The sequence below is a fragment of the Parabacteroides sp. AD58 genome (genome assembly GCF_023744375.2).
Lineage (GTDB): Bacteria > Bacteroidota > Bacteroidia > Bacteroidales > Tannerellaceae > Parabacteroides > Parabacteroides absconsus.
The window spans coordinates 3562843-3620513 of record NZ_CP146284.1 but is presented as its reverse complement, the minus strand read 5'-3'; the positions used below and the strand labels follow the sequence as shown (position 1 = coordinate 3620513).

The following is a 57671-nucleotide window of genomic DNA, read 5'->3' as shown; positions in this document are numbered from 1 at the left end:
TGGAATTTCTTCCCTTTCAGCGTAGCCAGGTCTTCCCGCAAATAGATATAATCAAAATAATCCCGCTCAGGAATATAAGAGAACTCGCCGGGGAAGGCTTCTTCCAGCAAGTCTTTTGATATGGGAGTCACGCCCAGCATCAAAAGCGGATGCCCGTGTTGCCACGAGTCTTCTTCGAGCTGCAACAAAGCGTCGCGGAAGTCGCCGTTGCCAATAGGACGCATATAAGCGATCCGCTTCCTGTTCTTTTCTTCTATATAGAAACGTATCAGCAGGAAATTCTTGTACACAGCATATTCACTCAGGTACAGAAATCTCCAGCTGCACATATTGGAAAAAGCCAAATCGCAGTTGCGCAACGGCGAAGGCAAAGTAAAAGAAGTAATCACTTCTTTGTCGTCGATGGTAATCGGTTTGAAATCTATCTGCATAGTGTTTAATATAATCTTAATCGGTCAGGAATTCAGTCTCCAGCTCTATATACAAAACTGTCAGAAATCCGCTTTTGTTTATTCTCCTTCAAAAAATATACCATAACCGGCGATTCTTGAAAAAACAGGCAGAAATTTATGCTTTCTTCCCGAGAAATTCTTTAGTTCACGGCGTGAACTACTTAATCCACGACGTGAACTAAGTAATCCACGGCGTGAACTAAGTAATCCACGGCGTGGATTAAAGAATTGCTCGGCGGAACCGCATCTTTATCTGACGGGTTCAACAAGAAAAAAGCCGGACATTTTGTTTTGGCAAAAGGATATTAAATGTGCCATAAAAACTATATAGGAAAACATCTCCCGTTTGCAGGTGTAAAATAAATGAGTAATTTTGCGCGGTAATAGAAAACGATTGGGTGGCCGGTTCCGGCAGCCGGAATTGTTTTAATAGAAATAATAATCAATATGGATGATTCCTATTCGCGAACGTGTAAATTAATTTATTAACTCCGGAAGAGACAATTTTTCGAAGCTGCCTCTTTTCGGACTAAAGAGAAAGGAGGCAATAAGATGAGAGGTTATCTTTATTGTGGTGAAGCCGGTCTGGTAGACAAGAAAGAATGGCTTCCAAACAGCTGGGTAAATGTAGAATGCCCTGACGCTGATGATTTTGATTTTCTGACAAAGACCTTAGGTGTTCCCGAATCATTTTTAGATGACATTGCGGATGTTGACGAACGTTCGCGTACAGAGCTGGAAGGAGACTGGCTGCTCACGATCCTGCGTATTCCGGTACAAAGCGATGTAGCCGGCATTCCCTTTACAACGGTTCCGTTGGGTGTCATCACCAATAATGAAATCATTGTGTCAGTGTGTTACTATCATTCGGAAATGCTAACCGACTTTATTGAGCATACACGCAAGAAAAGTGTTCAGGTGCGCAACAAGCTCGACCTCATATTCCGGCTGATCTATTCATCGGCCGTCTGGTTCCTGAAATACCTGAAGCAAATCAATGTAGATGTAACGGCAGCCGAAAAGGAACTGGAAAAAAGTATCAAGAATGAAGACCTGCTGCGACTAATGAAACTGCAGAAAACACTGGTTTATTTCAATACGTCCATCCGTGGAAACGAAGTCCTCATCGGCAAGCTGCGGACGATCTTCAACGATACCAATTATCTGGACGCCGACCTGGTGGAAGATGTGGAAATAGAACTGAAACAGGCCTACAATACCGTAAACATTTACAGCGACATCCTGACGGGAACGATGGATGCCTTCGCTTCCATTATTTCGAACAACGTCAACGTCATCATGAAACGCATGACCAGTCTGTCTATCACCCTGATGATTCCGACACTGATTGCCAGCTTCTACGGCATGAATGTCAACATTCATCTGGAAGAGACGCCACATGCCTTTGCCTGGATTGTCATAGCCTCGGCCGTTTTGTCAGGTTTGTCGTTCGTCCTGTTCAAGAAAATAAAATGGTTCTAAACCTCAAGCGCTGGCTGGGAAAGATACATCCATCATCCCAGCCGGCTCATTTCGTGCTCGACTTCCTGCAGAAGCATCATCCGTTCAATGGAATAAGTGGAATCGTGAATCTGGAGATAATACAGAAGTTCCTGCGCTTTATTTAATAAAGGTAACGGAAGACTGGAGACATAGCTGTCTTCTATCAGAAGTTTGGCAGCCAGTTCCATCCGCTGCAGGCCGCAGCCGTCGTCCTGATTCAAGGACTGTTCGATCTCTTCCGGCGAATGCCCCAGCAAGAAAGCCGTATCTGTTTTCAGCGAAGTAAACGCCTGTTCGATCAGGTCCGGATTCTTGTCCAGACCATTCCCGTTCTTCCGATTGAACACAAGCCGGGCAATGGCTTTGCCCAGCTCTTCAATCTGCACCATGATAAAATCTCTTTTCAGCATAATTACTTATTCATTTTCAACCGTAACCCGGATAATCCGAATATCTTTCAACGGACGGTCATATTTATCCGTCTTCTGCGCAGCGATCTGGTCAAGGACATCGAAGCCTTCCGTCAGCTCGCCGAAAATCGTATAGACGCCATCCAGGTGATGACAACCACCGACAGTCGTATACGCCTTTCTCTGCTCATCCGTGAATACAAGATGTCCCGGAGTAGCCAGAATCATTGAATCAATTTTCGCATTGATATCAGCAACCCGTTTGTTATATTCGCGCGGATTATCCATCTTGAGCATCTGCAATTGTACTTTCACCGGACGATAGTACAGGTCGAGTGCCTTTTTCCGGATCTGATAATTCTTCACTTTTTCCAGTGTGTCCAGTTCACCGCTCCGATAAACCTTTCCTTCCACAATAAAGAACTGCGACATGTCCGACTTCTTTTCCGGATTCACATCGTCATTCTGGCGCGGAGCCGCCAACGCTCCTTTCTTATGAAAGTATTCCGGCCGAAGTTCCGGCAAGATTTCAGCACTCCGGTCGCCGAAACCGACCCGCACGCCCGGAGAAGCATTCCGCGAATCGGGCGCGCCGCCCTGAATCATGAAGTCTTTAATGACACGGGTAAAAAGCGTACCATCATACTCGCCTTTTTTCGCCCGTTCGATAAAGGTTTTTACGTGGTTTGGAACATTCTCGTACAGCTTGGCTTTCATAACTCCGACGTTGGTCGTAATCGTAACGACCGGTTCATTGGCTCTCAACTGACAGGTAAAAGAGCCCATCAGACTAAAGATAAATAAAAAGATAAGGTGTTTCATTTTTATATGATTTTTGGGTGAAGTTAAGACATAATATTGTTGAAACAAAAAAAAATGTTACCTTTGCACACTTATTAGAGGAAATTAAGTTTTTTAATGGTGTTAGTATGGATTGGATAAATGATTTGATTTGGGGCCAAGGTGTAGGGCATTCCATTCTATTATTATCTTTTGTAATCGCAGTAGGTATCCAATTAGGGAAGATAAAGATTTTTGGGGTATCTTTAGGTATTACGCTCGTTTTGTTTGTGGGTATTATCATGGGCCATTTTGGAATAACCATTAATACGCACGTGATTCATTTCTTTAAGGAGTTTGGGTTAATCTTGTTTGTCTATTCTGTCGGAATGCAAGTAGGACCCGGTTTCTTTTCATCTTTTAAGGAAGGTGGCGTCACGCTGAATATGCTGGCTACCGGAATTGTTCTATTAGGTGTAATCATCGCCTTAGTGTTACATTTTATTACAGGAATACCCATTCCAACGATGGTAGGTATTTTGTCAGGAGCTGTTACCAACACGCCGGGTTTGGGTGCTGCCCAGCAGGCTTATTCTGACATGTATGGAGTGAGCGATAACTCTATTCCTTTAGGATATGCCGTTGCGTATCCGTTGGGTGTTGTCGGTATCATCCTCTCAATCATCGTCATCCGCTATATTTTCCGTATTTCCTTCCAGAAGGAGAACGAACAGCTGGAAAAGGCAGAAACTTCTCATTCCAACGAAGCTATTCCTATTTCTCTGGTAGTAAAGAATCCGGCTATCTTCAACAAGACCGTAGCCGAAATCTCATCACTGCTCGAACATACCGACTTTGTCATCTCCCGTATCTGGAGAGACAGTGACAAGAAAATTGATATTGCTTCGGCAAATACGGTATTGCACGAAAACGATAAAATCTTCGTCATTACTACCGAACCGAACGCTGAAAAGATCAAGATTTTCATTGGCGAAGCCATCGACATGGAACGTAAGCAATGGATCCGTATGGAGAGCCAGTTTGTCAACCGCCGTATTCTGATTACCAAACCGGAACTGAACGGCAAACGCTTGGGCGACCTGAAACTGCGTAAGCTGTATGGTATCAATATTACGAGAATCAACCGTGCCGGTGTTGATCTGGTGGCAAAACCAAATCTGACCCTGCAGGTCGGCGACCGTGTGAATGTTGTCGGTACTGAAACAGCCGTATCGAATGTCGAGAAAGTATTGGGTAATTCGATGAAGCGCCTGAACGAACCGAATCTGATCACGATCTTCGTCGGTATCGCATTAGGTATTATCTTGGGAAGTATTCCGTTCTCATTCCCGGGTATTCCTCAACCGGTGAAGTTAGGTCTGGCCGGCGGTCCGCTGATTGTAGCTATCCTGATCAGCCGCTTCGGCTATCACTATAAGCTGATTACCTATACAACCCAAAGTGCCAACCTGATGCTGCGTGAAATAGGTATCGCGATGTTCCTGGCCTGCGTAGGACTGAGTGCCGGTGAAGGCTTTGTCGATACAATCGTCAACGACGGCGGTGTTGCCTGGATTGGCTATGGTTTCATCATAACGGTTGTTCCATTGCTGGTTATCGGCTGCGTAGCCCGTTATTTCTTCAAGGTCAACTATTTCACCCTGATGGGTCTGATTGCCGGCAGTACAACTGATCCGCCTGCACTGGCTTATTCAAACGCCACAGCCGGAAATGACGCGCCGTCAGTCGGCTATGCTACTGTCTATCCGTTAACCATGTTCTTACGTGTATTGACAGCTCAATTGATGATTCTGTTCTTCGCCTAATTTCTCATTATTTTAATTTATATGGCGGACATTTCGAAGGGAAACCAAACGGAATGTCCGCCTTTTTTATCATTGAGAGGCCTTTCCAAAGTCTTTGCAAGGCGTTCTTTTTTTCTCTCTGGACCTTTTCCGGAATATCGGAGCGCAATCTCAAAAAGACATATAAAAGAACTACTATCACTGTCTTAGATACTTCGTAGTGATAGTAGCCTGATAGGAGGATTTTAAATGATCGAATAGTTAGTAAGAAACATTTTCTTATTACTTGTCGTCTATCTTCTTCCGTAGGTAGAATAAAGGAACCATAGTATCTGCCATATTGATACTTTTATTTCGGGGATCCGATAGCCTAATTTGATCGGGTTGGAACCTTAAACTATCCATTTGCTCCACTAAGTTGGCCAAATGTATTTCCAGATCTTTCACGTGTTTGAAAGTTTCTTCGGCATCGGGTACATAAAAATAGTTATGTTGACAAGTTCCATCATGGAACATCCAAATATACCATCTAATACGTCTCAAGTAAGTATATTCCTCATCACTGATATTCGCGAATTCCTTTTGCAACAGTTGCTGGCAATCTCTAAACCATTTTAAAGTGCCTTCCCTTTCAAATCCCATAGGGACCATTTTGTCAGGTAATTTTTTTCGTAACTTTTCATCTTCTAGTGAATAAAGGCAAACCGATTCTTTCATTTGTTGCTTTTTAAATCTTACTATTTCTTGGCCAACCGAATTCAAAGGGAAAATGTAAGATAGCGATAATAAAATTAAAAGTATTCTCATCATAGGATATTTGATTTAATTAGTAATTAATATTCATTATTATTGGGTTTAATAGGAGGATCCGCTTTCCTGAAATAGAATTCTAAAAGCTTAGGAACCAAACCTTCCTTGTATTCTCCTGGATAGCCCTGCCATTGTTTGCAGAAGCTGTTATAGGTAGCAAATTCAGAACTTGGCATACAGCCTTTTTCTGCACATTTATCAAGCCATTCTCTATAATCAGTTGCAAAAGTTGGATCTGGATAAGTCATTGTTGCCAATAGGTGAAAACCAACATTCAAGTTGTCATAAAGTATGGCTTTATTATAAGCAAAGTCATGAAAAACTTTGGCTTCAAATTCAAAATTCTTATACTTCGGATCAAATCTAAAAAAGAAATCAGCACGATGCAATACTTTGGTTCGTATCGAACATCTTTTAACAGATATAGGAAGATTTAAAAAGTGGGGGATCAGGGAGTAAAATTTCTCAGTAGGGCTATCTGAAAGTCCCGAAAGCACGAGAAACTTTCAGCGGGGTCTTTCCCGACTTCCGGCAAGCCGTTCTTTTTTCTCTCGGAGACTTTCCAAAGGTTTTGCAAGCCGTTCTTTTTTCTCTCTGGACCTTTCCCGGAATATCGGGGCACAATCTCAATAAGGTATATAAAAAACTACTATCACTGTCTTTGATACTTCGCAGTGATAGTAGCCTGATTGAATGATAGAATATTTAGTAAATAGGAGGAATCCGATTATTCCCACTCGATAGTTTTTTTTAACCTTGTTTTTCAATAGATTAATAATATTTAAGTTACAAATAGGGTCATAAATAGGGGTCGTTTATTGATTTTAAGAAAGTACTGAATACTAATATTATTAGCCCTAATTTGGGGGCAAAAAATTAATTCTTATTTTAACGGCACATTCTCATTGAGGAATATCGCCATTATCATCGTAAAGTTTCAATGGGAAAAAGTATGCTTAATTTGTGTATAACTCCACTCCAACGGAAAATATGACAGTTGATTTCATAAGCTACTTTTATTTAAGATGAACTAATACTAAAATAGGATTATCTTCTTCCTCTACTTTCTTTAGCATATTTCGCAATTTCATATCTACAACTTCTCCCTTCTGCTCTAATGAATCTATTCTATCTTTTAATTCATAAGGCCAAAAGGAGGAAAGCATACAATTATCATGTATTCCTAATTGAGGGTAAAATGTGCCTAATGAACTGATGTCATCAACAAATCCTTTATCATTGACAGCAATGGTATTTTGTTTATTCTTATCATAATATGCTATTTGGAATTTTGTAGGGGGAAGGTTCCGTAATTGCCAAAAATCAAATAGCCTGAACCAATATACAAAAACATAATTTTTCGATTCAAAAATCGAAAAGACACGTATTTTATTATCTGTTTCCCGTAAGTATTCCCAATCTGATAAATTGTTGTTTTTAAAATATTCTGCTCCAACCCCTAACCGTTTCATCTCATTTCCTAATAAGTATTTTAATGGAATTTTTTCGTCTGCAAGGTCAACAATCCAGCGTGGTTGAATGCTGTTATCGAGAACCCGGTAAATTGTATCATTTATGTAATTGTAATATAGAACCGAATCCATGTTTTCCGTAAAGAAACGAAGATTTTTATTGTAACTCATCATTGTTGATTTTTCTGGCCAATCGGGAACTACTCGTTTTGTTTTTAGTAAATGTAGATTCTGAGAGAAAAAGAAGAGCGTGTCTAATGTACAAATTACCATATTTGTATCAGCGCGCCCTATATCTAAAGGATGAATATCTAAAACAGAATGCTCTTTGCCATTGTATTTGCCTTTGCTATTATATGCTATCAATTTATCAGCCATAGAATAGAATGATGAATCGATATTTATTACCGTATGTAAAAATATTTCTTCTCCAGCTCCAACACCTCTTTGACCAATTTCAAACAAATACTTTCCATTCCAATCAAAGACGCTTGAACCTATAAACAGATATTTATTAGATACAGTTATTCTTGCTTCTCCGATTAGATGCCTACTGTCTAAAGGTAGAAAAGAAATGGAATCAGCTATTTCTGACAATTTAACAGATTGAGTCTTTTGGGCTGCATTTGCAAGCTGAATAATGTTATCTTTCTTACATTCCATGCTCTTATTATTGTTCTTATCACATGATATAATACATGAAATGCAAATTATTGATAAAGATATAAATATAGATTTTCTCATTTGTCGCAATTTTACAAGAGGATATGCAAAGTTATTCCTAAAAATAATAGTGTATATTTTATTATGGAATTTATTTTTGCATATCCTCGTTTTATTTAACTATACTGTCCCCAATCGGTTGTATACTTCAAGAAAGATCCTGGAGCATCTGAAGAACTTGAGCACAAACCAGACCCTGAGTTCGCATAATTATTGGTCCATCCGTAGGGAGGGAGCAATTTTAGGGGTCAATTCTCAAAAAGTGTATAAAAAAAGCTACTATCACTACCTTAGATGATTAGCAGTGATAGTAGCTTAATTTATTGATTTTAAATTGTCTGATATTTACTTTTACCTGTAAAATGGACGAAGTCAATTACTCCCACTCGATGGTTGCTGGTGGTTTTGAACTGATATCATATACTACGCGATTAACCCCTTTCACCTTGTTGATGATCTCGTTTGATACCTTAGCCAGGAATTCGTAAGGCAGATGAGCCCAGTCTGCCGTCATGGCATCCGAAGAAGTAACGGCACGCAGGGCAACTGTATTTTCATAGGTGCGTTCATCACCCATTACTCCTACCGAACGGATCGGAAGCAGTATTGCTCCAGCTTGCCAGATCTTGTCATACAACCCCCATTCACGCATCAGCGACATGTAAATATCATCGGCATCCTGCAGAATACGTACTTTCTCAGGAGTGATATCACCTAAAATACGAATACCTAAACCAGGACCTGGGAACGGATGACGCTTGATCAGATGTTCCTGCATACCCAGTTCGATACCTACCCGGCGAACTTCGTCCTTAAACAGCAGACGCAATGGCTCTACCAATTTCAGGTCCATGTTCTTAGGCAGACCACCTACATTGTGATGGCTCTTGATTGTCGTTCCGGTGATAGACAAGGACTCGATCACATCCGGATAGATGGTTCCCTGTCCTAACCATTTGATATCTTTCAGCTTGCGTGCTTCTTCATTGAAGACATCGATGAAGCCCTTACCAATGATCTTACGTTTCTTTTCCGGTTCAGTAACGCCTGCCAGCTCACGGTAGAATTTATCTTTCGCATTGACTCCGATTACGTTCAGACCTAAATGTTCATAATCACGCAATACGTTTTCGAACTCATTCTTGCGAAGCAGACCATGATCGACAAAGATACAGGTCAGATTCTTACCGATTGCCTTATTCAGCAACACCGCTGTAACAGAAGAATCAACACCACCCGACAAAGCCAGGATGACTTTATCATTGCCCAACTTCTCCTTCAGCTCGGCAACAGTCGATTCAATGAAGGAAGCCGGAGTCCAGTCCTTGGCACAACCACAAATATTCAGGAAGTTGTCCAATAACTTCGTACCATCAGTCGTATGGAATACTTCCGGATGGAACTGTACACCCCAGGTCTGTTCACCTTCAATATGATAAGCTGCGTTTTGTACATCATTTGTACTGGCAATAATCTTGAAGTTGTCGGGCAACTGGGTAATTGTATCGCCGTGCGACATCCAAATTTGTGAACCCGGCTCAATACCTTTGAACAAAGGATCTTGCGGATCAATAGAAGTCAGGTTGGCCCGACCATATTCACGAGAATTGGCTGGTTCCACTTTTCCGCCAGACGAATAGGCAATAAATTGCGCGCCATAACAAATACCCAATACCGGATATTTGCCACGTATTTGGCTGAGGTCAATTTTAAAGGCACTTTCATCGTAAACAGAATAAGGACTTCCTGAGAGGATCACACCTTTTACATCTGTCGCATCATGCGGAAACTTGTTGTACGGAACGATTTCGCAGTACATATTCAACTCTCTGACACGGCGGCCAATGAGCTGCGTAGTCTGCGAACCGAAATCAAGAATAATAAGTCTTTCGTGCATGCGATTATCTTTATTAGATTGTTTGTGCAAAGGTAATAATTATTGCCGGATTAAACAGAATGGCAAACCTATTTCTTCCCTTCTGGACGTGAAAAAGCATATAGTATAATGAAATCGGAAGAAATTACCGGTCGGCTTCTGACTTTTCCTGCTATTTTTGCAGAAAAGATATTAACTAAACAATCTAAGTATCATGATACAGATGAAACCTCTTTTACTGGCTGGCATTTCCGGTTTGTTTTCGGTATTTACGCTGACAGCACAATCGTCGCCCGAAGAAATGCACGTACTGCAGAAACGAATCCTGAATGAAGGATTAATGACCCAGGTGGATCAGATGGCCCGCAAAGTGGCATCTGGCGGATTTAATGCCGGCGACGGCTATGGCGAAGTCTGGATACGCGATTATAATACCTTCATCGAACTGGCGATGGAAGTCATGCCCGACGATGCCATCCGTTCGAACCTGAACACCTTCTTTCACTTCCAGGGAAAAACCGGTGATATTGTAGACGGATTCCTCGACATCAAGAAAGCGGAAATAGGGAAAGAAGGCGGATATAAATACCGCCTGTCAGAAACGGAGCCTCGCTTTGCTGCCCATAAGAATACGGTGGAAACCGACCAGGAGGCTTCTCTGATCCAAGCTATTTATAAATATGTAAAGCGGAGCGGCAACACGGCCTATCTGCAGACGAAGATTGAAGGCAAAACCGTCATCGAACGGATGGAATGGGCGCTGGAATATCTTCTCAACGAAAAGTACAACAAGCAGTATGGCTTACTAATCGGTGCAACGACGGCCGACTGGGGCGATGTGCAGCCCGAACATCCGTGGGGCGTCGAGATCGACAAGGACACCCATTTTGCCATCGATATCTATGACAATGCCATGATGGTCCTGGCTCTGAACAATTATCTGGAGCTGGAGAACGATGCGGCCAAACGTCAGAAGTGGACACAGGTGCGCGACGAGCTGAAGAAGAATATCCGCACCCATCTGTGGGACAAAAAGAACCGCAAGTTCATTCCGCATATCTATCTCGACGGCTCTCCTTTCCCGGAAAGTTTCAATGAGAACCAGATCTATTATCACGGTGGAACCACCATTGCCATCCTGGCCGGCCTGCTTTCGAAAGAGGATATCGAAGAAGCCAACCGGAAGATGCTGGAGAATATGAAGGCGGCTCATGCACAGACCATCGGTCTGACGATGTATCCGACGTATCCGGCCGGCTCATTCAAGAATGTGGGCATGTATCCGTATGGTTATCAGAACGGAGGCGACTGGACCTGGTTCGGCGGACGGATGATTCAGGCGCTGGTCGAGAATGGTTTTGTCCGGGATGCGTATGACGAGATTCTTCCGATGCTCCGGCGGATTGTTGAGAATCAGGGTTTCTATGAATGGTACACACCGGGCGGCGAACCCAAAGGTTCCGGCACATTCCGGGGCGAAGCCGGTGTGCTCTTTACAGCCATGAACAAACTGAAGGAATGGGCGGAAAATCAGAATGTCCAACCGTTGGAAAAGGCCCAAGGAAGCCTGGTATTGTTTACCTTCGGTCAGTCTAACTCGGCCAACCACGGACAAGGTCTGTATCAGTCACAAAAGGAAGTCTATAATTACTTCGACGGGAAATTATACCGGGCGGCCGATCCGCTGATTGGCGCGACGGGCGAAGGCGGCAGTGTCTGGACCCGACTCGGCGACAAGCTGGTGGAAGCCGGAATGGCAGAGAAAGTAACAGTCGTCCCGATCGGTGTTGGCGGTGTCCGCGTCGGTGCGTGGGCTAAAGGAGGCGAGCTGCACGACCTGCTGATCCGCACGGTTGAACAGCTGAAGAAAGACCAGATCGAACCGGATTATATCCTGTGGCATCAGGGCGAGACCGACAATATCCTGAATACACCGAAAGAAGATTATATCCGCATGTTCGAGACGATCCGCGACGTGTTCCGCTCACGTGGCATCCAGGCGCCGATTGTCATCGCACAGGCCAGTTATCATCCGGCGTGCCTCGACGAAGACAATGGCAACAGTGCCGAAATCCGGGCGGCTCAAAAGGCATTGGCCGATCAGTATCCCGATATTTACTTAGGTCCGGACACCGATCAGCTGAACCTGCTTTGGCAGCGGGCCGACGGCATCCATTTTTCTACCAAAGGACAGGATCTGCATGCGGATATGTGGCTGGAAAGCCTGAAGCAAGTGAAATAAGCAGGGAATCATTTCCCCGACTGAAAAGGAGATATCTTCGAAGAGAAAGGTATCTCTTTTTCATTTTAAGTCCCGACTCTGGTTATTGAATCAGCTTTTATGGTAAATTTGCCGGAAAAAAGAAAGAAGATGATAGAATTACCAGACAAATGGATTGCAGGCTTGCATGCGTGGGGAATCAGAGGTGTGATGCTGCAAGTGATTATTATAGCGGCAATCCTGATAATAGCTTTTATCATGGACTATGTCTGTCGCCGCGGAATCATTCCGATGATCCGGAAAGTAGTCCGCAAGACAAGGATTGAATGGGATGACTATTTACTGAACGACAAGGTACTCGACAATACGTGTCACCTGATTCCTCCCATTGTCATTTACCTGCTGCTGCCTTTGGCTTTTACCGCGGCATCCAAATGGTTGCTATACCTGCTGATGTTTACGCAGATCTATATTGTGGTGGTGACTGTTCGCCTCATCAATTCGGTGATTTCTTCCTTATACGAGTTGTCGAACCGGAGCGACAAACTGAAAGACCGCCCGCTGAAAGGCGTCTATCAGATGTTGAAGATGATCGTGATTGGCGTGGGCGCCATCATTATCTTCAGTCTGCTGTTAGATAAAGACCCAAGCCGCCTGCTCACAGGCTTGGGAGCTTCGGCCGCCATCCTGATGCTGGTATTTAAAGACACCATCATGGGATTGGTTGCCGGCGTGCAACTGAGTGCCTATGACATGCTCCGGCCGGGCGACTGGATTTCGATGCCTAAATACGGAGCCGACGGCATTGTGCAGGAAGTCACCTTAAATACCGTCAAGGTGCAGAATTGGGATAAAACCATCACCACCATTCCGCCATACGCTTTGGTCAGCGATTCTTTCCAGAACTGGCGCGGCATGCGCGAAAGCGGCGGCCGCCGTATCAAGCGCTCGCTGTATATCGACATGAACACTATCCGTTTCTGTACGGCCGACGAACGGAAGCGTTTTGCCGAAGAAGGCTGGATTGCGGAAACGGAAAAGAACGACAGCGAAGTTGTCAACCTCCATGTCTTCTGCCAGTATATCGAACGCTATCTGCGGAAACTGCCGGAGGTGAACACAGAGATGACACTGATGGTCCGCCAGTTGCAGCCGCAGCCCGAAGGACTTCCGGTCGAACTGTATTTCTTCACGATCAACAAAGACTGGATTCCTTATGAACGGCTGCAAGCACAGGTATTCGAACACCTGCTGGCTGTCATCGGATGTTTCGGACTGCGTATTTACCAGAAGCCGTCAGGACTGGATCTGGAGCGCATGCAGCAGTCAATCTGATTAATTCGTCTTAAAAATATATAAATACGGAACGGGCTTTCCTACATAGCTAATTTAATCGTACTTTTGCGTGTTTATTTTTAGGAACTTTAAGAGTATGGATTCGGAAAAGAAAGAGACAAAAGAAATAAATAAAACGTCAATGCTGATATTGGCGGTCATTGTACTCATCGCAATCATCGCAGGCGCAGCCTATTATATATTCCACCAGCAGCAGCAAATGGATGAAATGACCCAGTCGTTCGATCTGGAAAAGGAAATGATGGCCGACGACCTGAATGAACTTTCCCTCCAGTATGAAGGCTATAAATTCAGTGTCAGCAATGACTCATTGGTCGCTTTGCTGACAACCGAACAGGCCAAGGTGCAACGCCTGATGGAAGAATTGAGAACTGTCAAATCGACCAATGCCAAAGAAATTGCCCGCCTGAAGAAAGAGCTGGCCACCTTGCGGAAGATCATGCGCAACTACGTGATCCAGATCGATTCGCTGAATCGGGCGAACGAACAGCTGAAGGTGGAGAAGAACGAAGCGGTCAAGAAATACCGCCAGGCTTCAACAACGGCTGCCAGCCTGAAACGGGAAAAAGAGAAGCTGACCGAACGGGTCACACTGGCCAGCAAGCTCGATGCTACAAGTATTTCAGTGACTCCGGTCAACTCGCGCGGCAAGCTGGCCAAACGGATCAAGAAGATGGAACAGTTTGTCATCAACTTCAAGATCGCGAAGAATGTAACGGCTCCTGTCGGTGAAAAGGTCATTTACGTCCGCATCATGAAGCCGGATGATGATATCCTAGTGAAAAGCCGGGGCGATGTCTTCACCTTCGAAGGAAAAGACATCAACTATTCCATGAAGAAAATGATCGAATACGAAGGCGAAGAAGTTCCGGTGACGATGTACTGGAACATCGAAGAATTCTTGTCGCCGGGTACATATCGGGTGGATATCTTTGCCGACGGCAACCTGATCGGCCAACGGTCATTTACGCTTGAAGAATAAAGAATGGATGCCGAGAAGCCTTTTGCACGTTTGCTGGCAGATATTCCTGAAGCCCTGGCACAAGACAAGGCTTTTGTAGATGAACTGGAAAGCAATGCCCGCGTCATCACCTTAAAGAAGGGCGACTTATTGCTGCACACCGGCGAAGTCTGCCAGAATGCCTATTTCATCAACAAAGGGCTTTTCGTTAATATCTTCATCACCGACAAAGGGAAAGAATGTGTCACCGGTTTCTCTTCCGACGATCTGTATCCTTTCCTCTCTGAAATCAGTTATATCACGCAGACGCCTTCCAGCTTCGAGATCAAGGCACTCGAAGACAGCGAGCTCCTGTGTTTCTCGCGTGTCTCAATCGAAAGCCTGTCGCTCCGCTATCCGCTGTTTGCCTCCTATTATCAGCACGCCATGCTCGTGATCATTTCCAAGCTGTACATGATGTTTGCCATCCTGCAATCATACACGGCCGAAGAATTCATCAAATACCTGTACGAACATTACAAATGGATCATCCACCGTGTTCCGGACAAGTATATCGCGCTTTACATGGGCATCAGCACGTCCTGGTACTGCAAGCTGAAACGCCGCATCTTCAATTTAGGATGAGAGAGAAAAATCTATAAAAGAAGCGCCGGCTGTCAGTGCATGAGCACATCAGGCCGGCGCTTCTTTGTATTCCTATCAGCGATTCAATCCTTCTCAGCGGTTATTCAAAGCTGGATTTCTTCCAGGTGAATACTTTCGGTGTATCTTTCAGGAAAGGCTTCAGCTTCTTCTGGGTTTCCTTATCCAGATACTCCGGCGTCGTATAAGTCTGCGTCAGGGTATAATCATCCGGACTCAGCTGGAAACGGAACAGGTCCATATCCAGGCGGGAAGTTGATTCGATATAGGCAACCGACGACTTGTCGGCATCTTCCCGGATAAACCAGTCGGCTGTTACCGGAGTCAGCATATCAGCCGCATTCAACGGTTTCCAGTCGGGTGAAAAGAACGACACGTGGCTGTCGGCCACCGGACCTTTCACCGTCACAATCTGACAGATCACATACGTATTATTGACCAGCGGCAAGAGCTTCATCTCGATCGTGGTCCGTTCCGTCGACTGCAACAGCAGGTAGTTATCGGTCAGTTTTTCCAGCGTCGAATATCCGTTCATGTTGTTCTTCAACCGCGCCTTCTCATTCGAACGGTACAAATCTACCAGGTCTTTCCGCCAGGCATCTTCCAGCTGCGGAACATACTCATCAGGCATGGCGATAAACACCGCCGCCATATCCTGCGCTTTCAACGGCAACACACTCACCACCAGCAGGCATAATAATACGATTCGTTTCATATATCTTTCTATCTTTATCATCTTGTTCCCAAATATAAGAATATCATACCGATCAGAACCAGCAACAGGTCGATCGCCTTGTTCTTCAGATTCTTTTCATGGAAGAACAACGCTCCTGCCGCAAAGGTAACCAAAACAATACTTCGGCGAATCATCGAGACGATCGAAATCATCGAATCCGGATCACTCAAGGCATAAAAATACACCCAGTCGGCAACGCAGAGGAAGACGGATATGAAGATGATGTTCCACCGCCAGGTAAAAGGTGTGGTGTGTTTCCGCCGCGGATACCACAGGAAAAGCAGGATCACCAGCATGATGGCACACTGGTAGATGTTAAACCAGACCTGAACGGTCATCACATCCAGACTGCCCATCAGGTATTTATCGTACAGACCGCTCAATGCGCCCAGCACCACCGACAGAACGGTAAAATAAATCCACTTGTTGTGGGTGAAACGGATGCCTTCTTTCTTCCCCGAAACTGAAAGCAGATAAAACGAGGCGACCGCAAAGGCCACACCAATCCACTGATACAGATTCAGCCGCTCACCAAAGATCACCAGCGCGCCCACCAGCGTCAGTACCGGCTGTGTCGCCTTGATGGGTCCGGACAGGGTCAGCGGCAGATGCTTCAGGGCAAAATAGCCGAAGATCCACGACGAAAGGACAATCACCGCCTTGATAAATACGGCTACATGGGTTTCGAACGGCACACGGGGCACATAAAGCAACGAGCCGTCCAGCACATCCGTCGCATAGGAAAGCACAATAAAGGGTAAAAAAATCAGACTGCTGAACAGCGTATTGAAGAATAATACCGGAATCACCGCATTCCCGTTGAGCGACATCTTCTTGTTCACCTCATAACAGCTCAACAGAAAAGCAGACAGAAAAGCTAAAATAACCCACATATCTTTACGTTTTAGTTAAGTTACACCTCAAACAACCGGTCGGGATAAGTGACATTCACCAAAAACAAGGCATGGCCCGGAGCCGATGTGCCGGCTTTTCCCCGGTCTTTGGCCTCGATCACCCGGCGGAAACCTTCTACCGACATCTTGCCGCGCCCCACTTCCAGCAGGGTTCCCACAATGGCACGCACCATATTCCGCAAGAAACGGTCGGCCCGGATCGTGAAGACCCACAAATCGCCTTCCTGCTTCCAGCCGGCCTCGTAAATACGGCAATTGTTGGTCTTGACATCGGTGTGCAACTTGCTGAAGCTGGTAAAATCCACATAGTCGAACAGCACCCGGCAGGCCTCGTTCATACGGTCGAAGTCCAGTTTCCCCAGATAACGGTACACCAGGTCATAGCGGAAAGGGTCTTTCTGCATCGTCAGGTAATACTGATAGGTTCGGGATGTGGCATCAAAACGGGCATGTGCCTCCGGAATCACCGGGACAATCCGGTAGATCACAATGTCTTTCGGCAACAGGCGGTTCAGCTTGTCGGTCAGAAAAGCCGGGTCGGGCAAGGTCTCCGCCCAGTCAAAATGGGCCACCATCAGGCGGGCATGTACGCCGGCATCCGTCCGTCCGGCACCCACAATCGAAACCGGCTGGCGAAGGATGGTCGAAAGAGCCTCTTCAATACATTGCTGTACGGTCATGCCGTTCGGCTGTATCTGCCATCCGCAAAAGGATTTGCCGTTATATCCTAAATAAATAAAGTATCTCTTCACAGGCATAAGTCTATTTAGTACGAAATACGTTCCAAATGGGGATATTTCCCGGCAAAGGTACAAAGAAATCCGGCTGCGACCTTGCACATCCCACCGAAATACCTATTTTTGCAAAAAATAAACCTTCATAACATCTTAACAAATTGCACAATTATGTTTGAATCTTTATTGCAGACTTCCTATTTCGCCTTGTTCCTGATCATCTCGCTCGGATTTATCCTCGGGCGGATCAAGATCAAAGGCCTGTCGCTCGATGTATCGGCCGTCATCTTCATTGCCTTGCTGTTCGGGCACTTCGGAGTCACCATTTCCAAAGCCTTAGGCGATATCGGTCTGGTGCTTTTTATCTTCACCATCGGTATCCAGGCAGGTCCGGGTTTCTTCGACTCTTTCCGTTCGAAAGGGAAAACACTCATCATCCTGGCGCTCCTCATCGTGGGCTCGGCCAGCATCACCGGGATCATCTTCAAATATGCCTTAGGCATTGATACGCCCAGCATTGTCGGCCTGATAGCCGGCGCCCTGACCAGTACGCCGGGTCTGGCTGTTGCCATCGATACCACCCAGTCGTCATCGGCTTCCATCGCCTATGGTATTGCCTATCCTTTCGGTGTGATCGGCGTGATCCTGTTCGTCAAGCTGCTGCCCAAGCTGCTGCGGATTGATGTCGAAGCCGAAGCCCGGAAGCTGGAAATAGAACGCCGGGGCCAGTTCCCGGAATTGAACCGGGCCACGTTTCGGGTAGAAAACGAGAAAGTCATCGGCAAGAGCATCGCCCAGCTTCAGTTCCGCAACATGACGGGAGCCGTGGTTTCGCGCATCAAGCACGGAGCGGAGATTATCATCCCTACGGCTCATTCGGTACTGAAGAAAGACGACCTGATCCGCGTAGTGGGCAACGACCGCTCGTTCGAACAGGTCAAGCTGCTGATCGGCGAGCAAGTAGACGAGGATATTCCTTTCACACAGACCCAGGAACTGCAATCATTATTGCTGACCAACAAGAACATCATCGGCCATACGCTGGGCGAACTGAACCTGCAAGGCTCGTTCGGCTGTACCGTGACGCGTGTGCGCCGAAGCGGTATCGACCTGATTGCCGAGCCGAACCTGGCACTCAAGTTTGGCGACAAACTGATGGTGGCAGGCGAGAAACAAAGCCTGAATGAATTGAGCCAGTATGTGGGCAACGACGAAAAGAAACTCTCGGATACCGACTTCTTCCCCATCGCGATGGGTATCGTGCTGGGCGTATTGTTCGGAAAGCTGAGCCTCTCTTTTTCCGACAGCTTCTCCTTCTCGCCCGGACTGACCGGAGGCATCCTGATGGTGGCTCTTATCTTAAGCGCCATCGGAAAGACCGGCCCCATTATCTGGAGTATGTCCGGACCGGCCAACCAGCTCTTGCGCCAGCTCGGCCTGCTGTTCTTCCTGAGCGAAGTCGGCACATCGGCCGGAAGTAACCTGGTTGCCACGTTCCAGGAAAGCGGCTGGACCTTGTTTGGCGTCGGAATGGCTATCACCCTCGTTCCGATGATCGTTGCCCTGGTATTCGGATACTGGGTATTCAAAATAAACATCCTCGACCTGCTCGGAACCATTGCCGGAGGAATGACCAGCACACCCGGACTGGCAGCAGCCGATTCGATGGCCGACAGCTCGGCTCCCAGCATCGCCTATGCCACGGTCTATCCTATTGCCATGGTCTTCCTGATCTTGTTCATCCAGTTCATTGCAGGGATGATCTAAGCAGGCTCCTTTTACAAATAGTAAACAAAACAGGCTTTTTTACAAACAAAAAGTCTGTTTTATTCTTTTTATGCTAACTATCATTTTTACTTTCCGAACAAAAATAACGAAGAAATTAGGATAATTTCATCCATTTTCAGTTAAAAATATCCGTTTTTTCTATTCATTTTCCACTTTTTCATGCCTAGATTTTCGCTAATTCATAACCATCTTTGAATAAAAAGCCGGCGTATTTTAATTCATTCCTGCCTAGAAACGTAAACAAAACTCCCGAATTTCCTAAAAAAGGGCTGTTCAAATACATTTTTCCTCTTTTTCCGAATGATTTTACTCCAATTTTCATTCTCAAAAGCCTCCAAAACAAAATACCATTTTGACAGTATTTTCTTCCATAAACTAACACGGAAGACGTTTTTATCCCTCATTCCGGTGAATACAAAAAACAGAAAAACGCCATTGCCTTTTTTCCGACATCAGCATGTAAATACCCAACTTTCTGAGAATCGAACCGAAGTGGCCCGCTTACACGCCGCTCCGAAATAATGGAATTTTGAGAGGTGTATTTTGACAAAATGACAAACTGACAAAACCCGATCAAAAGCTGATTTTCTACGATTCAGTTGCATATTTGCAATAATTTTACGAATATTGTATGACATTTCAGTTACAATTAATGTTATACTTAGCGATTACTATAAAAAACACATGAATATACTTGTAATTACGGGAAGCCCCCATAAAAAGGGAACTTCATCATTATTAGCAGATAATTTTATTGCCGGGGCTCTGGAGGCCGGGCATGAAGTATTCCGTTTTGATACCATCTTCCAGGTAACACAACCGTGTTTGGCATGTAATTACTGCCGGAAGAACAACCATAAGTGTATTCAGGAAGATGATATGGAACTCATTTGGGATAAGTTGATAGCGGCCGATATGGTCGTCTTCGTAACACCGGTCTATTATTTCGGAATGTCGGCCCAATTGAAAAAAGTCATCGACCGGTTCTTCGCTATCAACGATATCCTGAGGAGCAAACCCAAAAAAGCCGTTTTGCTGGCTACCTGTGGTGACAACGAGGCCTGGGCCATGGAGCCGCTGGTGGCTCACTACAAAGCGATTTGCAAATACCTGCATTGGGAAGATGCGGGCCAGGTTTTGGCAATCGGCGTATATGACCGGGCTGCCATCGAAGCGACACAATATCCGGAACAGGCCCGGACCTTAGGCAAGCATATCCATTAAATCCTATAATTTGTGAGAACATCCTCTCGGATATTCTGTTATTTTTTATAGCTTTGTATGCGCATTTCGCACATTCAGACAATCAGGCCCGACCTGTCTGAATACAAGGAAAATGCTTAACATCAAACAAATCAGAATATGGCACTACAAGTAGGAGATAAAATTCCTGAAGTATTGGGAACAGACCAGAATGGTAACGAAATAAAAGCAAGTGATTTTGCCGGCAAGAAACTGGCATTGTATTTCTACCCGAAAGACAACACATCGGGTTGTACGGCCGAAGCCTGCAGCCTGCGTGACGGCTATGACGCATTGAAGGCTGCCGGATATGAAGTGGTAGGCGTGAGCAAAGACAGCGCCAAGTCGCACCAGGGATTCATCAGCAAGCAGAACCTGCCGTTCAACCTCATTGCTGATACAGATACAACCCTGCAGCAGACATTCGGCGTATGGGCGGAAAAGAAGATGTGCGGAAGAACGTATATGGGTACGCTGCGTACCACCTTCATCATCGACGAAAACGGTGTGATCGAACGGATCATCGGTCCGAAAGAAGTAAAGACCAAAGATCATGCCAACCAGATTCTGGCCCAATAAGACGTCAAGTATCAACGACCATTACAACATAAACATTATATTTTATGGCAAAAGAAGATAACTTATTCGAAGAAAAAGCAGAAGGAACAAAACCTGCCGTGAACGCCGACAAGCTGAAGGCGTTGCGCGCCGCTATGGAAAAGATAGAGAAGAACTACGGGAAAGGCTCTATCATGAAATTAGGAGATGAAAGCATCGAAAATATAGAAGTGATCCCGACAGGCTCCATCGCCCTCGACGCGGCGCTGGGTGTGGGCGGTTATCCGAAAGGACGTATCATTGAAATCTACGGCCCGGAATCATCCGGTAAGACGACGCTGGCCATCCATGCCATCGCCGAAGCACAGAAAGCCGGTGGTATTGCCGCCTTCATTGATGCAGAACATGCCTTCGACCGTTTCTATGCCGAGAAGCTGGGGGTGGATGTAGAGAACCTCTGGATCTCACAGCCCGACAGCGGAGAGCAGGCACTGGAAATAGCCGAACAGCTGATACGCTCGTCGGCAGTAGACATCATCGTGATCGACTCTGTGGCAGCTCTGACTCCGAAAGCGGAACTGGAAGGCGACATGGGCGACAGCAAAATGGGCTTGCAGGCCCGTCTGATGTCGCAGGCTCTGCGTAAGCTGACGGCAGCCATCAACAAGACGAACACGACGTGTATCTTCATCAACCAGCTGCGTGACAAGATCGGTGTCATGTTCGGCAATCCCGAAACGACAACCGGTGGTAACGCCTTGAAGTTCTATGCTTCAGTCCGCCTAGATATCCGCCGCATCGGACAGTTAAAAGACGGAGATGAAGTGAAAGGTAACCAGGTCCGCGTAAAGGTGGTGAAGAACAAGGTGGCACCTCCATTCCGGAAAGCCGAGTTCGACATCATGTTCGGGGAAGGCATTTCACGTTCGGGTGAAATCATCGACCTGGGCAGCGAACTGGGTATCATCAAGAAAAGCGGTTCGTGGTACAGCTACAACGACGCGAAATTAGGACAGGGACGCGATGCCGCCAAGCAATGCATTGCCGACAATCCGGAACTGGCAGATGAACTGGCTCAGCTGATCTTCCAGGCACTGAAAGGATAATAACAAGCGAAAAAATAACCTGTGAAGTTGGCAAATGAACCCGTCGCGGTTCTCGTTTGCCAACTTATTTATTAACAAGACGACAAAAACATCCCGGCTATGTCATCCAAGGAAACGTACCGGCAATTATGCCGGCAGGAAAAATCCATCCCTCTCTTTTCACAAGACTGGTGGCTGGATATTGTCTGTGGTGAAAACCTGTGGGACGTTGTGCTCCTCTATGGCAAACAAGGAAACATAGAAGCAGCCATGCCCTTGTATATTCCGCGGAAAGGATATGCCATCATGCCGGTCTATACCCAGACATTGGGTCCGTGGATAGCCCAACCGGCTGCCGACAGCAAATACACCAGCCTGCTGGCCAGGCAGCAGATCATCCTCGGGAAGTTTGCTACCAGGCTGGAGAATCTCCGGCTGTTCCAGCAAAACTTTTCCTGGTCTGTCACTGACTGGCTGCCATTCTACTGGAAAGGGTTTACACAGACAACCCGTTACACCTATTTGCTCAGCGGACTGCATGACACGGCACAGATCTGGGAAAACATGAGCCAGAATACCCGCCGGAATATCATCCGGGCCGAAAAGAAATACAAGATAACGGTCCGGAAAGGCATCCCGACAGAAGAATTCATCCGGATACAGCATCTGACATTCCAGCGCCAGCACAAAGCGGTCCCCAAAGGCGAAGACATCTTGCGGCAGCTCATTGAGACCAGCCGCCGGCGCAACCAGGGCGACATCTGGGGCGGATATGACGAAAACGGGCAACTGCATGCCGCTGTTTTCATCGTCTGGCAGGAGTCGTCGGCTTATTATCTGGCAGGCGGAGGCGACCCGCAGCTCCGGCAGTCAGGCGCACACAGCCTGGTGATGTGGAAAGCCATACAGGAAATGGCCGCCTATACCGATCACTTCGACTTCGAAGGCTCGATGATTCCGGGAGTAGAACGCTTTTTCCGCGAGTTTGGTGCCCGGCAAATGCCCTACTTCGCCATCAGCAAAGGAAAGCTGAATCTCTGGAACCGGATTTTAATCCGTATCAGTAAGATGAGGCAATAAATGAAGGAAAACAGAGTTATTACTCTAAAAGATAAATCAAACGAACTGAAGCGGTTTTATGAATCAAACGATCTATTATATCATCCGATTCTTGTTAGGCGTTGACCGTGCCGGTGCTTATAGCAGCCTGATCGGTTACACGTCGGATGTCCGTCTTTTCCATAAATATAAAGTGGTGATTGTTCCTTCCGGTTTCTTTCAGTCGTCGGTCTACGGAACACCCGAATCTCTGCCGCAACTGCCGTTGAAGGAGATTGAAGGAGTACCGTTGCTGTTCGGAACACCCAAAGAAGAATGTTTCGAAGAGACGTGGGTGATTTATGCCGACATCATCGCCAGCAGCTATTTCCTGCTGAGCCGTTATGAAGAGATTCAGAAAAGAGACATCCGCGACAAGCACGGCCGCTTTCCGGGAAAAGAGTCTCTGCCTTATAAAGCCGGCTTCATACACCGCCCGATTGTGGAGGAATACGGCAGGCTGCTCCGCCACTGGCTGAGAAAAGCCTGTGTACGCATTCCCGAACCGCAGCCCGAACTCCAGAAGATCTGGCTGACACACGACGTAGACGCCCCATTCTTCTGTCGCAGCCTGAGAAACATCTGCCGGGAAACCCTGAAAGGCATCGGCTTCAGGGAAGCCCTGAAATTGTATCAGGGTCCTTTAGAGAAAGATCCGTATTATACATTCCCCTGGATGCTGGAACAAGACAGCCTGGTGAAAAACCGGTTTGGCGACCGCTGCCACATCTTGTTCTTCCTCAAGGCCGGAGGCCGGCATGCCAACGACAAGCCTCATTACCAGGTCCGCTCGCACGACATCCAGAAGCTGCTTCATCTGTTTAAGAAGAACAAAGCCCTGTTAGGACTGCACAGCAGCTATGAGGCCGGGATTTATCCGGACCTGATTCCGGAGGAGAAAATGCGGCTGGAGCACGACTGGAAACTGGAGAACATTCATTTGAACCGGCATCATTATCTGGCATCGAGAGAGCCGGAAGACCTGACCAAGCTGATCAAGGCCGGCATCACCGACGACTTCACCATGGGATATGCGGATGTGAGCGGTTTCCGCTTAGGAACCTGCCGTCCCGTCAAGTGGATCAATCCGATGACACGCCAGCTCACGTCACTGACCTTGCACCCGCTTTCCGTCATGGACTGCACACTGAGTGAATCTCAATACATGGGACTTTCGCCCGACGAAGCCTATCAGTATTGCGCCGGACTGGTCCGGGAGATCCGCCAGCACCGGGGAGAAATCGTCTGGCTCTGGCATAATACGTCTTTTGCCGGAACAGAGAGCGACTATCACAAGAAATTATATGTACGCCTATTAAATCTGTTGAAGCGATGAAAAAGATCATTACCGTCGTAGGAGCACGCCCGCAGTTCATCAAAGCGGCCATGTTCAGCCGTGCCATCCAGTTACACAACCAGACGGATCGGGAACCCGTCAACGAGCAGCTGATCCACACCGGACAGCATTACGACGAGAACATGAGTCGTATCTTCTTCTCGGAAATGGGAATAACACGTCCGACCTGGCAATTGCACTGCGGACAGACGACGCATGGTGCCATGACCGGACAAATGCTTATCGAAATAGAAAAGATATTGTTGGATCAGCGCCCGGACTATCTGGTAGTCTATGGCGATACCAATTCTACACTGGCCGGAGCGCTGGCAGCCAGCAAGCTGCATATTCCGGTGGTGCATATCGAAGCCGGTCTGCGCAGCTTCAACAAGGCCATGCCGGAAGAGATCAACCGGATTCTGACTGATCATGTCTCGACGCTGTTATGCTGCCCGACTCACGAGGCCGTTCAGCACCTGGCCGAAGAGAATATCCACGCAGGCGTCTATCATGTGGGTGACATCATGTATGACGCCGCCCTGTTCTTCGGCCGGCAGGCGGAAGAAACCTCAGATATCATGCAGCGCCTGCAACTGCACAGTAAAGGATTCCGGCTCTGCACGGTTCACCGCGCGGAAAACACCGACGAGGATGAACGTCTCTCGTCGATTGTGGCGGCACTGAAGCAGATCGCCTCATCCCACTGTCCGCTGGTATTTCCTCTTCACCCGCGGACCAGGCAGTATCTGGAGAAATATCAGCTGCTGGAAGAACTGACGGCACATCCTAATATACGACTTACCGAGCCGTTAGGTTTTCTGGACATGGTGATGCTGGAAAAGCAGGCAAGCACGATCCTGACCGATTCGGGCGGCGTACAAAAGGAAGCCTATTTTCACCGGACGCCCTGCATCACCCTGCGGGAAGAAACCGAATGGACAGAAACGGTGACGGCTGGCTGGAACCAGATTGCCGGTTACCGGACCGACCAAATCCTGGCTTGCCTGGAGAACAATCCGGTACGGCATGAGATAGATGAATATGGACAGGGAAACACCGCCCAAAAGATATTGGAGCTGTTATGAAACGAGTACTCATTCTATGTGATCTGTTTCCTCCGGCATTCGGACCGCGGATGGGATATTTATGCAAATACCTAAAGCAGGCCGGATGGCAGGTGGAAGTCGTTGCCGAAGCAATGGACGACAAGACCTTCGCCTTCTTAGCCGGTTCTTGCCCGGTCACATTCGTGCCCTATTATACTGCCAAGAACAGAATCCTCCGCAAACTCCAGTGGATCTTCACGCTCCTGGCCGATTTCCTGTTCTCCTACAAAGACCGGAAAATGGCGAAAGTCGCCCACCGGATTTGCCAGCGTCAGGCATTCGACCTCATCTTGTGCAGTTCATTCCGCACCTTTCCGCTGGTGGCAGCCCGTCTGACCGCCCAAAGGCATCATTTGCCGCTGGTGGTGGATTTGCGGGATATCATCGAGCAATACGCCGGGAACGAATTCCTCGCCCACTCTTTTCATGTCTGTCCCTGGCTGGACAAGCAGCTGACGGCTCTGCTGAAACGGAAATTGCTGAACGACCGGAACCGCACACTCCGGATGGCGAGTCATGTCACCACCGTTTCTCCGTGGCATGTCGAACAGCTGAAGCGATATAATCCGAACGTATCTCTGATCTACAACGGATATGACCCGGACTTATTCTATCCGGATCATCGTCCGAACCGCCGGTTTACCATTACTTACACCGGACGAATCCTCAGTCTGGCCATGCGTAATCCGGAATTGCTGTTCAAAGGCGTGCTGTTGTCCGGTCTGTCGGCCGAACAGATCACCCTCGAATGGTATGTAGATCCGGCCTCCGAAGCCCTGCTGAAAGAAGCCGCCGCCCAGTATCAGGTCAGCGAATACATGTCTTATCGGTCGTATGTACCAGCCTCCGAAATTCCTTCGGTACTCAACAACAGCAGTGTACTATTGCTGCTCACGGAAAAGAGCGGAGAGAACGCGCCCAAAGGAATCATGACCACCAAGTTCTTTGAAGCTCTGGCCGTTGATAAGCCGATTCTCTGTGTTCCTTCTGATGAAAGCTATTTGGAAGAGAACATCCGGCGCACCCGTTCCGGACTGGCTGCCCGAAACGCCGAAGAAGTGGCCCAATTCATCCTTCAGTATTACCGGCAATGGGAAACACAAGGATACACAGCCACCACGCCCGATCACGAAGAAATCAAGCGTTTCTCCCGGAAAGGACAGGCGGAACAGTTTATGCAATTATTCGAAACCCTATCATCTGCCGGCTTATGATCTCCATCCTGATTCCTACCTATAATAAAGTATGTGTTCCGCTGGTGGAAGCCATGCGCCATCAGGCACAACAACTCCAGATTCCTTTCGAGATTCTGGTAGTCGATGATGGCTCAGCAGAAGAGATTCAGGCCGAGAACCGCCGTATCGAAGCCTGGGAAAACTGCCACTACCGGATTCTGCCCCAAAATGTAGGTCCGGCCCGTATCCGAAATATATTGGCCGATCAGGCTCATTATCCGTATCTCTTATTCATGGATGCCGATACGATGCCGGCTTCCACTACATTTCTCCAGTCATATTGGGAACAGCGCATCAAAGGCGGCATTGTGTGCGGTGGATTTATCTATGAAAGGACGAAGACGCCGGCGATGTGCCATTTACGCTATCAGTATGGCATACAGGTAGAAGAACGGTCGGCCGAAGAAAGGAACAGGCAGCCTTACAGCCAGTTCATCAGCATGTGCTTCTTGGCCGACAAGGACATCTTTCAGACTGTCCGCTTTGATGATGCCATGCACTTCGGATATGAAGATGCCTGGTTTGGCATCTTGCTCCAGCAAGCGGCTGTTCCTCTCAAGTACATAGACAATCCGGTTTTCCACCAGACCACCGACAAGGCGGACGATTATCTCCGGAAAATCCGTATTTCCATTCAGAACCTGGCTGCACACCGCCACCGGCTGCAACCTTATATCCGTCTGTTGCAATGGCATCAAAAGGCCGAAAGTCTGCATCTCACCCGGTGGATCAGACTTGTCTTCACTTGGACAGAACCCCGATTAGTCAGGAATCTGACCGGAACACATCCGTCCCTGCATCTGTTTGCCTTCTATAAATTAGGCTATCTCTGTTACTGGCTGAATCAGACACGCCGGTCTGACAACTGACGGATTCCCTCTTTTATATAGCCGCGTTGCATATCGTCGGGCTTCAACAGCTCACTGTTCCATTGAAGCAGATCAATGTCTATGGAAATAATGCCCTGATGCTTGTTTTCCGGTACGCGCCCCAAGGCCCGTTCTATCTGCTTGAAGTGACGGATCAGATCGGCAACCGGAAGACTTGTGTGGGCAATGCCTACCCGGTTCAGGAACAAAGCCGGATTTGAGCAGGCTTCCGGAGCTGTATACACCGCTTCCGACCATCGGATGTCCGGCAACAGCAATTCGATGGCACTGCTTGCTCGCTCCATATTCTGACGGGGATTTGTATTGGAGCCTAATGCAATAATAATCTGATTACCGAACATTTCTTTACGATTCACTGTTATTAGCTACGAAAGTACAATGAATTATCCGGAATAGAAACAGGCAGGCCGCAGTTTAACGGAGATTTCTCTCAAGAAAGCGGAAATGAATCTGGGTATTAGGATATATGATAACTTTTTAGTAGCTTTGCGCCCGAAAATAACAGGTATATGATGACAGGTAATGTACATATTGTTCATTTGGCCAGCGCCCGAATCGGTTCGTGGTGCAGCCATTGTATTGTCCATGTACACTGGTTCAGCGGATTTATTTAAGCCAACTTTCCCTCCTTATTATTTCATCATTTAATCGTTTCTTCCTGCAGTGCTTGCAGGGAGCAGTATCATTATTCTTTTATTCTAAATTAAATCCGTTATGCTGAGCATTATTTGTATTATGTTTGCAGGGATGGGTATTGGCTTCCTATTCCGTAAAATAGAATGGTTACAAAAGACAGAGAAAACTATCTCTTACACCATATTCGCCATGTTGTTTATCTTGGGCATATCAGTCGGTTCCAATCCGCTGATCATCCAGAACATCGGTCAGTTCGGCTGGCAGGCTGCCATCTTAGCCATTTCCAGTTTATTCGGCAGTATTCTGGCTGCCTGGGCTGTATATAACCTGTTCTTCAAGAAAGGAGGTGAAAGATGAAAAACAGTATTATTGTCTTTTTGTTCTTCTGCGCCGGCTGTATCTTAGGTCTCTCCGGACACATCTCGTTGGATGCTCATCACGTCTCCTTATATATTTTGTATGCCCTGATGCTTCAGGTGGGCATCAGCATCGGTTCCAACAAGAACCTGAAGCAGATTATCCGTCAGATACGTCCGAAAATGCTGGTGATTCCTTTGGCAACTATCATAGGCACACTGCTGTTCTCGGCACTGGCCAGTCTACTTTTGAGCCGATGGAGCGTATTCGAATGCATGGCTGTGGGAAGCGGCTTTGCCTATTACTCACTTTCATCCATTCTGATCACCCAGTTCAAAGAACCGTCCATCGGTTTGCAGTTGGCTACCGAATTAGGCACCATTGCCCTGTTGTCCAATATCATCCGTGAAATGATGGCCTTGTTGGGCAGTCCGCTGATAAAGAAATACTTCGGCAAGTTGGCGCCAATATCAGCTGCCGGCGTCAATTCGATGGATGTGGTTTTGCCGGCCATCACACGTTATTCCGGGAAAGAAATGATTCCGGTGGCCATCCTGCATGGTATTCTGATTGATTTCAGTGTGCCGCTTTTCGTTTCATTCTTCTGTAGTTTATAAGGAAGAATTGTAGTTTTAACACATTATATCGGACTTATATAAAATATTGTTCTATATTTGTAGCTATTAAGATCTTTCTGACAGGATTGATCATCACCTTTTATCTAATTAGCAAACAAACAACATAAATGCGTATGACAATGAAAACATCCAAAAGCATCTTAACAGCTATGCTGCTGACTGCCGCATTGGCCGGCTGTCAGCAACCCGTAAAAACAGACCAGTCTGAAAGTGTACAGGCGGTAGAAGAAATTCCCATGGCGATGTTAGTCGACACACCTACCATCACAGCTCCGCCTGCCGAACTGAAATTAGATCCGTTCTACAAGAAATATATGAATGTAAACGGCATCCATGTCGTCAGCTCATGGCGTGTTCCCGACAGTTGCTTCTATGCGGCCTATATCAGTATCAAGGCGATGACCGACGCACTGCCGGCAGAAGTTATGAAATCGCTCACCGACCGCAACACCCGCATCGGCATTATGGCGCGTTATGAAGGAACAACTGATATTCCTGAACATGCTTTTCTGGAAAAAGATACGACACTTAACTGGGATGTCCGTGCCCGTGGTTTAGGTGGTGATGCCGAAAATCCATTCTCGACTTGCGCAGAAGAGAATATCCTGGCTTATCAGATCGACAAGTATCATGCCGAAGATATATTGATCCACGAGTTTGCCCATACGATTCATGGAGCAGGCATCCTGCCGATCCATCCGGAATTCAATGACGAGCTGCAAGCCTCGCTGGATGCTGCCGTAGCCAAAGGACGGTGGAAGAATGTATATGCTTCGACCAACGTATGGGAATATTGGGCTGAAGGTGTACAGAACTGGTTCAATGTCAATGCGGAAGTAGATAAAGACGACGGCGACGGAAAGCATAACAAGATCAACACCCGCGAAGAAATGAAGGCTTATGATCCGGGATTGTATGCCATCCTTGCCAAATACTTCAAGGAAATAAATGAGCAGGTCAGCCGCCACAAGAAAGTGGATTTGTACCACTGGCAGGAAAACTGATCAGCGGAAGTGCAGGACGAAGGTAGTCATCCGCTTGTCGCTGCGGCCGAGTGTGAGTGTGCCGTTGTGCAGACGCATGATCTGCCGGGAAAGACTTAATCCGATGCCGGTGCCTTCCGGCTTGGTGGTATAAAAAGGAACAAAGATTTCTTCCTGGCTCTCCGCACTGATCGGGCGGCCATTATTCGATACAGTGATCACGACGGTTTCGGCATAGTCGATTTCCGCCGTGATTTCTATTTTTGTCGCTCCGGCCTGCAAGGCATTCTTCACCAGGTTGACAAACACCTGCGACAACTGGTCGGCATCGGCATACAGCAGGATATCTTCTGACTTCTCCACGTACGAGCAGACAGCTCCGGCCTGATGCAGGGATTCACGAGTGAGCTGCTGCACCTTTTCGATCAGTTCACGCACGAAAAAGGCTTTCTTGACGGGCGCCGATACACGAGTCAGGCTGCGATAAGTATTGACAAACTTGATCAGTCCGTCGGAAGAGCTGGCAATCGTGTCTAACCCTAACTTCAATTCCTTCCAGTCGAGCGAACGGGCCGACGTTTCCGAATCGAGTTCTTGGGATAAGGTATGGCTCAATGAGGCAATCGGCGTGACCGTATTCATGATCTCATGCGTCAATACACGGATCAGCTTATTCCAGGAAAGCTCTTCGTTGTGGGCCATTTCGCCGGTGATGTCGTTAAGGGCGACGATCTTGACCTGCTTTGCCTGCAACATCGCTTCCGAAGCCGTCAGGGAAAGGGTGATCTTTCCCCGTTCGTTATAATAACTGTTCCGCTGTTCGTGCGCCGACGAAACTTCCCAAAAGGCATTCTCCAGTTCCTGATGAATATTTCCCAGCTGACGGATATGGCTGAAGGTGGCCAATCCCAGCAGATTCCGTGCCGAGGCATTGCTGTAAATGACCTGTCCTTCCCGCTTCCGGGATAAATCGATGACGACAATTCCGGTACGGACCTGGTCGAGCATCTGCCCATAATATTGCTCCTGTTCGGCAATCTCCTGCCGCTCGCGGTCATAAAGGATGTGAATCCGATTAAGCGTCAGGTTAAAGCGCCGGTACCAGAACTTCTCTTCGCTGAAATGGAAATTCGTTTCCTTGTCTTCCAGCGCATCCAGCATGTAGTTCAGTTTCCGGTGAATTTTTCCCAGGGAATAAATACGGGAAATCAGCGCCGCTACCAGGGCCGATGCCAAAGCGATGAGTATGACTGTCGACGTATCCATATCAGATGTTGTATTTCTTCAGTTTCGCATATAAGGTGGGCCGACTGATGTTCAGCGATTTCGCCACGTGTGTCAAATTACCTCCGAAGCGGTCCATGGCTGCCCGGATGGTCCGTTCTTCCACTTCTTCGAGGGTTTCGGCTGCCGCTGCCGGTTCTGCTTCGCCGGGTACAGACAAAGGCAAAGAGAAATCTTCGGCATCCAGCTTATCGCCGTCGGCCAGAATCACGGCCTTTTCAATGCCGTTCTGCAGCTCCCGGATATTTCCACTCCAACGATTGGCAAGCAGAACTTGTCGGGCGGCATCTGTCAGCCCAGTAACCGGACGATGATACTTCGCGGCATAACGGGAGATAAAGAGGTTGGCCAGAGGAACAATCTCATCCGACCGCTCACGTAAGGGCGGCAGTTCCAAATGGATGGTATTGATGCGGTAATAAAGGTCCTCGCGGAAAGTTCCCTGCTTCACCATCTCTTCCAGATTCTTGTTGGTTGCGCAGATCAGCCGGATGTCAATCGGGATTGAACGCGTATCGCCCACCTTCGTCACCGAACGGTTCTGCAACACCCGCAGCAGCTTTGCCTGAAGATGCAGAGGAATATTGCCGATCTCGTCGAGAAACAGCGTACTGCCGTTGGCCTGTTCCATCTTCCCGGTGTGATCGGTATGCGCATCGGTAAACGCCCCTTTCACATGTCCGAACAACTCACTCTCGAACAAGGTCTCGGTAATGGCACCGGCATCCACGCAGACCATCGGTTTCTGTCCACGGTCGGACAAGCGGTGAATCTCGGCAGCCAACACGTCTTTTCCCGTTCCGTTCTCGCCGGTAATCAGAACACTCGCGTCGGTTGGAGCAATCTTCTCGACCGTGCGACGGACAGCCGTCATGGCCGCTCCCGTTCCCCACAACATCGAAGGTCCGGCTTCTCCGGTTTTCTTCTGTCCTTTTCCGCCGGCTTTTCCACCCTTGCCGTTATTGGCTACTGCCTTGTCAGAGGCCGCCTGCAAGGTAGCGATGAGTTTCTCGTTCTCCCAAGGCTTCACAATAAAGTCGAATGCCCCACGTTTCATGCCTTCCACCGCCAAAGCGATGTCGGCATACGCCGTAAAAAGCACCACTTCCGTCTGCGGACGGCGCTGTTTGATTTCGGAGAGCCAGAACAGACCCTCATTTCCCGTATTGGTATCCGCCTCGAAATTCATATCCAGCAAGATGACATCCGGCGCAAACTCCCGTAACGAGGCATGGATTTCCTTGGGCGAAGCCAGCAACTCCACCGCCGCGAAATACTTGGGCAATAAAATCTTCAATGCCGCCCGGATGCCCGGATTATCATCCACCACCAATATCTTTCCTTTGTTCACCATGATCTGTTTCTCTTTTCTCCTTTTATTTAGCATTCAAAAATAAGGATTTTCCGAGAATCCTCCTCGTTCTTTTTCCGATTCCCGAAAATCCTATTTCCTTTTCCTTAGACCTTTTTACCGTTTCACCCGGGTGAAACGATCATTCCACAACTGTGATTCGATCGTTCCACCTGGGTGAGACGATCGTTCCACCTAGGTGGAACGATTAAAATGTAATATAAAACAGCCTTATCCTCATCAGGTAATACACTAAAACACACCGCAAAAGGGTTGCCGAAGAAACGGCAACCCCGCATCAGTGGTGTATTACTCAACAGAAAGGCTATCTCTAGGCACCTCACGGGCAAGCGTGGCATACATGATGAACACCAAGGCTGCCGTCAGGATTTGCATCAGGATGAATATCAAAATAAAGACAACCGGTGTGAGCGGTACGCGGAAAGCAAAGTTTTCCAGCCAGCCGGAAACCACCCACCAGGAGAAAGGAAGCGCCAGCACAAAGCCAATGCCGACAAACCAGCAGTAGGGTTTGAGACCTAATCCTACAATATCGCTCAATTCAGCCCCAAACACTTTCCGCAAGGCTATTTCCTTCCGCTTGTAATACATATCGAAAATCACCAGGGCAAAAACACCGATCAGCGACAAGACGACGGCCAGTAAAGAGAAACAGAAGAGCGTCTTCCCGAAGCGCACTTCCTTTTGGTAAAGAGTATTCAACACCTGGTCGTAGAATTCGACTTCCACCGGATAGGCCGCATCCATTTTGGCAATCGCTTGCCGGATATGCGACACGGCAGTTACGGCATCAAAGCCTTTCTTCAGCCGGATATAGACAACGGGCAAATAGCCGGAAGCGGGCGATTCTACCGAAAAGACAATCGGAGCCTTCTCCTTTCGGGCCGAGGTAAAGGATACTTCCTCACAAATGCCCACAATCTCGTTACTGAGTCCGCTAATCGGACCAAGACCAACGCCGTAGTGGTCGCGCACAAAGGAGTTGATGATATATCCCGAATCTGTATCGCCGGTAAAATTGCGTCCTTCAACAATTTTGATTCCCATCACATCGAAGAAATTCGGGGAGCACCAGATCCGATAGGTTTCAACTTCTTCTCCTTTCCATTCCATGCCCCAGGTAGAATAAGAATCCTGTCCGCCCACACATTCGGTCGCAAAGGCCACATCTTCTACTTCCGCATATTGCCGCAGCGTCTCCTGCAACCACGGGCCTTGCTTCTCGGCCATTTCGCGGGTCAATTGGACTATCGCCAGCTGGTCCTGGTCAAAGTGCGTATTCGAACGCATCATCATCCGGTTCTGCAAGAAAACAAAGGCGATGAAAACCAACAACGAACACGCGATGGCATATTGAAGTACCAGCAGTGCGCTTTTGATTTTCCGACCCGAAGGAGTCAGGCCATAATTTCCCTTGAGCAATAAGGCCGTCGGGAAAGAAGTCACAAAGTAGGCCGGATAAAGACCTGCCGCCATGCCAACCAGCCAAGCTCCGCATACCGTAACAATATACAACATCCGGCAAGAAGCAAGCGTCACCGGCTCCTGAATAATACCCGAAGCGGCAAACCATTCCGAAACAGGCAGACTGAGACCTACAGCCAGCAGACTTGACAGTCCGACGAAGCAACCCACTTCCAACACCTGCTCCAAGCGGAGCATCCAAACCTCGGCACCCAAGATCTTACGTGTATTGATTCCGCGCAGCCGCGAAGGCATGAGCGAGATATAAAAGTTCGTAAAGTTGAACATGCCGACGAAGACAATCAGGACCGCGATCAGTATCAATAAATAAGTCTGCATCCGGCTGCCCAACTTGAATACATGCCCTTCCGTCTCGGCATCACTAAAATAAACTTCCGGAAGCGGCGTCAAATGAATCGGACTCAAATACGGATAACGGGAGAAATCAAACGCCTGGTTAAACTCATCCGCCACCGACGAAGCATGGCCCGGATCATCCAAGCGCAGGTAACAAATAAAATTGGAGTTTCCGAAGGTCTCCAATAACGACGCCGGCATCGGAGCCAGAATATTATTCCCCAATTGCGTATTTCCAGGCAGATCCTTATAGACAGCTCCGACTTGCCAGTCCGTTAACGGCAGGAAATAAGCCGATTTGGATTCCATCCGTATCGGTTTGCCGACAGGCGATTCCTCGCCAAACATCTTTTTAGCCAGACTTTCCGGAATCGCCAGCTGATTGGGCTTCGACAAAGCATTCCGTTCTCCTTCCGTCACTTCCAGGCCAAAGACATCGAAAAAGCCGGGACTTACCAGATTGGCTTCCTGCTTGTAACCGGTCCGTTTCCCGTCAGCTTCAGTCACGGTCAGATAAACCTCGCCCACAAACGGACAAAACACCGTGCCCGCTTCCACATGAGCCGAAGCATGGATGATCGATTCGGCAAAGCCCGGTGGAAGAATGGAACGGAAGAAAGAAGTTTCCGGCATATCCACCTTGAAAATACAATCCGGCTTCGGATAACATCTGTCAAAGTTCCATTCAAAGCGGACATGGACCATGATCATGATGAAGGCCGTAAAAGCCATCACCAAGCCCACGATGTTGAGCGAAACCGGCACAGGATATTTCCGGAATAATGCTTTGATGTTGTTGTATATTTCCATAGGGCTATTAATTTATCAAGGTTAATTGTTCGTATTATTCACTCTTCAGCGAAAGAACCGGATTGGCATGAGTGATCTGCAAACTGTTGATCACTACGGTGACGGCTACAATCAGCGCAACAATCACATCGGCCGAGAAGAGATAAAGCCATGAAACGGTAACTTTCTCGGAGAATTGCTCCAGCCACAAACCGGAAACGTAATAGGCAGCCAGGTTGCCGACAATGGCGGCTATCAACACCCATTTCATCATCTCGCCTACGAAAAGAGATAAAATCTCGGAAGTCGTGGCACCGCTGATCTTACGAATAGCGATTTCCTTACTCCTTCGCTGCGATTCGTCACGGATATATCCGATAAGACCAAGGAAAGCGATCACAATGGAAAAGAGACTTCCGATCAGGATCGTGTCCTTCATCTTCCGGTTTTCATCATACATGCTTTGCATCACCTGCTTATACGAGAGTACTTCAACATCTTTTCCTTCTATTTCCTGCTGAACCTCCTGTTGGACACGGGCGATCGTTTCCGGATTCAGTTCTTTTACTTTCACCAGGATAATCGGCATATACCCGGAATCCGGCTCTGCCGTGAAGCGAATACTAGGACGCTCGTCGTTACGTGTCAATAATCCGATCCGATAATCTTCATAAACACCGCTGATCGTCAGGATACCCTGATTCATGGCACTTGTATCGGAGTGTTCGGAAATCTGGATTTCTTTGCCGACAGCTCCGTCTTTCCAATCGGTAAACTCCTGCATCTTCTCTACAAACTGCCGGCTCACGGCTACTTCCTGTCGGGTTTCCGGAACACGTCCTTCCAGCATCGGAATCTCAAAGAAGTCGAAGAAGCCTTTTGTCCCATCATATTGGTCGGCTATATTAAACAAATCCCGATCATCACCCGGCAGATAAATATTGTTTCCCGAACTGTAATCAAAAGGAAGCGTATAACAACGTTCGACATCAACTACTTCGGGATTCGATGAAAGAGCAGCTATGCTTCGGTTCGCCTGCAATTTATCCACGCCCCGGACATTATAATAGAGAACATTCTCATACGTATAGCCCGGCTGGTCGTTCAACGCCTTGTCGTATTGGGCGGCAATGACAAACATAAAACAGACCAGGAAGACATTGATCGTAAACTGAACCCACAGCAAAGCCAGTTTCCATTTTCGCTTGTTCTCCTTATAATTCCGGAATGCCACACCAACCGGAATCTTATCATATAAATAACCGGGAACAACCGTAGAAACCAGAAACAACAGGAAGATGACTCCGACCAACACAGCAATGGTTTCGGGAATAAATAGTGCCAGCAAACTTGCTCCCAACAAATCCTCAACCAAAGGTTTGGCTGCCCAAATCAGAATCGCCGCTAATACCAATGACATCAGTAAGACCATGGCTGTCTCTTTACTCAGCATCTTATAGATGTCCCAACTACCCGCGCCATAACACTTATGCACGCCAATCTCTTTCGACCGCCTTACCATCTCCGATATCGTGATGAGAATATAGTTCATCAGTGATATCAGAAGCAAGACCAATGAAATAATCGAGAGTATGACAATCATATTCCGTACCTGAGGTTCGGACGTATGCAACTTATCGAAAGCCGAAAGATAATACCAGATCTTACTTCCGTTCTTTTCCAGTTCTTCCAAAGGTTGGTTCTTCTCCTGCATCGAACGGATCGCCGCTGTCAAGGAAGACGGATCTATGCCTTCTTCCAGCTTCACATAACCCTGATAACGATCGTTTCCCAGCCAATTCTCCCGACTCCTTTTATTAAATGATTCCATGGAAAGCAAGACATCATAGTCCAGACTGCCGTTTTCCGGGAAATCTTCATAAACACCGCCCACTGTAAATTTCCATCCGGATGCATCTTCGTTGTAGATGACTTGTCCGACAGCTTTATCAATGCCACCTATTTTCTCGGCAAAAGACCGGCAAACCATAACCATTTGTGGCTGCGACAAGACCTGAATCGGATTTCCGGACAAGATCTTCCAATCAAATACATGGAAAAAGGATGTATCCGCCAACACCAACTTCCCGGAAACCGGTCGTTTGTCTTCCGTATAGAACTTCTCACTCTCAAATAGGAAGGTAGTACGGGTTGCATATTCTACACCAGGTACATACTGCTTGAATCCGGGAGCAACAGCTCCGCTCACTTGCTGATAGTCTCTTACATTTCCTTGAGATGAATACCCCGTCATAATCTTATAAATCCGGTCGATATCCTGATAGAAGTTATCATACGCAGATTCAAAGCAGACTTTGGCAATCAAGATGCAGCCGATCGCCAAGCCGACACCCAGCGAGAAGACTTTCAATATCCAATTTCTCTTCTTCATATCCCAAGTCTTTTACAATTCATTCCTGACATCACTGACAATCCGCCCATCAAACAAGTTGATGGTTCGCTGAGCCACGGAAGCATCCTTCTGCGAGTGCGTTACCATTACAATCGTTGTTCCTTCCGAATTCAGTTCCGTCAGCAAGTCCATTACTTCTTTTCCGTTTTTGGAATCCAGGTTTCCGGTCGGCTCGTCGGCCAATACCAGATTCGGATTGGATATAACCGCCCGCGCAATGGCAACACGCTGTTGCTGTCCGCCGGATAACTGTTGCGGGAAATGCTGGGCACGATGACTGATATTCATCCGTTTTAGCATGGCCGTCACACGTTGTTTCCGTTCCGAAGCACTCATGTTCAGATACTTCAAGGGCAATTCCACATTCTCGAAGACATTCAGCTCGTCAATCAGGTTGAAGCTCTGGAATACAAAGCCGATATTACCTTTGCGGAACTTGGTGCGGTCGCGTTCCTTCAACTGAGCCACTTCCTGTCCCATCAGTTCATAACTGCCACTCGAAGGATTATCCAATAAGCCCAGGATATTCAACAAGGTTGACTTACCACAGCCGGAAGGTCCCATAATCGCTACAAACTCGCCTTTCTTGATTTCAAAAGACACACCATTCAACGCCGTTGTTTCTATTTCTTCCGTACGGAAAATCTTGCTAAGTTCTGTTACTTTAATCATAATATAATTGTTTAATCTTATACATCAAAAGTCTATCTTTATTTCAACACCAGACAATCATTATCGCCAAAGTTATCGTATCCGGAAGTAATGACTTTCTCGCCCGGCTTCAAGCCATCCAGCACTTCGTAATACTGCGGGTTTTGCCGGCCGATATGTATTTCCCGCTTGAAAGCCTTGTCGCCTTCGGGCGTAAGGACATAAATCCATTTGCCTCCGGTTTTCTGATAGAAGGTACCACGAGGAATCATCACGGCTTCTTCGGGTTGTCCTAACTGCAAATTCAGATTGTACGTCTGTCCGGTACGGATATTCTCCGGATGAGCGCCGTTGAACTTGAAGTCGGCCTTGAACTTCCCGTCCCTTACTTCGGGATAGACTTTCCGAATCACCGCCGAATACGATTCATCCTGCCGCTCAAACTGTGCTTCCAGTCCGGGCATCACCCGATCGATATAATGTTCATCTATCTGTGCTTCGATTTTATAACTGCCCAAGTTGTTAATCTGTCCGATCTTCGCTCCCGAAGAAACCGATTGCCCCAACACGGCATCCAGTAATCCCAGCTCGCCGTCGATCGGTGCCACTATCATCAGATGTTCTTTCCGCCGGCGGATCATCTGCATGTTCACCCGCATGTTATTCAGGCTTTCCTGCATCTGTTTGACCTGTACGCTGCGATAAAGACTGTCTTGGATGGCCCGGTTCTTTACCAGCTCCAGACGACTCTCGGCCAGTTCATAGTCTTCTTCCGCCTGCAAATAGGTTTCCTTTGCAATCAGGTCTTCCTGATAAAGCTCTTTCTGTGCTTCATACGCCCGACGATACCGTTTGACTTCCATCTGCAACTGAAGCATATCCTGATGTACGCTCAGCTTTTCCTGCTCCATCGAGATCAAGGTATTACGCAAGAGGTTTTCTTTCTCTGCCAGGTCGGCTTCCGAATTGAGGATCTGCATATCCAGGTTCTCGTTCTTCAGTTCGAGGATTTTATCGCCCGCCTTCACCTTCGCGCCTTCTTCAATGAAGATATCATGCACCACGCCCGACTCCAGCGGACTGATCTGAATGGTTGTCATCGGCTGTACCTGGCCGCTCACCCGAATGTAATCATTAAACTCGCCGGATATCACTTCACTGACAGACACGGTATCCGCATTGACACGAAACGTACGCACGTCATCCCGCAGCAACAGATAAACCACAAACACCACGACCAGCGCACCCAGCCAGTACGGCATTGCCTTCTTGCTAAGCACAAGAGAAAAACCTTTCTTCGGTTCTATTTTTCTATCCATGATTCTATTCCTATTTATATTGATCCAAATAACTAATTCCTTTATAGTAGCTAACCACACTGCTCTTCAGCAGATACTGGAAACGGGCATTCAGCTGTTCGGCCTTCGCATTCAGGTAATCGTTGGAGACTGTCTGAAACTCGATCGGAGAAATCAGGCCTTGCAACATCTTCCGTTCGCCCAGCCGATAGGCTTCTTCTTGTACAACCGAACGCTTCTCGGCCTGAAAGAATGCCGCCAAAGCACCTTTGCTGTCTTGTATCGCCCGGGAAATCTCGGACTCCACATCATGCAATGTCTGTTCATATTCCGCCTGAGCACGCCGCCAGTCGTTTTTCTTCTTCGATAAATTGGAATGACGCGAAAGGCGGTCGTAAATCGGTATCGACAGACTCAACTGGATGTATTCGCCCCCATTGTTCCGGAACTGCGTACCAAAGGGAACAGCCTGATAATCTTTCCGTCCCGGATAGGTATAATAACTGGTTGACCATCCGCCGTTCAACGACAAGGAAGGGAGAAACTGCCACTTGGCCGTCTTCAACTCATACCGGGCCTGATCCATTTTTCCTTTGGCAATCCGGACAGCCGGATTATTCTCGTGCGCAAAGCTGGTAATCTCGGCCGCAGATTCCATACAGATTTCCGGCAACTCGAAAGAATCTCTCACCGCCGACATATCTACCGGAAGCGATTCTTCTACGGGCCAAAGCATCAGGGCCTTTAATGTCAGGACAGCTTCGTCCTTCTGATTTTGGGAATTGATCAGCTTGTATTCGCGATCCGCCAGGTCGGCTTCCATCTGTACCACATCGGCCCGCCCTTTCTGTCCCAGTTCCAATTGTTTCTTTACCAAAGTCAGATTGGAACGCGCAGCCTCGATTTGCGATTCCATCACCTCAACCATCTGTGTATGGAACAAGACATTATAATAAGCCTCCATCACAGAAAGACAAATCTCATCCCGCAACTTCTGTTCCTGAGAGATACCCATCTTCACCGCGATATTCGAGATTTTGATATTATTGAGAGCCGAGAAACCGTCAAACAACGTAATGCTTCCATCCACCGAATACCCATTATTAAAGGAAGTACTGCTGATGTACGTATTGGTTTCGGGGTCGACCGCACGCCCGAAGTTACTATAAGCATACGTTCCGGCCGACACTTTCGGTGTAAAAGCTTTCAGAATCGCATCTCGCCGGCTCACCAGCGCATCGGCATTGTCGGCATCCTGTATCTTCTTTTTCGAGGAGTTTTCCACCGCATACGCCATACAGGCATACAACGACATCGCTTCCTGAGCCAGACAGGCCGCATGGATAGAGCATCCTAAAACTAAAGTCATTATTATCTTTCTTTTCATAAAACAAAAATCTTACACCAAGAAAAATACAACGACCATGCCAGAATTATAACAAGCTTGTTTCTAACAGATTATAATTTTATCATTTCTCAAAAGTGTAAAGTTTCTTTACAGAAGGTGTAAAATAGATTGACGGTGTAAAGTCCTTTTTTGACCGTTTATCGGCTGGAGGGCTGATAAAACCAAAGGAAAACTTATATCAATCCCGTGAGCAAGTCATCCGAAACCAGCGAGAAGATAGCTTTAGCACAACTGTCGTAAAGCTTTACCACAGTTGTCAAAAAGCTTTATCACAGATATGGAAAAGCTTTTCGACAGATGTCAAACAATTAAAAAGTAATAGGATTTACACGAGGAGGTACCGGGTTCTTTATTCGAATCTGGTATTCCTTAATGTCAAAAGAGCTTGGTAAATCCAATAAATTCTACCGGATTACGTTATCTTTGTGATAAGCATGGCGTTATTATCATACCAGATATATGTCAATATGGAGTAAACTTTTAGGATTCAAGCAGGCAGATGACACGAATCATGTCATCGGCAAGGAATCTGTGTCTCTGTCAACCGACTCATCGCACTGTACGTTTGTTGATGTTGAAATCGGTTTGCAGGATCATAAGATCCATGACATCGGGGCACTCCGTTTTGACGGCGCCATCTTTCATCAAGCATCCAAAGAAGAACTGTTTGACTTTCTGCGCGGCAGCGATTATCTCTGCGGACACAATATCATCCATCATGATGCCAAATACCTGTTTGCCGGCCGGACTTGTCACTGGCCACTGGTCGATACGCTTTATGTATCTCCTTTATTATTCCCCGAACGTCCGTATCACAGACTGGTGAAAGACGACAAACTGGTCAGTGAACAGCTGAATAATCCGGTAAACGACTGCGAGAAAGCCAAGGACCTGCTGTTCGACGAAGTAGCCCGCTGGAACGACCTGCCCGAAAAGAAACAGCAGATATGGGCTTATTTGCTCAAAGACCAAGAAGAGTTTACAGGATTCTTACAGCTGGTGCAGGCTGTTTCTCCGGTATATATAGATCCGGTTGAACTGATCAGGGATTTTTATGAAGGGAGAATCTGCCAGCAGGCAGACCTGCTTACCCTCATCGAGAAATATCCTGTCGAACTGGCGTATGCCTTGGCCCTGGTCGATACAACAGATCATCGTTCCATCACTCCGGGCTGGGTACTTCGGAACTATCCGGAAGTAGAATATGTGATGAGGCTTTTGCGGCACACGCGCTGTCAGGAAGGTTGCCCGTACTGCAACACCCAGCTGGATGTACACTATAATCTGAAGCGTTTCTTCGGGTATGATGAGTTCCGCACCTACGAAGGTGAACCTCTTCAGGAGAAAGCGGCCCAGGCAGCCGTACAGGGATAATCGTTACTTGCCATCTTTCCTACCGGCGGAGGCAAGTCGCTTACCTTTCAACTGCCGGCACTTATGGAAGGTGTTTCCGTACATGGACTGACGGTGGTTATTTCTCCTCTTCAATCGCTGATGAAAGATCAGGTGGATAACCTGGCAGACCGGGGAATTACAGATGCAGTTACCATCAACGGTTTGCTGGATCCGATTACGAGATCGCTATCCATCCAAAGAGTATTGGAAGGAGAAGCCTCTCTTTTATACATAGCTCCTGAAATGCTCCGTTCCAAAACCATCGAGAGAATTCTGATGGCGCGCCATGTCGTAAGGTTTGTCATCGACGAAGCCCATTGTTTTTCTTCGTGGGGACAAGATTTCAGGGTAGATTATCTTTACATTGGTAAATTCATCCGCGAGTATCAGCAGAGAAAAGGATGCAAAACGCCGATACCGGTATCCTGTTTTACGGCGACGGCCAAACAGAAAGTCATACAGGATATCTGCGATTACTTCAAACAGACGCTGAATGTGGAATTGGAATTGTTTGCTTCCACGGCTTCCAGGACAAATCTGCACTATTCCGTCATTCATGCGGAGACGGATGATGATAAATACTCAAAACTAAGGGAACTGGTGGTGGAATCTGATTGCCCGACGATTGTCTATGTATCACGGACCAGACGGACCAAAGAGCTCGCTTCCAAATTAACCCGCGACGGTTATCAGGCATTGCCCTACAACGGACAGATGGAAGCAGACGAAAAGATCGCCAATCAGGAGGCATTCATGAACGATCAGGTGCACATCATCGTAGCAACATCCGCCTTTGGAATGGGAGTAGACAAGAAAGATGTCGGACTGGTAGTCCATTACGACATTTCGGATTCGTTGGAAAACTATGTACAGGAAGCCGGAAGAGCGGGTCGGGATCCACATCTGAACGCACGTTGCTATGTTCTTTACAGTGATAACGACCTCGACAAGCATTTTATATTGCTCAACCAGACCAAACTAAGCATCAGTGAAATACAACAAGTCTGGAAAGCCGTGAAAGATCTCACCAGACAACGGATGCGGGTTTGCTGTTCGGCGTTGGAAATTGCCCGGCAAGCCGGCTGGGACGATTCTGTATCCGACATAGAAACCCGTGTGCGAACCGCTTTATCGACGTTGGAACAAAGCGGATATCTCGTCAGAGGAAACAATGTGCCTCATGTATATGCCACCGGTATCACCGTAAAAAACATGGAAGAAGCCCGAAAACGGATATCTGCTTCCATCTTATTCAGCAAGGATGAAATCGAGAAGGCTGTCAGAATCATCAAGTCACTGATTTCGCAGAAGCATATAGCCAAGGCACAGGATTCGGAAGCTGAATCAAGAATCGATTATCTGGCAGATATTTTAGGAATGAGTAAAAGTGAAGTCGTATCGGCCGTAGAACGGATGCGGCAGGAAGGCATATTGGCCGACAGCAAGGATATTTCTGCTTATCTGCTGGATACAGGCGAATCTGAACGGAAATCAAAGACCTTGCTCGAGCGCTTTGCCAAACTGGAGCAATATATCCTCAGCCATATTCCGGACGAGTCTTTACAGATTTCTTGCAAACAGCTCAATGATAATGCCGTAAACGACGGAATCATTACCTCCAAAGAAAAAGACATTCGGACACTGCTTTACTTCCTCACAATCAAAGGTTATACCCGGAAGAAAGAAGATGCCGTTCATAACATGGAGATTATGCGCCGCCTGGATATGGATACGACCATCAGACGTTTTGAGAAACGATTGGAGATAAGCCGTTTTGCCGTAGAGTGGTTGTATAAATTAGCGGCAGAAACCAGGAAAGAGAACGAAGAAAGCAAGTCGATACAGTTTTCCGTTGTCGAATTGCTGAACCAGATCAAGGCAAGTCAGCAATCTCTGTTCGGCGAACTGAAGGATATTCAGCTGGAAGATGTAGAAGAAGCTCTTCTGTATTTATCGAAGATCGGCGCACTCAAGCTGGAAGGCGGATTCCTGGTTCTCTACAATGCCATGGACATCAAACGAATCAAAGACAACAAGGCCCGATACAAGCAAGAAGACTACCGGATGCTAAATGAATTCTACAAACAGAAGATTCAGCAGGTACACATCGTTGGGGAATATGCCAATCTGATGGTCCGTGACTATAACGCGGCTTTGCAATATGTACAAGACTATTTCCAGATGGATTATCGGAAATTCATCTCCAAATATTTTAAAGGGGAACGGGGAAACGAAATACAAAGGAATCTGACACCCGGAAAATACAAGCAGTTGTTTGGCCAGTTATCTAAACGGCAAATGGAGATCATCGCGGATAAAGAATCCCGCTGCATTGTCGTTGCCGCCGGTCCGGGCAGTGGAAAAACCCGTGTATTGGTCCACAAGCTCGCTTCGCTCCTCCTGTTGGAAGATGTCAAACACGAACAGCTGCTGATGCTGACATTCTCGCGCGCGGCTGCCACCGAATTCAAGCAACGGCTGATGGAACTGATCGGGAATGCGGCCCATTTTGTAGAGATCAAGACCTTCCACTCTTATTGTTTTGATCTGCTCGGACGGATCGGTAATCTGGAAGATGCCAAAAACATCGTAGCCAAAGCGGCCGATATGATTAATCAGGGAGAAGTTGAGCCTAACAGAATCAGCAAAACGGTGTTAGTCATCGATGAAGCTCAGGATATGGGCACAGAAGAGTATGCACTCGTGAAAGCATTGATGACTCAAAACGAAGAAATGCGCGTGATTGCCGTGGGCGACGACGATCAGAATATCTACGAATTCAGAGGTTCTGATTCCGGATGTCTGTTCCAACTCGCCCAAGAATCCGGAAGCCGCTTTATCGAAATGACCGAAAATTACCGCAGTGCCCGGCATTTGGTGGATTTCGCCAACGAATTCACTCAAAACATCCATAAAAGGATGAAAAACGCTCCGATTATCTCCAGGAGAGAAGAGGAAGGATGGGTAGAAGTGACTTATCATTTGTCTAAGTATATGTATCAGCCTCTCGTAGAAAATCTGATGAAACACAAGAAGAATGGCACGTCGTGTATTCTTACCCAGACAAATGAAGAGGCAGCAATCCTGGTAGCTCTCTTGAGGAAGCAGGGAATCAACAGCAAACTCATACAGTCAATGGATGGTTTTCATTTCCGGAACTTAGCAGAGATGAGGTACTTCCTCAAATATATCGACCAACGGGTAAACACGCCTCTAATTCCGGACGAAGTATGGGAAGCAGCCAAACAGGCAACTTACTCAGCTTATGCCAATAGCCGAAATCTGCCATACGTAAAACATTGCGTGACATTGTTTGAGCAAACCAACAAAGCCAAATATGTAGGCGACTTCAACGAATTTGTATTCGAATCGTCAATAGAAGATTTCTGTGATATCGCCGATGCCGAAGTGGTTGTATCAACTATTCACAAAGCCAAAGGAAAAGAATTCGACGACGTCTATATGCTTATTGCCGACAATTATTCGAAAACCGACCAGCTGATGCGCCGGTATTATGTGGGAATCACCCGGGCCAAAAACCGATTGTTCATCCATACGAACGGAAACAGCTTTAAGCAGCAGAGTACAGATCAATACCTGATTGATCAGCGACAATATGCCTTACCCGAAGAAATCGTTCTGCAACTTTCCCTCAAAGATGTTTATCTTGATTTCTTCAAAGGACTCAAGCGGGAAATCTTATCATTACGGAGTGGAGAAGCATTGAAGTACAAAGACTGTGTTTTATTCAATAGCCAAAACAAAGCCGTCGCCAAGCTATCAGCCAATATGCAGAAAACAGTATCCGACTGGAAAGAAAAAGGCTATGAAGTGAAAGCAGCGTCCGTTCATTTTATCGTAGCCTGGAAACCGAAAGAGGCAACAAAAGACGAACGAGAAACGGCTGTTCTTCTGGCAGATTTAGTTCTATGCAGGATTCAAAATACATAAAGGAAAACTATAGCGACAGGTAGTTTTCTCTCATCATTATTCTGAATAAAGAAGACGACAACACACAAAAAAATAGGATGTAACTCAGTAATAAGTTACACCCTATTTATATTATCGGTTATGAATGTTTACTTACTTGACTTCCTCAAAATCAACAGCATCTCTGTATGAGCAACTTGCGTGAACGTGTTGCAAATATAGCGGAAACCCGAAAATAAGCATCCATAAGCAACCACAGCTCTTTACTGCAAAAGTACAGATTTATTTGATAAATATCGTGATATAAACACATAATAATCAAATCAATGGGGCTATTTTAACAGAATATCCGGTTTTATCCTTACCTTTGTATATAGAACTTGGGCTTTATCCCCAAACAACAAAAAGAAAACGATGCAAATTCATAACAATACATTGATAGCGGAATGCTCGTCTTACGATTTCAAGGAAATGCTGGAGCGTAAGAAAGTAAAATCATGGCTTAAATCCATATCGGCTTTTATGTACGAAGATAAGTCTGGGAATGGACACGTGATTGTAGAAACGCATTTTCATTCATTTCAATACTACTTTTTTTATTTATGATGGAAAATCGAGTATGTTTTTATTCTCCGAATGATTTAAGCATCGATTATAATCTTGAACTTGCAGAAAAAGCAATTATAAAGTATAAATCTGAGCCAGCTTCTACGTTAACAGACGTGATAGAGTTATTCCACATCAAGAAACTCATAGATAATGATTGTCGATTGAAATGTTGGTCAGACGTCATGTTTAATCAAATCAAAGAAGATATAAAAGATTATAATGATATTATTGCAAAACACTTTGCCAAGATAAATAGAAACTCTTTGGAGAACTGCTATGATGCATTAGCTTGGGATTACAGACAAGCATTTTGGGATATTATTGACCAATTCAAATTATTTAATGTTATAGATAATAATTTTGTAAAAAATACAGCAAAAGGCAAACAAAATGACTTGATAGAAATACTTCATTGCAGGAATGTCGTGGAAAAATTCAAAATAGAACTAAGGCAGATAATGCTTGAAGACAGTAATACGGCTCAGATTCTCATAAATCATTATATCGCCAAACATGACAATAAAACTGATAGAAAAATTCACCTTCCTTCAAATCTATCAATGGACGACAAGGTTAAAATAATAAACTCATATTTAGATAGCAAGGACCCTAATTTAAATTATGTCCGTCTAATTTGTCAGAATAAGGATGACAAAAATGGACTAGTATTAGATCCCCAAACGAAAGTAAAAGCAGAACGTCTAGCTCAAAAGTTAAACGATGAGTTTATGTCCAACAGTCGTACTGTTAAAATTTCGCATAAATTAGCTGTCGCATTTTCTAATGAAAACAATTCAAGTTTCGCAAGTACTCAAATAATGTAATAAAAAAAGGCTAAAGAGTTTGATAATTCAATGATTATCACTATATTAATGTCGCCAAACAAACAATATAGCACCCTTTAGCCATGAACAAAAATAGACATATTATCGGTGAACTCCAAGAGTTTTTTGCAAACAATGACTCCAGCAAGGCAATAAACAGCATCTCAACCATTATGAACAGCATAAGAATACAAAGTAGAGTCATCGGGTCAATTAAGAATCCGAATTGCAAATTCACCTGTCTTCAGGTGTTGCAGTTGCTTGTTCTGTTCCCGTTCTTTTCAATTAAAAATGCAGCCAACTATTCGTCTTCTGCTTTGGGCAGGATGTTTGTCTGCCACAAAGATATGTTCTATCGTTTCATGAACGACGGCAACGTCAATTGGCGACGTATCATCTATTCGATTTTCAGGCAATTGTATTCACGTGTGAAACGCAGGACGACATTGAAGTCGGACATCAGGTGTGTCATCATCGATGATACAGACCTTCCAAAGACCGGATTCAAGACCGAGAAGATTGGCAAGGTATTCTCTCATACCCAAATGAAGTCTATACTTGGCTTCAAGGCAATGTTCCTCTGCTTTACGGATGGTGTATCCCAGTTTCTCCTTGACTTTTCTCTCCATGGAGAGGAGGGAAAACGAAGCGATAAGCCACAGGGGTTATCCAAGAAACAGACGGAGGCTCGCTATTGCAAGGAACACTCAGGGGATGAGCGTATTGCCAGGCGTAGCGCTGAGTATTTTGCAAGTAAGATTGAGACGGCCATCAGTATGCTCAAACGCTCAATCATAGAGGGTGTACGTTTCGATTATCTTCTTGTTGACAGCTGGTTTACCTGCTCTGAACTTTTGAAGTTCGTAGTCTCAAGGCACTTTGGATGCCACCTTATCGGAATGATAAAGATGGGCAAAACCAAGTATGAGACAGATCTTGGAAACAAGACAGCGCCTGAACTTATCAAGATTTTCCAGAAATCCAGGAACGTAAAGTATAGCCGCTCAATCGGTTACTACACAGCAACTGTATCTGCTAAAATCTCCGGCATTAAGGTCAGTCTGTTCTTTTACAGAAGAGGCAAGAAGGGCAACTGGAATGCTCTACTTACCTCTGACCTTAAACTTGATGCCAAAGAAGCCTTCAGACTTTATTCAAGAAGATGGGTTATCGAAGTGGCTCACAAAGAGATGAAGCAAAACCTGAAACTCGGAAAGAACCAGTGCAGAGACTTCGCCGGACAGATTGCAGGCATATCATTGTGCGTACTACAGTACAATATACTCAGTTATGTCAAACGCAATGAATCATACGAAACTATCGGAGGACTCTTTGCCGAAATTTCAAAGAACTCTGTCGAACTTTCAGTAGCAGAAAAAATCTGGCTGCTGATTGTAGAAGTTATAAACGTCATTGCCGAGGTACTTAACTGTGATGCAATGGTTCTGACTGAACAAGTAATATCAAACGATAAACAAATCAAAGCTGTGAAGCAGGCTTTCGACAGGCTGACACCAGCCGCCTGAGGAGCTACACTTTACTTGCGAAACTTAAGAAAACAATATAACACCAACAGACTATAGAGTCGAAGGAGGTTATCCTACTTATTTATACAGCATAAAGTATATTCGTTCCTGCAATTCTATAGATCTGGTGGAGAATTGCAAAACCTTATTCTATTGGATAAATCGTCACGGACTATTGGAACTCATCAATAAAAGTAGCGAAATAGATGGACTAGAGATTGCTTTTATGGATAAAAGTAAAAATGCCTATCCAGATTACAGCTATTTCCATCAAAAGAACGACTTGGCATTATATCAAATATGTGGGTACAACAAAGTATTAGCTCAATTAAACATGTCTCTTGAGCAAACGCTAAAAGGATTTTACGAAGTACATCTTTTCAACAAATATGGCTATCCTGCATTGAAATTGAACTACCCTAATATTGAAGATAGTTGGTTAAATAAATGCCGAATATTATTCCCTGAACTAGATTCTGTTGTCAAACAATATAACACCTATGTTCAGTATGATGAGATAGACAAAGATATCATTAGGTTAAGCAAGCCTTTGAAAATGACAGAAGGCAAAAGTCTTTTACTTAACAAGTATTATGAAATTAATGAAGACTCTTCAGAAATTCGTGTAATACTAAACTGCATTTTTGGTTCTAACACTCTACTTGGTTATGTTAAGCCCTTTAAGGAAAAGCATTACCATAATCTTTTTGATTTATTAAATAACGAAGAAGTATATTATGAATTCTATGAAGAGTATCAAAAAACTAACATAGATTTCCTTTTATCGCATGATGTCATAAAAAAAAGTAAAGACGGACAGCTATCTATGCCAGATAATGATTTTAAAATTATACTAAAATCACTATGGGAATATCGAGCTTGTTCTTATTGGCATTATTCTGAAAAAGGAATGAGGTACCTTGATGAGATGTTAAATAAAGGTTGGCTTATAAAAAATGACAATTTATTGACGAAAGAGGAGAAACGATACTTTAGCTACTACATGGATAATGGGGAGTTCACCAATGGATTTGCATATCGAAACCTCTATGCTCATGGTTGCATTATTTCTGAAGAAGATACAGAGAAACATCATATCGCATATTTGGTTTTCTTACGACTTTTAACTATACTAGTTTTGAAAATTGAAGATGATTTATGGTGCGCAACAAAAGCCTTTGTTACAGGGATATTATCAACCACAAAATGAGATATTTTAGAGATATAGAAATCTGTTGGAGTGAGTATTGCACATAAACCCATAGATATTAAGAATATCGTTATAGTTTAGCATATTCCCCACTTTTATCCATACCTTTGTATATAGAACTTGGGCTTTATCCTCAAACAACAAAAAGAAAACGATGCAAATTCATAACAATACATTAATAGCGGAATGCTCGTCTTACGATTTTAAGGAAATGCTGGAGCGTAAGAAAGTAAAGTCATGGCTTAAATCTGTGTCGGCTTTTGCCAATACGGACGGTGGCAGCTTGTTCTATGGAGTAAACGATGACGGAGTGATTGTAGGTTTGGAGAATCCGCAAGCAGATGCCGACTTTATCAGTGAAATGATAAAGGCTAGACTTGACCCAGTACCTGAAGTACAACTTATCCCAATTGAACATGAAGGACGTAACCTGCTTGAAGTAAAAGTAAAGGCTGGAACGCTGACGCCATATTATTATTATCAAGACGGAACACGTACAGCTTATACACGAGTCGGTAATGAAAGTGTAGAGTGCAATTCGCAACAACTTCTTTCATTGGTATTAAAGGGTACGCACATGACCTGGGATTCGCTGCCTACACAAGTGGCTGCAAATAAACATTCTTTCGTTATCCTTGCCAACACTTTCCGTGAGCAAACCCATCAGGAATGGAATGATAAGTATTTGGAATCATTCGGACTTGTCACATCTGACGGTAAACTGACCAATGCCGGATTGCTGTTTGTGGATAATTGCACTGTATTCCAATCACGTATTTTCTGCACCCGTTGGACAGGACTTTATAAAGACGATGCTATCAGTTCCGTGGAACATCGGGCAAATCTTGTATTGCTTTTGAAATATGGTATGGACTTCATCAAGAATTATACCATGAGCGGATGGGTGAAGATGCCGAACTATCGACTTAACCTTCCCGACTATTCCGATCGTGCAATCTTTGAAGGGTTGGTAAACCATCTTATCCATAGAGACTACACAGTAATGGGTGGTGAAGTACATATTGACATCTATGATGACCGAGTAGAATTGGTATCACCAGGTGCAATGCTTGATGGTACACAAATTCAAGACCGGGACATATACAAAGTGCCGTCCATGCGCCGTAATCCAGTTATTGCGGATATGTTTACTCAATTGGACTATATGGAGAAACGTGGTTCGGGCTTAAGGAAAATGCGGGAACTTACGGAGAAACTGCCTAATTTCCTGCCGGGCAAAGAACCACAATATCAAACGGAAGCAATTTCTTTCTATACCACATTCTATAATCTGAATTGGGGAGAGAACGGAAGGATACCTATAGAGGAAGTGGCTAACAGAGTAAATAGCAGCCTAGAAAAGTACTCTATGGATGAAAAATCTTCGGTGAAAACTTTCGGTGATTTACAGAAATCTTCGGTGAAAACCTTCGGTGATTTGCAAAATTCTTCGGTGAAACAAAAGCGATTGGGACGGACTGCACAAAGCATTCTTGACCTTGTAATATCAGATGGTTCTATATCTCAAGATAAGATGGCGGAAAAAATAGGGGTCAGTAAACGAGCCATTGAAATGCAGATTGCAAATCTAAAAGCCAAAGGATTGCTTGTCAGAGAGGGAGCAGATCACGGTGGCTATTGGCGTATTGTAATTAATCCTAAAGCAGAAGAATAGACCTATGGGAATATATCTTATACCACTCAGTGTTATAGTTGCCATTTTGGTAATCGCCTTTTTGTTTGCTTCTTTACAGCAAGTAAAACATAAAACTCGATATATAGTGCTTTATGTAATAGCCATCATCATGCTATTTGCCGTTATTCCTATCAATGAATATTTGACTAAGTTTACGCAAATTTCAAGTGAAGAATACCTGCTTATTTTAATATTCGATATTGCGGTGGGATATTTTTGTATGTACATTGCCGGTTTGCTGAAGTTCAATCTTCTTAAACAAAAAAATCAAGCATTAGAAAATGCCTTGACAGAAAAGCAACAAAAAAATGTAGATGCTCTATTAAAGCATCAAAATGAAAAGCAAAAAACACTTCTCAAAGGAGAACTTGAATGGTTAACAGAAATAATCAAAGTATTTACTGAGGAAAAGCAGAAAGCTATTCTTGCCTGTGCCTGCGCATTTGCAGAACATGACTTGATAATCGCTCCATCAATATCTATTCAGCAAAAAGATACGTGTAGTCAGCAAGATCTTATGTATTTTGTTTGTTCTGCTTTTTTCAACATGGGAAAGAAGCGTAATGATATTGTAAGTTTCTTATATAAAGTCTTTCCTATCTATTTTCCTGCAGGAGAAAGTGTATTGGCTAAAAAAATGCCGGGCGTAGATAAAGTTAGAGAGAGAAGGATAAAAGAAGAAACAGAAAAGAAAACATTATAGCCCCATACCTGTATATATCACTTGACGAATTAAACAGAATTGTTTATTTTTGCACATAAATGTGGAAATGTTTTTTCTATGGAGAAGAAAGTATATAAAAATAGAATTAGAGTTGTCTTGGCTGAGAAGATGATCACAAATACATATTTGGCAGAGCAGCTTGGTGTATCAAAAATGACAATAAGCCGATGGTGTACCAATACTACACAACCAAGCGCACCGCAATTAATAGAGATATCACAAGTGCTGCAGTGTGATTTGAAAGATTTGTATGAAACGGAAAAGTAAATGAAAAAAGTGAAAGAAAAATATACATTTATAGATTTATTTGCTGGCCTTAGTGGTATTAGAATTGGATTTGAACAAGCCGCAAGTGATTTAGGTGTCAAGACACAATGTGCCCTCACTTCTGAAATCAAACCTGCTGCTATCGAAGCCCTCAAAAATAGATATCCAAACGAGAAAGTTGACTACAATATATATGACGTCCATGCAGATATGATTCCGGAAGGAATAGACGTTCTGCTCGGCGGATTTCCATGCCAGCCATTCAGTGCTGCTGGAAAAGGCTTGGGTTTCTTAGATACAAGAGGTACACTATTCTTCGAGATAGAACGTATCATTCACGAATTTACTCAGAGAGGTCAGAAACCCGCAGGCTTTATCCTAGAAAATGTGGAAGGTTTGATGAAGCACGGAGGAGAGGTTAAAGGAAGCCCTTATGGAAAGACTCTTACTACCATCGTAACGAAATTGGAACTTGCAGGTTATAATGTAGAGGTATTATTGCTAGACTCAGCTGATTTTGGATTAGCTCAGTCAAGGAAACGTGTATATATTCTTGGTATAGACAAGACAAGGGGGAAAATAGATGTGAAAGATTTACCTCATTCGTCCAAGAAATTTGGTGAAGTAAAGGAGTCTGGTCTACCAACAGACAATGGGGACTTTGCAAAAGCATTGCTCAAACATTACAAACCTGAAGAAATTGAAGGCAAATATATCAAGGATAAGCGTGGTGGTTCAAGGAACATACATAGTTGGGATCTTGAGCTACGAGGAAAAGTGACAAAAAAACAGAAGGAACTTCTTAATATACTCCTAAAAGAACGTAGAAAAAAGAAATGGGCACAAATTATCGGTATTGATTGGATGGACGGTATGCCTCTTACGTTGGAACAGATTCAAACGTTCTATAATGACATCAGACTTCCAGAAATGCTTGACGATCTTGTTAAGAAAGGTTATCTCACCTTTGAGCACCCAAAGAAAAAGATACTTATTGAGGCTAATGGGAATATCGGTTACAGGCGAGAACCAGATGCGACTAAACCTAAAGGGTATAATATTGTAACAGGAAAACTGAGCTTCGAATATAGCCAGTTCCTTGATTCAAATGACATTACTCCGACCTTAGTCGCTATGGACATGTCTAGAGTTGGTGTAGTCGATGGTGATGGTATTCGTCATCTTTCTATTTCTGAAGGATTAAAGCTCTTTGGTTATGAAGACTATGACCTTAATTATCTTGAAAATAGAAAAGATGGTCACGAAATAGCTTTTGACTTATTAGGTAACTCTGTCTGTGTTCCTGTTATTAAGGTAATTTCCGACAGATTATTAAGAAAACTTATTGCGAACTGATATGAAAAAGATTCCTTACAACAGCTTTCTTCAATCGATGACTTTATTCTTTGTCAACGATAATATTGACGAGAAATATGCTAATCTAAGAAAAGAGAAGATTAATCAACTCAAAGCTGAAATGAGTTTGATTAACAGCCGTGCAGGTCTTCAAAATTACATAAGGACTTACGAAGATTCTCTTTCGAATCTTTTAGTTATTCTTGGCGTGAGCAACGAAATGTTCAAACGTGTAATCTCCATGTTCCGCATTCAACTTGGAATGATTTTCCAAACAGAATGGGATGCAAAACAGACTCGGAAATACATGCTTACAAATGATACAATGATGGAACGCGTTTGTAACTTGTTCTTGAAAGGTAGTTGTGACTCTTCTTTAAAAGCACAACTGCCGGGTTTCAAACTCGCCAATTTTATCATTGATGACAATGTTATGAACCGACTTAAGAATGACGATTTCCTCGCATTTTTAATTAACAAAGAATTCGATACTCAGTACAACTCGGATTTATCGAATGCAAACATAGCAAAGATTGATGATACTTTAAATGAAATCTGTAAAATATTAAATCTGAAACTAGTTCGTGCTCCTAAAGTTGACCCCATAGGCAATGGAACAAGAGATATTCAGGTGAATTACGCTATTGAGTGTCCAGGCAAGAACTTACCAATATTTTATTTGAAATATAGTTTCAACATCACAACGTCAAAAGGTCAGACTGACTTTAAAAGAAGCGTTAAAGACCTGCGCGATTTTATTCGCAATAAGAATGTAGAAGCAAAACAGATCGTTGTTCTTGATGGCGCAGGTTGGATTGGAAGACAGTCGGATTTACGTGACGCATGGGATTATTGCGACTATTGTTTGAACCTTCAGCACATAGAAGACCTTAAAGAAATAATAAAACTATAGCATATGTTACAAGCAGAAAGAAAAGAAGTTCTAAAGAGCGTACAAAAAGGCGAGCCTTTTGCAACGGGTTACCAGTTACTTTATCGTGGTGTACTGAAGCCTTTTAAGGTTTGGGAGATACCAATGGAAGCTCTCATCTATAATCAATACAATGGACGTATTGGTAGCGTTGTGAAATCCTATGAGAAGCAGAGTCATACCCTCAACCCAGAACTAGATTCTGATATCACTTTGATTGAGACATTCTTGTGGGAATCGAAAAAGGAAGCCAACAAGAACACTCTGGATAGCTTGCGAAAAACCGGTCAGATTAAATTCGGAATCGTCTCATCGGATGGTGTTATAATTGATGGTAACAGAAGGGCTTCTTTAATGAACAAAATCCTCAAAGATCCTCATTCAATTCAGGAGGAGAAGGACAGATGTAAATTTTTTAAAGCTGTTATACTCCCTGAGAGTGCAACCAAAAAGGACATCCTTCAGTTAGAGACATCTTTTCAGATGGGGGAAGATGAGAAGGTAGACTATAATCCTATTGAGAAATATCTTAAGTGCAAAGACCTTGAAGACGCAGGCTTCACAAGAGATGAGATAGCTAGCTTCATGGGTATAAATAAAAAAGAAGTTGACCAAAACATTGAAATTCTTGAGTTGATGGATATGTATCTCGGCTTCTACGAGTATGATGGTATATATACCATGGCGGAAGGCCATGAAGACTCGTTTCAAAAGCTGAACATAGCTTTAAAACAATATAAATCGGGTGTTGCCAATATGTGGAATTACACCGACGAAGACATAAACAACATGCTCGGTGTTGCGTTTGACTACATCCGTTTGAATCTTCCGCAAAACGATATTCGTGACATCTTTAGGAAGCCGACACAAAATAGTAGCAGCATTTTTGGTTCAAAAGAACGCTGGAATAGATTCTTTGAAAATCATCAGGAAATAGTATCTTCCTATACAGAGAAACCTATCGAGGACTACGTTAAAAATGCATCTGGAATCGATATTACTCCATGTTTACAGGCAAGAGATGCAGACTGGAGAAAGAAGTTGACACCTGTCATGACTGCAACCTTTAAAAAAGCTCAAGATGAAATAGATAGTCAGCTGAATTCTAATGCACCTATAATTCTTATCAATAAGGCAAATAGTGCATTGGATTCAATTGATAGCAGTTCCAATGGCTTTAAAAATAATGCAGATTCTATATCGAAGGGATTGGATGATCTTATTAAAAAGGCGAAATTTTTAAAGGCTCAAATTAATGGCTGATACAGGAGTTTTGTTAATAAAATCCTTGGACAAGGGATTTGTGATACATGGTGATACTATAAAAATTTTACAGAATCGCTTTGCTATGATGTATTTACGTCGAAATCTACATCATTCAGTTTCTGGAGCAGATATTGTCATTGAAGACGTGACGGATATTAATACCATCATGTCTCATGTATCTGTACTAGCAAAATACGGAAAATGTGAGATTCATTTCGATGAAAATGTAAGCGAAGAGATAAAAGCATATGAAGATAGGGAACAGAGCTTTGCGGAGTTCTCCAAGAAGGCTAAAGACATTCGAGAGAACCATCCTGTTGTTTCTGAATTTGAAGACTTCAAAGAATCGTTAATAAAAAATATGCAGGCACGTCGTTTATATACCTTACAGATGCTATCTGCTTACCATATGGCGTTTGCACAAAACGCCTGTAATTTTTCTGTCCCTGGAGCTGGTAAAACAAGTATCGTATATGGTGCCTACGCTTATTTGAAACATTTACCTGAGTCTAATCCCAAGCACGTCGATAAACTGCTTATAATTGGTCCTCTTA

At 45.2% G+C, this 57671-nt stretch carries 46 protein-coding genes and 1 pseudogene (2 of these 47 only partly in view); 29 read left to right on the top strand and 18 right to left on the bottom strand.

Features of this window, described 5'->3' with window-relative positions; all coding sequences use genetic code 11:
* Window positions 1-431: the start of a DUF2156 domain-containing protein gene (locus NEE14_RS15320; protein WP_251968049.1), read on the bottom strand. The gene continues 487 nt to the left of window position 1, outside the view; the window shows 431 of its 918 coding nt (coding positions 1-431); it begins with the start codon at window positions 429-431; its stop codon lies off the left edge, out of view.
* Window positions 432-1004: 573 nt separating this feature from the next.
* Here NEE14_RS15320 and NEE14_RS15315 point away from each other — a divergent pair.
* Window positions 1005-1934: a magnesium transporter CorA family protein gene (locus tag NEE14_RS15315; protein ID WP_251968048.1), complete on the top strand. Its 930-nt coding sequence runs from the start codon at window positions 1005-1007 to the stop codon at window positions 1932-1934.
* A 32-nt stretch (window positions 1935-1966) separates the two neighbouring features.
* Here NEE14_RS15315 and NEE14_RS15310 read toward each other — a convergent pair whose 3' ends face one another.
* Both NEE14_RS15310 and NEE14_RS15305 read right to left on the bottom strand, forming a co-directional pair.
* Window positions 1967-2365 carry a hypothetical protein gene (locus NEE14_RS15310; protein ID WP_251968047.1) on the bottom strand — a complete coding sequence of 133 codons (399 nt, stop codon included), beginning with the start codon at window positions 2363-2365 and terminating at the stop codon, window positions 1967-1969.
* A gap of 6 nt (window positions 2366-2371) precedes the next feature.
* On the bottom strand, window positions 2372-3151 hold the full coding sequence (locus tag NEE14_RS15305) for a peptidylprolyl isomerase (protein WP_317259020.1): 780 nt from the start codon (window positions 3149-3151) through the stop codon (window positions 2372-2374).
* Window positions 3152-3294: 143 nt separating this feature from the next.
* Here NEE14_RS15305 and NEE14_RS15300 point away from each other — a divergent pair, with 143 nt between their 5' ends.
* The gene (locus NEE14_RS15300; protein WP_251968045.1) at window positions 3295-4971 is read left to right on the top strand and encodes a putative transporter; all 1677 of its coding nucleotides are present in this window, start codon (window positions 3295-3297) and stop codon (window positions 4969-4971) included.
* A 261-nt stretch (window positions 4972-5232) separates the two neighbouring features.
* Here NEE14_RS15300 and NEE14_RS15295 read toward each other — a convergent pair whose 3' ends face one another.
* The 4 genes from NEE14_RS15295 to guaA form a co-directional block, all read right to left on the bottom strand.
* On the bottom strand, window positions 5233-5760 hold the full coding sequence (locus tag NEE14_RS15295) for a hypothetical protein (RefSeq protein ID WP_251968044.1): 528 nt from the start codon (window positions 5758-5760) through the stop codon (window positions 5233-5235).
* Between the two features lie 23 nt (window positions 5761-5783).
* Window positions 5784-6149, bottom strand: coding sequence for a hypothetical protein (locus NEE14_RS15290; protein ID WP_338578752.1), 366 nt, complete (start codon window positions 6147-6149; stop codon window positions 5784-5786).
* Window positions 6150-6776: 627 nt separating this feature from the next.
* Complete coding sequence (locus tag NEE14_RS15285) at window positions 6777-7895, bottom strand: 6-bladed beta-propeller (protein WP_251968042.1); 1119 nt, start codon at window positions 7893-7895, stop codon at window positions 6777-6779.
* Between the two features lie 436 nt (window positions 7896-8331).
* The gene (guaA, locus tag NEE14_RS15280; RefSeq protein WP_251968041.1) at window positions 8332-9852 is read right to left on the bottom strand and encodes a glutamine-hydrolyzing GMP synthase; all 1521 of its coding nucleotides are present in this window, start codon (window positions 9850-9852) and stop codon (window positions 8332-8334) included.
* Between the two features lie 193 nt (window positions 9853-10045).
* Between guaA and NEE14_RS15275 the strand changes: the two genes are divergently transcribed.
* The 4 genes from NEE14_RS15275 to NEE14_RS15260 all read left to right on the top strand — a co-directional run bounded on the left by NEE14_RS15275 (window position 10046) and on the right by NEE14_RS15260 (window position 14993).
* On the top strand, window positions 10046-12073 hold the full coding sequence (locus tag NEE14_RS15275) for a sialate O-acetylesterase (protein ID WP_251968040.1): 2028 nt from the start codon (window positions 10046-10048) through the stop codon (window positions 12071-12073).
* Between the two features lie 129 nt (window positions 12074-12202).
* Window positions 12203-13387, top strand: a complete 1185-nt coding sequence (locus tag NEE14_RS15270; protein ID WP_251968039.1) for a mechanosensitive ion channel family protein — start codon at window positions 12203-12205, stop codon at window positions 13385-13387.
* Between the two features lie 97 nt (window positions 13388-13484).
* Window positions 13485-14390, top strand: coding sequence for a hypothetical protein (locus tag NEE14_RS15265; RefSeq protein ID WP_251968038.1), 906 nt, complete (start codon window positions 13485-13487; stop codon window positions 14388-14390).
* A 3-nt stretch (window positions 14391-14393) separates the two neighbouring features.
* Complete coding sequence (locus NEE14_RS15260; RefSeq protein ID WP_251968037.1) at window positions 14394-14993, top strand: Crp/Fnr family transcriptional regulator; 600 nt, start codon at window positions 14394-14396, stop codon at window positions 14991-14993.
* A gap of 100 nt (window positions 14994-15093) precedes the next feature.
* On the opposite strand, the gene NEE14_RS15255 is transcribed toward NEE14_RS15260, so the two are convergent.
* The 3 genes from NEE14_RS15255 to truA are packed head-to-tail and all read right to left on the bottom strand — an operon-like array spanning window position 15094 to window position 17413.
* Complete coding sequence (locus NEE14_RS15255; protein WP_251968036.1) at window positions 15094-15726, bottom strand: DUF3256 family protein; 633 nt, start codon at window positions 15724-15726, stop codon at window positions 15094-15096.
* A gap of 17 nt (window positions 15727-15743) precedes the next feature.
* The gene (locus NEE14_RS15250) at window positions 15744-16640 is read right to left on the bottom strand and encodes a DMT family transporter (RefSeq protein WP_251968035.1); all 897 of its coding nucleotides are present in this window, start codon (window positions 16638-16640) and stop codon (window positions 15744-15746) included.
* 20 nt (window positions 16641-16660) lie between these two features.
* Window positions 16661-17413: a tRNA pseudouridine(38-40) synthase TruA gene (gene truA, locus NEE14_RS15245; protein WP_251968034.1), complete on the bottom strand. Its 753-nt coding sequence runs from the start codon at window positions 17411-17413 to the stop codon at window positions 16661-16663.
* A 153-nt stretch (window positions 17414-17566) separates the two neighbouring features.
* Here truA and NEE14_RS15240 point away from each other — a divergent pair, with 153 nt between their 5' ends.
* The 9 genes from NEE14_RS15240 (at window position 17567) to NEE14_RS15200 (ending at window position 27712) form a co-directional block, all read left to right on the top strand.
* A complete protein-coding gene (locus tag NEE14_RS15240; protein WP_251968033.1) occupies window positions 17567-19162 on the top strand; it encodes an aspartate:alanine exchanger family transporter in 1596 nt (531 codons plus the stop codon).
* Between the two features lie 705 nt (window positions 19163-19867).
* The gene (locus NEE14_RS15235; RefSeq protein WP_251968032.1) at window positions 19868-20407 is read left to right on the top strand and encodes a flavodoxin family protein; all 540 of its coding nucleotides are present in this window, start codon (window positions 19868-19870) and stop codon (window positions 20405-20407) included.
* 138 nt (window positions 20408-20545) lie between these two features.
* On the top strand, window positions 20546-21004 hold the full coding sequence (gene bcp / locus NEE14_RS15230) for a thioredoxin-dependent thiol peroxidase (protein WP_251968031.1): 459 nt from the start codon (window positions 20546-20548) through the stop codon (window positions 21002-21004).
* 44 nt (window positions 21005-21048) lie between these two features.
* On the top strand, window positions 21049-22089 hold the full coding sequence (gene recA / locus NEE14_RS15225) for a recombinase RecA (protein ID WP_251968030.1): 1041 nt from the start codon (window positions 21049-21051) through the stop codon (window positions 22087-22089).
* Between the two features lie 99 nt (window positions 22090-22188).
* On the top strand, window positions 22189-23148 hold the full coding sequence (locus NEE14_RS15220) for a GNAT family N-acetyltransferase (RefSeq protein ID WP_251968029.1): 960 nt from the start codon (window positions 22189-22191) through the stop codon (window positions 23146-23148).
* Between the two features lie 58 nt (window positions 23149-23206).
* Window positions 23207-24502 carry a polysaccharide deacetylase family protein gene (locus NEE14_RS15215; RefSeq protein WP_251968028.1) on the top strand — a complete coding sequence of 432 codons (1296 nt, stop codon included), beginning with the start codon at window positions 23207-23209 and terminating at the stop codon, window positions 24500-24502.
* On the top strand, window positions 24499-25587 hold the full coding sequence (gene wecB / locus NEE14_RS15210) for a non-hydrolyzing UDP-N-acetylglucosamine 2-epimerase (protein ID WP_251968027.1): 1089 nt from the start codon (window positions 24499-24501) through the stop codon (window positions 25585-25587). Before NEE14_RS15215 ends, wecB begins: the two co-directional genes overlap by 4 nt.
* The gene (locus NEE14_RS15205) at window positions 25584-26822 is read left to right on the top strand and encodes a glycosyltransferase (RefSeq protein WP_251968026.1); all 1239 of its coding nucleotides are present in this window, start codon (window positions 25584-25586) and stop codon (window positions 26820-26822) included. The genes wecB and NEE14_RS15205 overlap by 4 nt, the downstream gene beginning before the upstream one ends.
* Complete coding sequence (locus NEE14_RS15200; RefSeq protein ID WP_251968025.1) at window positions 26819-27712, top strand: glycosyltransferase family 2 protein; 894 nt, start codon at window positions 26819-26821, stop codon at window positions 27710-27712. Before NEE14_RS15205 ends, NEE14_RS15200 begins: the two co-directional genes overlap by 4 nt.
* Here NEE14_RS15200 and NEE14_RS15195 read toward each other — a convergent pair.
* Window positions 27688-28089 carry a 2-amino-4-hydroxy-6-hydroxymethyldihydropteridine diphosphokinase gene (locus NEE14_RS15195; RefSeq protein WP_251968024.1) on the bottom strand — a complete coding sequence of 134 codons (402 nt, stop codon included), beginning with the start codon at window positions 28087-28089 and terminating at the stop codon, window positions 27688-27690. The genes NEE14_RS15200 and NEE14_RS15195 overlap by 25 nt on opposite strands.
* A gap of 358 nt (window positions 28090-28447) precedes the next feature.
* Here NEE14_RS15195 and NEE14_RS15190 point away from each other — a divergent pair, with 358 nt between their 5' ends.
* The 3 genes from NEE14_RS15190 (at window position 28448) to NEE14_RS15180 (ending at window position 30368) form a co-directional block, all read left to right on the top strand.
* Complete coding sequence (locus tag NEE14_RS15190) at window positions 28448-28726, top strand: LysO family transporter (RefSeq protein ID WP_251968023.1); 279 nt, start codon at window positions 28448-28450, stop codon at window positions 28724-28726.
* On the top strand, window positions 28723-29343 hold the full coding sequence (locus NEE14_RS15185; RefSeq protein WP_251968022.1) for a lysine exporter LysO family protein: 621 nt from the start codon (window positions 28723-28725) through the stop codon (window positions 29341-29343). Before NEE14_RS15190 ends, NEE14_RS15185 begins: the two co-directional genes overlap by 4 nt.
* A gap of 140 nt (window positions 29344-29483) precedes the next feature.
* Entirely contained in the window at window positions 29484-30368 is an 885-nt protein-coding gene (locus NEE14_RS15180) for a hypothetical protein (RefSeq protein WP_251968021.1), read from the top strand.
* Here NEE14_RS15180 and NEE14_RS15175 read toward each other — a convergent pair whose 3' ends face one another.
* The 7 genes from NEE14_RS15175 to NEE14_RS15145 all read right to left on the bottom strand — a co-directional run bounded on the left by NEE14_RS15175 (window position 30369) and on the right by NEE14_RS15145 (window position 41362).
* Window positions 30369-31613, bottom strand: a complete 1245-nt coding sequence (locus NEE14_RS15175; RefSeq protein ID WP_251968020.1) for a sensor histidine kinase — start codon at window positions 31611-31613, stop codon at window positions 30369-30371.
* 1 nt (window position 31614) lies between these two features.
* Window positions 31615-32985, bottom strand: coding sequence for a sigma-54-dependent transcriptional regulator (locus tag NEE14_RS15170; protein ID WP_251968019.1), 1371 nt, complete (start codon window positions 32983-32985; stop codon window positions 31615-31617).
* A gap of 306 nt (window positions 32986-33291) precedes the next feature.
* The gene (locus tag NEE14_RS15165) at window positions 33292-35634 is read right to left on the bottom strand and encodes an ABC transporter permease (protein ID WP_251968018.1); all 2343 of its coding nucleotides are present in this window, start codon (window positions 35632-35634) and stop codon (window positions 33292-33294) included.
* 34 nt (window positions 35635-35668) lie between these two features.
* On the bottom strand, window positions 35669-38005 hold the full coding sequence (locus tag NEE14_RS15160) for an FtsX-like permease family protein (RefSeq protein WP_251968017.1): 2337 nt from the start codon (window positions 38003-38005) through the stop codon (window positions 35669-35671).
* Between the two features lie 12 nt (window positions 38006-38017).
* Window positions 38018-38698, bottom strand: a complete 681-nt coding sequence (locus NEE14_RS15155; RefSeq protein ID WP_022455781.1) for an ABC transporter ATP-binding protein — start codon at window positions 38696-38698, stop codon at window positions 38018-38020.
* Between the two features lie 38 nt (window positions 38699-38736).
* Window positions 38737-39996, bottom strand: coding sequence for an efflux RND transporter periplasmic adaptor subunit (locus tag NEE14_RS15150; protein ID WP_251968016.1), 1260 nt, complete (start codon window positions 39994-39996; stop codon window positions 38737-38739).
* Between the two features lie 10 nt (window positions 39997-40006).
* A complete protein-coding gene (locus NEE14_RS15145; protein ID WP_251968015.1) occupies window positions 40007-41362 on the bottom strand; it encodes a TolC family protein in 1356 nt (451 codons plus the stop codon).
* 480 nt (window positions 41363-41842) lie between these two features.
* Between NEE14_RS15145 and NEE14_RS15140 the strand changes: the two are divergent.
* From NEE14_RS15140 to NEE14_RS15090, 11 genes and pseudogenes are all read left to right on the top strand, one after another.
* Window positions 41843-46729 (top strand): annotated as a pseudogene (locus NEE14_RS15140) (RecQ family ATP-dependent DNA helicase).
* 581 nt (window positions 46730-47310) lie between these two features.
* Window positions 47311-48141, top strand: coding sequence for a hypothetical protein (locus NEE14_RS15135; protein ID WP_251968014.1), 831 nt, complete (start codon window positions 47311-47313; stop codon window positions 48139-48141).
* Window positions 48142-48224: 83 nt separating this feature from the next.
* Window positions 48225-49667: an IS4 family transposase gene (locus NEE14_RS15130; RefSeq protein WP_338578704.1), complete on the top strand. Its 1443-nt coding sequence runs from the start codon at window positions 48225-48227 to the stop codon at window positions 49665-49667.
* A 226-nt stretch (window positions 49668-49893) separates the two neighbouring features.
* Window positions 49894-50877: a hypothetical protein gene (locus NEE14_RS15125; protein WP_338578750.1), complete on the top strand. Its 984-nt coding sequence runs from the start codon at window positions 49894-49896 to the stop codon at window positions 50875-50877.
* Between the two features lie 154 nt (window positions 50878-51031).
* Window positions 51032-52552: an ATP-binding protein gene (locus tag NEE14_RS15120; protein WP_251967444.1), complete on the top strand. Its 1521-nt coding sequence runs from the start codon at window positions 51032-51034 to the stop codon at window positions 52550-52552.
* A 4-nt stretch (window positions 52553-52556) separates the two neighbouring features.
* Complete coding sequence (locus NEE14_RS15115) at window positions 52557-53276, top strand: hypothetical protein (protein WP_251967445.1); 720 nt, start codon at window positions 52557-52559, stop codon at window positions 53274-53276.
* A gap of 78 nt (window positions 53277-53354) precedes the next feature.
* Window positions 53355-53564 carry a helix-turn-helix transcriptional regulator gene (locus NEE14_RS15110; protein ID WP_117707015.1) on the top strand — a complete coding sequence of 70 codons (210 nt, stop codon included), beginning with the start codon at window positions 53355-53357 and terminating at the stop codon, window positions 53562-53564.
* On the top strand, window positions 53565-54920 hold the full coding sequence (dcm, locus tag NEE14_RS15105; RefSeq protein WP_117706942.1) for a DNA (cytosine-5-)-methyltransferase: 1356 nt from the start codon (window positions 53565-53567) through the stop codon (window positions 54918-54920). It begins immediately after the preceding gene.
* A 1-nt stretch (window position 54921) separates the two neighbouring features.
* Window positions 54922-55833: a DpnII family type II restriction endonuclease gene (locus NEE14_RS15100; protein WP_251967446.1), complete on the top strand. Its 912-nt coding sequence runs from the start codon at window positions 54922-54924 to the stop codon at window positions 55831-55833.
* 3 nt (window positions 55834-55836) lie between these two features.
* A complete protein-coding gene (locus NEE14_RS15095) occupies window positions 55837-57114 on the top strand; it encodes a hypothetical protein (RefSeq protein ID WP_251967447.1) in 1278 nt (425 codons plus the stop codon).
* Window positions 57107-57671, top strand: the 5' portion of a protein-coding gene (locus NEE14_RS15090; RefSeq protein WP_251967448.1) for a DEAD/DEAH box helicase. Its footprint extends 1397 nt past the window's final position; the window shows 565 of its 1962 coding nt (coding positions 1-565); its start codon is at window positions 57107-57109; its stop codon lies beyond the right edge, outside the window. Before NEE14_RS15095 ends, NEE14_RS15090 begins: the two co-directional genes overlap by 8 nt.

Coding starts and splice junctions, on each gene's coding strand:
- NEE14_RS15100 (WP_251967446.1), top strand. CDS start 54,922: ATGAAAAAGATTCCTTACAACAGCTTTCTTCAATCGATGACTTTATTC.
- dcm (WP_117706942.1), top strand. CDS start 53,565: ATGAAAAAAGTGAAAGAAAAATATACATTTATAGATTTATTTGCTGGC.
- NEE14_RS15235 (WP_251968032.1), top strand. CDS start 19,868: ATGAATATACTTGTAATTACGGGAAGCCCCCATAAAAAGGGAACTTCA.
- NEE14_RS15310 (WP_251968047.1), bottom strand. CDS start 2,365: ATGCTGAAAAGAGATTTTATCATGGTGCAGATTGAAGAGCTGGGCAAA.
- NEE14_RS15295 (WP_251968044.1), bottom strand. CDS start 5,760: ATGATGAGAATACTTTTAATTTTATTATCGCTATCTTACATTTTCCCT.
- NEE14_RS15185 (WP_251968022.1), top strand. CDS start 28,723: ATGAAAAACAGTATTATTGTCTTTTTGTTCTTCTGCGCCGGCTGTATC.
- NEE14_RS15170 (WP_251968019.1), bottom strand. CDS start 32,985: ATGGTGAACAAAGGAAAGATATTGGTGGTGGATGATAATCCGGGCATC.
- NEE14_RS15270 (WP_251968039.1), top strand. CDS start 12,203: ATGATAGAATTACCAGACAAATGGATTGCAGGCTTGCATGCGTGGGGA.
- NEE14_RS15135 (WP_251968014.1), top strand. CDS start 47,311: ATGATGGAAAATCGAGTATGTTTTTATTCTCCGAATGATTTAAGCATC.
- NEE14_RS15265 (WP_251968038.1), top strand. CDS start 13,485: ATGGATTCGGAAAAGAAAGAGACAAAAGAAATAAATAAAACGTCAATG.
- NEE14_RS15120 (WP_251967444.1), top strand. CDS start 51,032: ATGCAAATTCATAACAATACATTAATAGCGGAATGCTCGTCTTACGAT.
- NEE14_RS15130 (WP_338578704.1), top strand. CDS start 48,225: ATGAACAAAAATAGACATATTATCGGTGAACTCCAAGAGTTTTTTGCA.
- NEE14_RS15110 (WP_117707015.1), top strand. CDS start 53,355: ATGGAGAAGAAAGTATATAAAAATAGAATTAGAGTTGTCTTGGCTGAG.
- NEE14_RS15205 (WP_251968026.1), top strand. CDS start 25,584: ATGAAACGAGTACTCATTCTATGTGATCTGTTTCCTCCGGCATTCGGA.
- NEE14_RS15200 (WP_251968025.1), top strand. CDS start 26,819: ATGATCTCCATCCTGATTCCTACCTATAATAAAGTATGTGTTCCGCTG.
- NEE14_RS15315 (WP_251968048.1), top strand. CDS start 1,005: ATGAGAGGTTATCTTTATTGTGGTGAAGCCGGTCTGGTAGACAAGAAA.
- NEE14_RS15190 (WP_251968023.1), top strand. CDS start 28,448: ATGCTGAGCATTATTTGTATTATGTTTGCAGGGATGGGTATTGGCTTC.
- NEE14_RS15165 (WP_251968018.1), bottom strand. CDS start 35,634: ATGGAAATATACAACAACATCAAAGCATTATTCCGGAAATATCCTGTG.
- NEE14_RS15285 (WP_251968042.1), bottom strand. CDS start 7,895: ATGGAATGTAAGAAAGATAACATTATTCAGCTTGCAAATGCAGCCCAA.
- NEE14_RS15300 (WP_251968045.1), top strand. CDS start 3,295: ATGGATTGGATAAATGATTTGATTTGGGGCCAAGGTGTAGGGCATTCC.
- NEE14_RS15115 (WP_251967445.1), top strand. CDS start 52,557: ATGGGAATATATCTTATACCACTCAGTGTTATAGTTGCCATTTTGGTA.
- NEE14_RS15275 (WP_251968040.1), top strand. CDS start 10,046: ATGATACAGATGAAACCTCTTTTACTGGCTGGCATTTCCGGTTTGTTT.
- NEE14_RS15180 (WP_251968021.1), top strand. CDS start 29,484: ATGAAAACATCCAAAAGCATCTTAACAGCTATGCTGCTGACTGCCGCA.
- NEE14_RS15250 (WP_251968035.1), bottom strand. CDS start 16,640: ATGTGGGTTATTTTAGCTTTTCTGTCTGCTTTTCTGTTGAGCTGTTAT.
- NEE14_RS15175 (WP_251968020.1), bottom strand. CDS start 31,613: ATGGATACGTCGACAGTCATACTCATCGCTTTGGCATCGGCCCTGGTA.
- NEE14_RS15240 (WP_251968033.1), top strand. CDS start 17,567: ATGTTTGAATCTTTATTGCAGACTTCCTATTTCGCCTTGTTCCTGATC.
- NEE14_RS15095 (WP_251967447.1), top strand. CDS start 55,837: ATGTTACAAGCAGAAAGAAAAGAAGTTCTAAAGAGCGTACAAAAAGGC.
- guaA (WP_251968041.1), bottom strand. CDS start 9,852: ATGCACGAAAGACTTATTATTCTTGATTTCGGTTCGCAGACTACGCAG.
- NEE14_RS15155 (WP_022455781.1), bottom strand. CDS start 38,698: ATGATTAAAGTAACAGAACTTAGCAAGATTTTCCGTACGGAAGAAATA.
- NEE14_RS15305 (WP_317259020.1), bottom strand. CDS start 3,151: ATGGGCTCTTTTACCTGTCAGTTGAGAGCCAATGAACCGGTCGTTACG.
- wecB (WP_251968027.1), top strand. CDS start 24,499: ATGAAAAAGATCATTACCGTCGTAGGAGCACGCCCGCAGTTCATCAAA.
- NEE14_RS15215 (WP_251968028.1), top strand. CDS start 23,207: ATGAATCAAACGATCTATTATATCATCCGATTCTTGTTAGGCGTTGAC.
- NEE14_RS15145 (WP_251968015.1), bottom strand. CDS start 41,362: ATGAAAAGAAAGATAATAATGACTTTAGTTTTAGGATGCTCTATCCAT.
- NEE14_RS15220 (WP_251968029.1), top strand. CDS start 22,189: ATGTCATCCAAGGAAACGTACCGGCAATTATGCCGGCAGGAAAAATCC.
- bcp (WP_251968031.1), top strand. CDS start 20,546: ATGGCACTACAAGTAGGAGATAAAATTCCTGAAGTATTGGGAACAGAC.
- NEE14_RS15255 (WP_251968036.1), bottom strand. CDS start 15,726: ATGAAACGAATCGTATTATTATGCCTGCTGGTGGTGAGTGTGTTGCCG.
- NEE14_RS15125 (WP_338578750.1), top strand. CDS start 49,894: ATGGATAAAAGTAAAAATGCCTATCCAGATTACAGCTATTTCCATCAA.
- NEE14_RS15160 (WP_251968017.1), bottom strand. CDS start 38,005: ATGAAGAAGAGAAATTGGATATTGAAAGTCTTCTCGCTGGGTGTCGGC.
- recA (WP_251968030.1), top strand. CDS start 21,049: ATGGCAAAAGAAGATAACTTATTCGAAGAAAAAGCAGAAGGAACAAAA.
- NEE14_RS15150 (WP_251968016.1), bottom strand. CDS start 39,996: ATGGATAGAAAAATAGAACCGAAGAAAGGTTTTTCTCTTGTGCTTAGC.
- NEE14_RS15260 (WP_251968037.1), top strand. CDS start 14,394: ATGGATGCCGAGAAGCCTTTTGCACGTTTGCTGGCAGATATTCCTGAA.